49 protein-coding genes (2 of these 49 running past the window's edge) are annotated in these 57,671 nt (G+C 39.1%); 17 read left to right on the forward strand and 32 right to left on the reverse strand.

The window, feature by feature from the left end:
- The 4 genes from AAEU29_RS02910 to AAEU29_RS02925 form a co-directional block, all read right to left on the reverse strand.
- Positions 1–1,429, reverse strand: the 5' portion of a protein-coding gene (locus AAEU29_RS02910; RefSeq protein ID WP_274760168.1) for a parallel beta-helix domain-containing protein. Its footprint begins 74 nt before the window's first position; only the first 1,429 of its 1,503 coding nucleotides appear in the window; its start codon is at positions 1,427–1,429; its stop codon lies beyond the left edge, outside the window.
- Positions 1,430–1,444: 15 nt separating this feature from the next.
- A complete protein-coding gene (locus AAEU29_RS02915; protein ID WP_421971981.1) occupies positions 1,445–2,626 on the reverse strand; it encodes a cytochrome-c peroxidase in 1,182 nt (393 codons plus the stop codon).
- A 129-nt stretch (positions 2,627–2,755) separates the two neighbouring features.
- Positions 2,756–3,769: a helix-turn-helix domain-containing protein gene (locus AAEU29_RS02920; protein WP_421971982.1), complete on the reverse strand. Its 1,014-nt coding sequence runs from the start codon at positions 3,767–3,769 to the stop codon at positions 2,756–2,758.
- Positions 3,770–3,906: 137 nt separating this feature from the next.
- Positions 3,907–6,390 (reverse strand): TonB-dependent receptor, encoded by a 2,484-nt coding sequence (locus tag AAEU29_RS02925; protein WP_421971983.1) that lies wholly within the window; start codon positions 6,388–6,390, stop codon positions 3,907–3,909.
- Positions 6,391–6,634: 244 nt separating this feature from the next.
- On the opposite strand from AAEU29_RS02925, the gene AAEU29_RS02930 reads away from it, so the two are divergent.
- Entirely contained in the window at positions 6,635–7,348 is a 714-nt protein-coding gene (locus tag AAEU29_RS02930; RefSeq protein ID WP_421971984.1) for an outer membrane protein OmpK, read from the forward strand.
- Positions 7,349–7,396: 48 nt separating this feature from the next.
- Here AAEU29_RS02930 and AAEU29_RS02935 read toward each other — a convergent pair whose 3' ends face one another.
- Both AAEU29_RS02935 and ggt read right to left on the reverse strand, forming a co-directional pair.
- Positions 7,397–9,091, reverse strand: coding sequence for an NAD-dependent malic enzyme (locus AAEU29_RS02935; protein ID WP_421971985.1), 1,695 nt, complete (start codon positions 9,089–9,091; stop codon positions 7,397–7,399).
- 184 nt (positions 9,092–9,275) lie between these two features.
- Positions 9,276–11,015: a gamma-glutamyltransferase gene (gene ggt / locus AAEU29_RS02940; RefSeq protein ID WP_421971986.1), complete on the reverse strand. Its 1,740-nt coding sequence runs from the start codon at positions 11,013–11,015 to the stop codon at positions 9,276–9,278.
- Between the two features lie 66 nt (positions 11,016–11,081).
- Here ggt and rrtA point away from each other — a divergent pair, with 66 nt between their 5' ends.
- Complete coding sequence (gene rrtA / locus AAEU29_RS02945) at positions 11,082–11,672, forward strand: rhombosortase (protein WP_421971987.1); 591 nt, start codon at positions 11,082–11,084, stop codon at positions 11,670–11,672.
- 34 nt (positions 11,673–11,706) lie between these two features.
- Here rrtA and AAEU29_RS02950 read toward each other — a convergent pair whose 3' ends face one another.
- A complete protein-coding gene (locus AAEU29_RS02950) occupies positions 11,707–14,184 on the reverse strand; it encodes a S9 family peptidase (RefSeq protein ID WP_421971988.1) in 2,478 nt (825 codons plus the stop codon).
- Positions 14,185–14,504: 320 nt separating this feature from the next.
- On the opposite strand from AAEU29_RS02950, the gene AAEU29_RS02955 reads away from it, so the two are divergent.
- Positions 14,505–14,798: a hypothetical protein gene (locus AAEU29_RS02955; RefSeq protein ID WP_372768903.1), complete on the forward strand. Its 294-nt coding sequence runs from the start codon at positions 14,505–14,507 to the stop codon at positions 14,796–14,798.
- Between the two features lie 30 nt (positions 14,799–14,828).
- Here AAEU29_RS02955 and AAEU29_RS02960 read toward each other — a convergent pair whose 3' ends face one another.
- Positions 14,829–15,974, reverse strand: coding sequence for a 5-(carboxyamino)imidazole ribonucleotide synthase (locus AAEU29_RS02960; protein WP_421971989.1), 1,146 nt, complete (start codon positions 15,972–15,974; stop codon positions 14,829–14,831).
- A gap of 1 nt (position 15,975) precedes the next feature.
- Entirely contained in the window at positions 15,976–16,458 is a 483-nt protein-coding gene (gene purE / locus AAEU29_RS02965; RefSeq protein ID WP_274760157.1) for a 5-(carboxyamino)imidazole ribonucleotide mutase, read from the reverse strand.
- 213 nt (positions 16,459–16,671) lie between these two features.
- Between purE and AAEU29_RS02970 the strand changes: the two genes are divergently transcribed.
- A complete protein-coding gene (locus AAEU29_RS02970; protein WP_421971990.1) occupies positions 16,672–16,875 on the forward strand; it encodes a hypothetical protein in 204 nt (67 codons plus the stop codon).
- Positions 16,876–16,905: 30 nt separating this feature from the next.
- Here AAEU29_RS02970 and htpX read toward each other — a convergent pair whose 3' ends face one another.
- The 5 genes from htpX to bioB all read right to left on the reverse strand — a co-directional run bounded on the left by htpX (position 16,906) and on the right by bioB (position 21,509).
- Positions 16,906–17,766, reverse strand: coding sequence for a protease HtpX (htpX, locus tag AAEU29_RS02975; RefSeq protein WP_038641523.1), 861 nt, complete (start codon positions 17,764–17,766; stop codon positions 16,906–16,908).
- Positions 17,767–17,899: 133 nt separating this feature from the next.
- Positions 17,900–18,586 (reverse strand): dethiobiotin synthase, encoded by a 687-nt coding sequence (bioD, locus tag AAEU29_RS02980; RefSeq protein ID WP_421971991.1) that lies wholly within the window; start codon positions 18,584–18,586, stop codon positions 17,900–17,902.
- Positions 18,583–19,341 (reverse strand): malonyl-ACP O-methyltransferase BioC, encoded by a 759-nt coding sequence (gene bioC / locus AAEU29_RS02985; protein ID WP_421971992.1) that lies wholly within the window; start codon positions 19,339–19,341, stop codon positions 18,583–18,585. The genes bioD and bioC overlap by 4 nt, the downstream gene beginning before the upstream one ends.
- Complete coding sequence (locus AAEU29_RS02990; protein WP_421971993.1) at positions 19,338–20,468, reverse strand: aminotransferase class I/II-fold pyridoxal phosphate-dependent enzyme; 1,131 nt, start codon at positions 20,466–20,468, stop codon at positions 19,338–19,340. The genes bioC and AAEU29_RS02990 overlap by 4 nt, the downstream gene beginning before the upstream one ends.
- Positions 20,469–21,509 carry a biotin synthase BioB gene (gene bioB, locus AAEU29_RS02995; protein WP_421971994.1) on the reverse strand — a complete coding sequence of 347 codons (1,041 nt, stop codon included), beginning with the start codon at positions 21,507–21,509 and terminating at the stop codon, positions 20,469–20,471. It abuts the gene before it with no gap.
- Positions 21,510–21,605: 96 nt separating this feature from the next.
- Between bioB and bioA the strand changes: the two genes are divergently transcribed.
- Positions 21,606–22,883, forward strand: a complete 1,278-nt coding sequence (gene bioA, locus AAEU29_RS03000; RefSeq protein WP_421971995.1) for an adenosylmethionine--8-amino-7-oxononanoate transaminase — start codon at positions 21,606–21,608, stop codon at positions 22,881–22,883.
- A 16-nt stretch (positions 22,884–22,899) separates the two neighbouring features.
- Here the strand turns inward: bioA and AAEU29_RS03005 are convergent, their stop codons facing one another.
- Complete coding sequence (locus AAEU29_RS03005; protein ID WP_421971996.1) at positions 22,900–23,331, reverse strand: AAA family ATPase; 432 nt, start codon at positions 23,329–23,331, stop codon at positions 22,900–22,902.
- Positions 23,328–23,675: a hypothetical protein gene (locus AAEU29_RS03010; protein ID WP_421971997.1), complete on the reverse strand. Its 348-nt coding sequence runs from the start codon at positions 23,673–23,675 to the stop codon at positions 23,328–23,330. The genes AAEU29_RS03005 and AAEU29_RS03010 overlap by 4 nt, the downstream gene beginning before the upstream one ends.
- 169 nt (positions 23,676–23,844) lie before the next feature.
- Between AAEU29_RS03010 and asnS the strand changes: the two genes are divergently transcribed.
- On the forward strand, positions 23,845–25,242 hold the full coding sequence (gene asnS, locus AAEU29_RS03015) for an asparagine--tRNA ligase (RefSeq protein WP_421971998.1): 1,398 nt from the start codon (positions 23,845–23,847) through the stop codon (positions 25,240–25,242).
- A 269-nt stretch (positions 25,243–25,511) separates the two neighbouring features.
- Here the strand turns inward: asnS and AAEU29_RS03020 are convergent, their stop codons facing one another.
- Complete coding sequence (locus AAEU29_RS03020) at positions 25,512–26,438, reverse strand: electron transfer flavoprotein subunit alpha/FixB family protein (protein WP_421971999.1); 927 nt, start codon at positions 26,436–26,438, stop codon at positions 25,512–25,514.
- Positions 26,438–27,187 carry an electron transfer flavoprotein subunit beta/FixA family protein gene (locus AAEU29_RS03025; RefSeq protein WP_421972000.1) on the reverse strand — a complete coding sequence of 250 codons (750 nt, stop codon included), beginning with the start codon at positions 27,185–27,187 and terminating at the stop codon, positions 26,438–26,440. Before AAEU29_RS03025 ends, AAEU29_RS03020 begins: the two co-directional genes overlap by 1 nt.
- Before the next feature lie 169 nt (positions 27,188–27,356).
- On the opposite strand from AAEU29_RS03025, the gene AAEU29_RS03030 reads away from it, so the two are divergent.
- The 4 genes from AAEU29_RS03030 (at position 27,357) to AAEU29_RS03045 (ending at position 32,189) form a co-directional block, all read left to right on the forward strand.
- Positions 27,357–29,003 carry an electron transfer flavoprotein-ubiquinone oxidoreductase gene (locus AAEU29_RS03030; RefSeq protein ID WP_421972001.1) on the forward strand — a complete coding sequence of 549 codons (1,647 nt, stop codon included), beginning with the start codon at positions 27,357–27,359 and terminating at the stop codon, positions 29,001–29,003.
- Between the two features lie 119 nt (positions 29,004–29,122).
- On the forward strand, positions 29,123–29,599 hold the full coding sequence (locus AAEU29_RS03035) for an acyl-CoA thioesterase (protein ID WP_372768879.1): 477 nt from the start codon (positions 29,123–29,125) through the stop codon (positions 29,597–29,599).
- Between the two features lie 62 nt (positions 29,600–29,661).
- Complete coding sequence (gene tsaA / locus AAEU29_RS03040; RefSeq protein WP_421972002.1) at positions 29,662–30,372, forward strand: tRNA (N6-threonylcarbamoyladenosine(37)-N6)-methyltransferase TrmO; 711 nt, start codon at positions 29,662–29,664, stop codon at positions 30,370–30,372.
- 92 nt (positions 30,373–30,464) lie between these two features.
- On the forward strand, positions 30,465–32,189 hold the full coding sequence (locus tag AAEU29_RS03045) for a proline--tRNA ligase (protein WP_421972003.1): 1,725 nt from the start codon (positions 30,465–30,467) through the stop codon (positions 32,187–32,189).
- A gap of 115 nt (positions 32,190–32,304) precedes the next feature.
- Here the strand turns inward: AAEU29_RS03045 and AAEU29_RS03050 are convergent, their stop codons facing one another.
- From AAEU29_RS03050 to lrp, 11 genes are all read right to left on the reverse strand, one after another.
- The gene (locus AAEU29_RS03050) at positions 32,305–33,579 is read right to left on the reverse strand and encodes a sensor histidine kinase (protein WP_421972004.1); all 1,275 of its coding nucleotides are present in this window, start codon (positions 33,577–33,579) and stop codon (positions 32,305–32,307) included.
- Positions 33,569–34,936: a sigma-54-dependent transcriptional regulator gene (locus AAEU29_RS03055; protein ID WP_421972005.1), complete on the reverse strand. Its 1,368-nt coding sequence runs from the start codon at positions 34,934–34,936 to the stop codon at positions 33,569–33,571. Before AAEU29_RS03055 ends, AAEU29_RS03050 begins: the two co-directional genes overlap by 11 nt.
- Before the next feature lie 6 nt (positions 34,937–34,942).
- Positions 34,943–37,333: an ABC transporter permease gene (locus tag AAEU29_RS03060; protein WP_421972006.1), complete on the reverse strand. Its 2,391-nt coding sequence runs from the start codon at positions 37,331–37,333 to the stop codon at positions 34,943–34,945.
- Between the two features lies 1 nt (position 37,334).
- On the reverse strand, positions 37,335–38,057 hold the full coding sequence (locus AAEU29_RS03065; RefSeq protein WP_421972007.1) for an ABC transporter ATP-binding protein: 723 nt from the start codon (positions 38,055–38,057) through the stop codon (positions 37,335–37,337).
- A 13-nt stretch (positions 38,058–38,070) separates the two neighbouring features.
- Positions 38,071–39,321 (reverse strand): efflux RND transporter periplasmic adaptor subunit, encoded by a 1,251-nt coding sequence (locus AAEU29_RS03070; protein WP_421972008.1) that lies wholly within the window; start codon positions 39,319–39,321, stop codon positions 38,071–38,073.
- Positions 39,322–39,565: 244 nt separating this feature from the next.
- Positions 39,566–40,858, reverse strand: coding sequence for a serine--tRNA ligase (gene serS / locus AAEU29_RS03075; RefSeq protein ID WP_421972009.1), 1,293 nt, complete (start codon positions 40,856–40,858; stop codon positions 39,566–39,568).
- Positions 40,859–40,864: 6 nt separating this feature from the next.
- Positions 40,865–41,251 carry a fluoride efflux transporter CrcB gene (gene crcB / locus AAEU29_RS03080; RefSeq protein WP_372769558.1) on the reverse strand — a complete coding sequence of 129 codons (387 nt, stop codon included), beginning with the start codon at positions 41,249–41,251 and terminating at the stop codon, positions 40,865–40,867.
- Entirely contained in the window at positions 41,238–42,581 is a 1,344-nt protein-coding gene (locus AAEU29_RS03085; protein WP_421972010.1) for a replication-associated recombination protein A, read from the reverse strand. Before AAEU29_RS03085 ends, crcB begins: the two co-directional genes overlap by 14 nt.
- Positions 42,574–43,257, reverse strand: coding sequence for an outer membrane lipoprotein periplasmic chaperone LolA (gene lolA / locus AAEU29_RS03090; RefSeq protein WP_421972011.1), 684 nt, complete (start codon positions 43,255–43,257; stop codon positions 42,574–42,576). The genes AAEU29_RS03085 and lolA overlap by 8 nt, the downstream gene beginning before the upstream one ends.
- Position 43,258: 1 nt before the next feature.
- Positions 43,259–45,877 (reverse strand): DNA translocase FtsK, encoded by a 2,619-nt coding sequence (locus AAEU29_RS03095; RefSeq protein WP_421972012.1) that lies wholly within the window; start codon positions 45,875–45,877, stop codon positions 43,259–43,261.
- 95 nt (positions 45,878–45,972) lie between these two features.
- Entirely contained in the window at positions 45,973–46,440 is a 468-nt protein-coding gene (gene lrp / locus AAEU29_RS03100) for a leucine-responsive transcriptional regulator Lrp (protein WP_372769566.1), read from the reverse strand.
- A gap of 147 nt (positions 46,441–46,587) precedes the next feature.
- On the opposite strand from lrp, the gene ald reads away from it, so the two are divergent.
- On the forward strand, positions 46,588–47,706 hold the full coding sequence (gene ald, locus AAEU29_RS03105; RefSeq protein WP_421972013.1) for an alanine dehydrogenase: 1,119 nt from the start codon (positions 46,588–46,590) through the stop codon (positions 47,704–47,706).
- Positions 47,707–47,774: 68 nt separating this feature from the next.
- Here the strand turns inward: ald and pssA are convergent, their stop codons facing one another.
- On the reverse strand, positions 47,775–49,100 hold the full coding sequence (gene pssA, locus AAEU29_RS03110) for a CDP-diacylglycerol--serine O-phosphatidyltransferase (RefSeq protein WP_421972295.1): 1,326 nt from the start codon (positions 49,098–49,100) through the stop codon (positions 47,775–47,777).
- Positions 49,101–49,345: 245 nt separating this feature from the next.
- Here pssA and trxB point away from each other — a divergent pair, with 245 nt between their 5' ends.
- The 4 genes from trxB (at position 49,346) to infA (ending at position 52,071) form a co-directional block, all read left to right on the forward strand.
- Positions 49,346–50,299, forward strand: coding sequence for a thioredoxin-disulfide reductase (gene trxB / locus AAEU29_RS03115; protein WP_421972014.1), 954 nt, complete (start codon positions 49,346–49,348; stop codon positions 50,297–50,299).
- Between the two features lie 41 nt (positions 50,300–50,340).
- Positions 50,341–51,060: a leucyl/phenylalanyl-tRNA--protein transferase gene (aat, locus tag AAEU29_RS03120; RefSeq protein WP_421972015.1), complete on the forward strand. Its 720-nt coding sequence runs from the start codon at positions 50,341–50,343 to the stop codon at positions 51,058–51,060.
- Positions 51,053–51,763, forward strand: coding sequence for an arginyltransferase (locus AAEU29_RS03125; protein ID WP_421972016.1), 711 nt, complete (start codon positions 51,053–51,055; stop codon positions 51,761–51,763). The genes aat and AAEU29_RS03125 overlap by 8 nt, the downstream gene beginning before the upstream one ends.
- An 89-nt stretch (positions 51,764–51,852) precedes the next feature.
- On the forward strand, positions 51,853–52,071 hold the full coding sequence (gene infA / locus AAEU29_RS03130) for a translation initiation factor IF-1 (RefSeq protein ID WP_010560183.1): 219 nt from the start codon (positions 51,853–51,855) through the stop codon (positions 52,069–52,071).
- Positions 52,072–52,136: 65 nt separating this feature from the next.
- Here infA and clpA read toward each other — a convergent pair whose 3' ends face one another.
- Positions 52,137–54,404: an ATP-dependent Clp protease ATP-binding subunit ClpA gene (gene clpA / locus AAEU29_RS03135; RefSeq protein ID WP_421972017.1), complete on the reverse strand. Its 2,268-nt coding sequence runs from the start codon at positions 54,402–54,404 to the stop codon at positions 52,137–52,139.
- A 23-nt stretch (positions 54,405–54,427) separates the two neighbouring features.
- The gene (gene clpS / locus AAEU29_RS03140; protein ID WP_421972018.1) at positions 54,428–54,745 is read right to left on the reverse strand and encodes an ATP-dependent Clp protease adapter ClpS; all 318 of its coding nucleotides are present in this window, start codon (positions 54,743–54,745) and stop codon (positions 54,428–54,430) included.
- 258 nt (positions 54,746–55,003) lie between these two features.
- Here clpS and cspD point away from each other — a divergent pair, with 258 nt between their 5' ends.
- Both cspD and AAEU29_RS03150 read left to right on the forward strand, forming a co-directional pair.
- A complete protein-coding gene (gene cspD / locus AAEU29_RS03145; RefSeq protein ID WP_010560186.1) occupies positions 55,004–55,219 on the forward strand; it encodes a cold shock domain-containing protein CspD in 216 nt (71 codons plus the stop codon).
- Between the two features lie 275 nt (positions 55,220–55,494).
- On the forward strand, positions 55,495–57,671 hold the 5' portion of the coding sequence (locus tag AAEU29_RS03150) for an NADP-dependent isocitrate dehydrogenase (protein ID WP_421972019.1). The gene runs 52 nt beyond the window's last position; 2,177 of the gene's 2,229 nt are visible here — the first part of the coding sequence; its start codon is at positions 55,495–55,497; its stop codon lies beyond the right edge, outside the window.

Below are 57,671 nucleotides of genomic sequence, written 5' to 3' on the forward strand. Positions count from 1 at the left end.
TTTCAGGAAACGTTGGACGTTTTTTAAATGGTTTTGCAATATAACTTGCAAGCGCCTCTGGATTACCTTGATAAATTGATTGAATGTCTTTAATTGGCGGGCCAATTAACTGCCCTGTGTAAGCATGGCATCCAGTGCACACCCCTAAATAAGCAATCTTTCCTTGATCTTTACCTTCAATTTTACGAGCTGGTACCGGTTCATCCAAAATATAACTAATTACATCATCGGTATTGGTATAATTGCACTCGGCAAAATCATCAACGCCCACTGTGATGTACTGATGGCGATTGATAATACAGCTGTCTTTACTTCCGCCAACACGTACAATTTCGATACTGCCTGATTTAAATTCAGTTAACGCAAGCGCTTTCACTTCATCGATAGTATCGTAACCATTGTTTACCATTGTGTTATTTAAAATAGACACACGATCCGCATTTGGCTCAGATTCAGGATCAATTGTGATGTTAGCGGCGTGATGATGATCCGTAATTAAAATGCCTGCGGTTTTATTATCAGTAATCACATTATCTTCGATGATTACATCATCCGCAGCCATTACTAAAATGCCTGTGCCTGGTGGAATACCCGCAACAGTACTGCCCGGTGCACCAAAGTTTTTATGGTTATTATTGTGAACGAAGTTGTTTCGAATAATCACATCATAGGTTGTTTTAATTGGTAAGCCGGGTGTGACAAATGCCAAAATTCCACCCGTGTTGTCATACACTAAATTGTTTTCAACAATGGCATGACGGGAATTTTCAATTTCAATGCCAGCAACATTAGAAAACACATGATTATGTGCAACATGAATGTTGTCGCTCATGCCAACATAAATAGCCGCATCTTCAATACCTGAAATAATGTTGTACTCTACGATGCCGTTTTTACCTAACTGTGGGAAAATACCGTAAACACCTGTATCAACAATTAAATTATTACGAATTTCAAAGTTATTTCCGGCTTGGCCCATAATGCCATTACCTTTGTACTTGGTTATTTTCATATTTTCGACAACGATATTATTGCCAGAATATAAAATCGCATCATTAAGCTCGCCATTACCATGCATCGTCGGCCATTGCCCCTGTTTAATGACACCTAAAATGCGAATACTGTCCTTATCAATGTATACCGTTTCATTGTAAGTTCCTGGCATCACTTGAATAGTGTCGCCGGGCTGCGCCAATTTAACCGCCGCCATAATTGACTCGCCCTGATTTACAACATGTACCTCACCATTAAACTGTTGTTTTATAACCGCTGATTTTTTAGTGCTTTCAACGCCGCTGTTAGTCCCTTGGTAACTTGCACCTGTTTGGCTGTTACTAATTTTAATCGGCTGATTTTGTTGATTATAATAACTACCTGCAGCAAAGGCTGATATTAGGGCTACAGCCCACAAAAAATTACTTTTTTTCATATGTTTGTCCTATTTTTATTCTGCTAATGCGGATTCATTTGTTGTCTGAAAATGCGTTATGGGTGTTAATCCTGATGGCACACGCTTTGGAGTTTTAGGCGTTAATGTTTGATCTTCTAAGGCACCTAAAAATGCCACTATTTGATCGATTTCTTCATCGCGTAAATTCGGCTCCCAAATATGCCAATGAAGATACAAAGGCTGATCTTTTACTGCGTGACCACGACCTAAGGTGTAAAATTCAACTGCATCACGCAGCGAGCTAAAACGTCCTGAATGCATATAAGGAGCTGTTTTCGTAATATTGCGAAGTGTTGGGACTTTAAATCCGCCTTTTACCTTTGCATTGTTAAACGTTTTTTCAGCGCCTATATCAAATTCAAGGCCTTCAGGTTCATCTACACCAATTACAGCAACTTGTTGATTAGTAAAAAGTGGTGGTGTGTGGCACTCTGCACATCTTGCGACAAAAGAGCGAAAGACGTTCATACCTTGTATTTCTTCTTCAGACAAAGCGTTGTGGTCGCCATGTACATAATGGTCATAGCGAGAATTTAATGAAATTAACGAGGACTGAAATGCACTTAACGATGTAACAACCTGATCTAAACTAATATTCTCGGCTGAATTAAACGCAGTTTTAAATAACGCACGATAAGTTTGATTTGCATTTAAAGCAGCTAACAAGGAGGTTTCATCATTCGCCATTTCATGATTATCAAAAAGTGGCCCTTTGGCTTGCTCTTCTAAAGAATTTGCCCGTGCATCCCAAAAAAATCGTTTTAAAAATGCGACATTCCAAAGAGTTGGCGCACTGCGTTTCAGTAAATCACCGTTGGTACCAACACTTCTAGCGAGACCATCTGAAAAGCCTAACTGAGGTTGATGACATGAAGCGCAACTTTGCTTTTGATTTTTAGATAACAGCGGATCAAAAAATAAATAGCGGCCTAAATCAATTTGTTCTGGTGAAAAACCATCGCGATATGATGGCAATGAGGTTTGCGTGCCACCTACCCCTTGATTATTGAGTGAGTCGTAAAATTGATAAAGGCTAACAAGCTTGCAACCCTCGTTGGTTTTTTCAAAACTTGGTGGGCAATGGGAATTTAAGGTAATTGGATTTGTGTTATCTGAGTAAGCTGAAACACTTAATAATGAGATTAATAAATAAACGTAAGTTCGAATGGCTTTCATACTATTTTTCTTTTTACAAAACCTAGTTCGACTATTAAGAAAAATGCGTTAACCAGCTTATTAAAAGTTAAAAAAAAACCGAGTAATTTATAATTACTCGGTTTTTTTAACTATCACTCACTAACAAATCTAACCATATATTTCTTTTTTATACTGTGTTGGCGTTTTGCCATGGGTATCTTTAAATGCTTTATTAAACGAACTTAAGCTGCGAAAGCCATTATCCAGTGCCAAAGTTAATACCGGTGTATTTGCATGCGTTTCAGAACCCAGTAATTCAGTAATTTCACGAATACGATAGTAATTTAAATAATCATTAAAATTGCGAAAACCAAGTTCACCATTGATCAATTGCCTTAATTTGTACTCGTGAATAGAGATTCTTTTTGATAAATCACTAATAGTGAGCCCCTCTTGTTTATACAGTGCATCTTGTTCCATGGCATTAACAATACGCGTTAACAAGGGGTTATTATTTTTAGTCGGTGCCACTTTTGCTAATTCAAATGGGCTAGGATGACGAAGCCCGAATAAAACAAAGATCACTGTAAGGCTAATAAGCGCAGCTACAATGTTAAAGAATAAGGTCAGCCAAGCAAAATTCAGTTTAAGCCCTTGGCCTAATATAATGAATAAAAAGAAGTAAATACCCACAGAAAAGATTAAGGTAGTGCGAAAACTACGTCGCTGCGCAACTAAATCTATATCGATATTTTTAATGCAATAAAAAAGCCCCATGGCAATTAATGAAAGCTCTAACGCCACACCAAAGTAACTAAATATTTGCTTTAAGAGCGCGCTATCAATTACCAGTCCAACAAGTTGATTTATTGAAGGCACGAGCAAGGTAGAACACGCAATAAAATAATCAAAAGTAGTAAGTTTTGATTTATCAGCAAAAACACAAATACAGACAAGCCAAAACACTCCTGGCAGCAGGTTACCTCCGACGAAATTAATGGTATCTACAACTGGGTTTTGTATAAAACTGAACTGACCAAGCACGTAGCTGTTGCAACAAACCAGTAAAATCATAAACAGCTTTATTTGTTCTGAACGTGTACGCTGAGGCAGTAACAAAACAATGCTTACGAGAAGACAACTAAAGGTTATGGTGAGAAAAAAATCATTAAACTGTTGCACGGCCGCCCCTTACTCCTACTTCACAGCACCATGCAACAGTAAACCATACCCCACATTTTAAAAACAACATAAATTTAACATTTATTAAATTTTAGGTAACCATTACCTAAAATAGAAAAACTCCCTATCCTTCTGTTTTAAAATGTATATTTAAATTCAACACCATAAGTAATGCCGTCTTCAATAGACACAAACGGGGTATTAAGAATTTCCGTTGTAATATTGCGAATACCTGAAATATATTTTTCATCTAAGAGGTTTTTACCCCATAAGGCGATTTGCACAGCATCATTAGGATGTTGCCAAGTCACATTAAGATTGAGGTCTTGCCTGTCATTTAAGTAGTGTGGAATATTGCTATACCACTGTTGGTATCCAGGATCTGAATCTCGGTCATTTTCAGCATAAATATAATCCAAACGAATCGCTAAATTTCCATAAGGGAAATCTGGTAAATAATTAAAGCTCGTGGTGTACGCTAAGTTTGTACTACCCTTGGATTTACCCGTAATCCACTGGCTACTTGCATCAAAATAATCATCCCAATCCGATTCAGTTTCTCTAAATTCGGTGACTAATGCAGCAGTAAAACTATCGGTTACTTGCCAATTGAGGTTTATTTCAATGCCTTTAATAATCTGGTCGCCATTGATAACAACAGGGAAAGCGGTTAACTGACCCGGTGGTTTTGATTCAACCGTTGTTTGCCTATCATCAATTTCCATTTGATAAACCGCAATTTGGCTACGAAGTACAGCAAAAGCTTCACCTTTGTAACCAAACTCATAGTTTGTTGTCAGCTCTGGTTTAAATGGGTTGGCTGCTGTTGTTGGGTCAAGTGAATCATATCCTCCAGATTTATAACCTGTTGAATAACTTAAATATGTCATGTTTTTGTCATTTACACGGTACTGACCAATTAAGCGACCCGTCGTTTTGCTCCATGAATCATTGGCACTTATCTTATCAAATGAAGGGAAAATTAGGTTTTCTACACCGCTTCTTTCATCACTGAAGCTAGTCACTGGTACTTGCCAACTAAAGGCTTTTTTGTCTTTAGAATAACGAAGGCCCGCAATCACACTAAACTGATCGTTAATACGATAATCAATATCAGAGTAAATACCGTAGTTTGTGAAATCACCGGTATTTACCATCATTTCTTGCCATAATTTTCCTTGGTAACTTGGCCCCATAAATGCTGGGTTATTAACAATAGGACTATAGGCAATGCTGTCATAAATCATATCTATGGTGCCTGGTTGCATTTGCTCAGCATATGCAAGCACCTCAGGGGTCAGAGTCTCCACTCCCAGCATCATATAAATTGGGTCCAGCGCTTGGCCAACTCCTGGCACCGCGTGTAAGTAGTTAAGCACTGCGGTAAATTCTGCTGCATCCCACAAGTGGTTAAGCGGTACACCAAACATATTTCCTAGCTCGTTAGTCACCATTGTCATCACTGTGTCTGCATTTAAGTTAAGCTCAGTAGCTTGAGAAACCGTTTCTTCACTGTATGTGACACCACCGACATAACTGACATTGCCATGTTGGTAATTAAACTGGAGTTCGTTGTAAAAAATATCAGAATCTTCGTTATTTGAGGTATCAAAATGGCGAGTTGCAAGTGCTAAACCGTCCTCATCTTCACGGTTAATGGTTTGCCATTGACGCTTACTTGAAACCAGTTTTACCGACCAATCATCCGTTAATTGTGATTCAACCTTGAGTGTTAACGCATCCATATCGCGGCTTTCTTCACCGTTAAATACGTCATTTTCAAATTTACCAGCAAAAGGATCCGGATATTTTGTATATTCACTGATGCCAATTGCTTCTGGCGGCGCTTGCTTTACCTTGTCCCAGTCATAAGCTAACTGAATAGAAGTATCAGTATTCACAACATATTTAACGGCAATGCGTGCCGCTTTATGGTTCTCGTCATTGCCATCCAAACCAGATATAAACTGGTTTTCGATATTTCCATCTCGTTGATTAGAAAGCCCATTAACTCTTACAAATAGGTTATCTGTAACTGCAAAATTGGCCATACCCTCAAATCGTTTTAGGTTTAAATTACCAAGATTTGCTTTAACAAAACCAATCGTTTCCTCATCCGGACTGTTAGGGATTATATTTACAACCCCCGTCGCAGCATTTCGGCCAAATAAAGTGCCTTGCGGCCCTTTTAGCACCTCCACACGCTGAACGTCACTGAAGATAACGTTTTGAGCAGCCCTTGGCATATAGACATCATCAAAAAAACTCGCTGCTGACGGGTCGCCACCGACGCTAATATTAGGGCTTGAAACACCGCGCATGGTGACACCAGCTTGGGTGACATTGCCATCGCTAAATGAAAAACCAGGAACAAAATCATCAATATCGCTTAGCTTTAATGAGTTTGTTTTTTCAATAACATCACTACTGATCGAATCTACAGCGAGGGGTACCTGCAGAATACTTTGAGAACGTTTTTGCGCGGTTACTTCTATAATTTCCACGTCTTTTTGCGTGTCTGATTGAGAATTGGCATAACTACATAAAGGTAATGCTGATAGCGCCATAATGATGCTTTTGGATAAACTGCTAATCAAAAATTGCTTTTGTGAGTTGTTCATGGGGTGTTCCTTATAATTTTTATCACCACATACTTACCCTATTTAGTCAGGGTTAATTTTGCTAAGTGATCCATCAAAAACAACCGACAAAATCATTAAAAATACTAAGCAAATGCTTTAAAGCGCCTGACTGATTATAAAAAATAACCAATTAATCCTTTAATTTTAGGTATTTCCTGACAGCAAAATAAATTCTGCTAAAATTCAAATAAAATTAATATAAATACGTTTTAAAGAGGCAAATGTGAAAACCCTTTCGCTAGTAGCAACATTATCTTCACTTTGTTTTTCAGCTAATGTGGCTGCAAAAACCCATTTTTCAGATTTCAGCGTGTCTTACTTAAATGGTAATGACTATGAAGTTGGTGACAATAAACGACAAGTTGTCACATTAGAGCACTTTGCTGTTACAAGTTGGGGTGATAGCTTTACCTTTGTTGACCGTCTTGAATCAAGTAATGGTGATAAAGAAATTTACGGTGAATTTTCACCACGTTTCAAAATTACTGATTTTGAAAACAGCCCAGTTAAAGCTTTGTATGTTGCAACCACTATTGAGTATGGAAATTTTTCATCTCATGATGGTTTTGGCTCAAGCTTAACAAATTACTTATATGGTGTAGGTGCGGGTATTAATGTGCCCTATTTCGACTATGTTAATGTGAATCTGTATTACCGTAATAACGAGCATGGTGATAACAATTACCAAACAACCATTACTTGGGGCTTACCTATCGGGCCGCTTTACTATGACGGATTTATTGATTATGCCACCAGCCGTGATAACAGTGTTTCGCAAATGAATCTAACGTCACAATTAAAATATGATGTTGCACCACACCTTAATTTAGATTCCAAACTGTATGTGGGCATTGAATATGTTCATTGGCTTGATAAATTTGGCATTGATGGTATTAACGAAAACAATGTGAATTTATTAGTTAAATATCACTTTTAACAACCACAAAAAAAGCCCTGCAGTTGCAGGGCATTTTTATATCTTGATTTAAATGCTTACACGCTTATAGTCGCGGTATTCAGGTAACCAATAATTCTTTTCAATTAAACTTGCTAGCTTTTCATCTGAAATTTCAAGCGCAACGTTTTGTTCAATTGCCTTTTTAGCAACGTTAAAGGCAATTTTCTTAGAAAGGGCTTCAACCTGCGTTAATGGTGGTAACAAGCTACCTTCACCTGTATTTGCACGTGGTGACGCAGCAGCTAAGGTTTCACTTGCAACCATTAGCATTTCATCAGTAATTCGCTTAGCACCTACAGCAACAACACCCAAACCAATGCCAGGGAAAATATAACTGTTATTACATTGTGGAATAACATGCTCTTTACCATTAAAGCTAACAGGTTCAAATGGGCTTCCTGTTGCAACAATTGCTTCACCGTTTGTCCAAGCAATCACATCTTCTGGCATTGCTTCTACTTGTTTAATTGGGTTACTCAGTGGGAAGATAATTGGTTGCTCACTTCCTTGGTGCATAGCCTTAATAACTTGTTCAGTGAATAAGCCTGGCTGGCCTGATACACCAATTAGAATATTTGGTTTTGCACAGTGCATAACATCGAGTAACGATGCATAGTCACCGCTAAAGGTCCAGTCACTTAAAGCGTCTTTCTTCTGCGTTAGGACTTCTTGGAAATCTCGTAGGTCGCTCATACCTTCGGTCAATAAGCCAAAGCGGTCAACCATAAAGATTTGTGAACGAGCCTGTGCTTCACTGATACCTTCGCTTACCATTTGCGCAATGATCTGCTCTGCGATACCACAACCTGCTGAACCTGCACCAACAAACACTACTTTTTGTGATGAAAGGGTTTCACCTTTAACGCGACACGCAGCAAGTAATGAACCTACTGTTACCGATGCAGTACCTTGAATATCATCATTAAAACTACAAATCTTTTCTCGGTAACGCTGTAGTAACGGCATTGCATTTGGCTGAGCAAAGTCTTCAAATTGCAGCATCACATTTGGCCAACGACGTTTCACTGCGTTAATGAATAAATCTAAAAATTCATCATATTGTTCTTGTGAAATACGCTTATGGCGACGACCCATATACATAGGATCGTCAAGTAATGTTTGGTTGTTAGTACCCACATCAAGCATTACAGGTAAGGTATATGCTGGGCTAATGCCGCCCACAGCGGTATAAAGTGATAATTTACCAATTGGAATACCCATACCACCAATACCTTGGTCACCTAAACCAAGAATACGCTCACCATCAGTCACTACGATAACTTTTACTTTACCTTTGGTAGCGTTACGTAAAATGTCATCAATGTTATGGCGGTCTTCATACGAAATAAATAAGCCACGGTGTTTACGGTAAATATCTGAGAAACGCTCACATGCTTCACCTACCGTTGGCGTGTAGATAATAGGCATCATTTCTTCTAAATGATCACGCACTAAACGGAAGAAAAGCGTTTCATTGGTATCGTGGATAGCACGTAAATAAATATGCTTATTCAGATTGTTTGTGAAGCTTTTATATTGTTGATAACAACGTTCAACTTGCTCTTCAATTGATTCAAAGATTGGCGGTAATAAACCCGCTAAGTTAAATTGTTCACGTTCACGTTGACTAAAAGCACTGCCTTTATTTAACAGCGGTGTTTCAATCAGCGTTGGCCCTGCATACGGGATATACAAGTAATTCTTTTGTGTGTGTTCTGTCATTATATTCTTGGTGGTGTGTTGTAATAGCTTTAATTATTAAACTAAAGTTTAAAAATGCAAAACTATAAGATAATTAACGGATAATTGAAAACATTATCTAAGCAGCAATAAGTTAAAGCAATGGTTGATGCGAAGAATTAACCAAGTTTAACTTATTACTAGCATTTTATTTACGTGCTTTGGTTTATTGCCCTAAAGCAATGCCCTCTCGGCGAGGATCGGCTGCGCCAAGTAGTTTATCACCCTCAATCATCACAGCATGAATACCCGAATTTAAGTCGCGAATAACTACCGTGTGGCCTTTTGCTTCAAGTGCCGGTTTTAAGCTTACGATATCAGAGTCTTTTTCTAACGTGGTTACACGATTGCGGTTTGTAATATTTGCAAGTTCAATTGCTTGTTGCGGTGACAAACCAAAATCTAAGATGCCAACTAGCGCTTTAGCCACATAGTTTATAATGCGTGAACCACCCGGTGAACCAATTACTAATTTTAGCGTGCCATCTTTGTTAAACACCATTACCGGTGCCATAGAAGAACGTGGACGTTTATTAGGCTCAACACGATTTGCAACTGGTTTACCATCAATTTGTGGGTTAAATGTAAAATCTGTAAGTTGGTTGTTGAGTAAATAGCCATTCACCATTAGTGCGGAGCCAAAACCCATTTCAATGGATGTTGTCATAGACACAGCATTTCCGTCAGCATCGACAATCGATACATGCGAGGTATTAGGCTGTTCATAATTAACTTGTGCTACTGACCAGTCAGTTGAAAAATCACCCGGTAATGCACGCCCCATATCCGATTTATTAATGAGCAAGCTACGCTCTTTTAAATACGCAGCGTTTAACATATTTTCGGTAGGTACTTTTACAAAATCAGGGTCTGCGATGTAGAAGTCTCTATCTGCAAACGCCAATCTAGACGCTTGTGTAAAGGCATGTACAGAGTCAACATCCCAATTTTCTTTTAATGGCGCATTACTTTGTTCTAACAGTGCCATAATCTGTAACACGGTAATGCCACCAGAACTAGGGGGTGCCATTGAACACACGTTGTAAGCTTTATAAGGTGCACATACAGGCTTGCGTTCAACACTAAGATAGTTAGCAAGATCTTGCTCTGAAATAGTGCCAGGCGCAATATCTGACTTGGTCACTGTGTTTACTAGTTGTTTGGCATTATCACCTTGGTAAAATGCCAAAACGCCTTTTTCTGCTATTTCACGATATAGCGCTGCTAACTCGGGGTTTTTCTTAACTGTTCCGGCTTTTAACGGCTTACCATTTGGCATAAAGTAAGCTTTGGTTTTATCAATTAAAGAAACACCTGGGTTTATTTTAAGGCTAACAAGCTTTTCTAATCGCGGGGATACAATAAAGCCGTTTTCACTTAACTTAATTGCATCAACAAACAGTTCTGACCAAGCTAATTTACCATAACGGCTATGTGCCTGATTAAGCGCTGCAAGAGCGCCAGGTACCCCTACTGAACGACCGCCAACAACCGCTTCAATCCAACGAATAGGTTTACCCTTATCATCTAAGAAGAGTGATTCAGTGGCTTTTGCAGGTGCGGTTTCACGGCCATCAAAGCTCGTCAGATGTTGCTGTGATTTATCAAAATGCATTAGAAATAAGCCACCACCAATACCCGATGATTGCGGCTCTACTAAGGTTAGTACTAATTGCACGGCAATAGCAGCATCAACCGCACTGCCGCCTTTTGCAAGCACTGCAGCTCCTGCTTCAACAGCATAAGGGTTTGCTGCAGATACCATGTATTTGTGGGCGACAACCTGCTGTTTTTCAGTTAAACCGGTATTAGCTTCTGGCTCACCGACAATCGTTGCGAAAGTATTGAGTGAAACGAGGCTTGACGCCAAAATTACGCGCGAGAGAGTTTGTTTTAATTTTTTCATAATTATGGAATCTATTTATTTGTGATAATCTTACCTACATTTAATGCCTATTAACACCTATCACTTATGTTAAACCTGCCATTTGATAAACGATTTATCTCTGCCCCAATTATTTTAATACTTACCGCCCTTATCATTTTCGCGACGCCGTTAAGTGAATTGTTCGAATATAACCGTGCCCTATTTGTCAAAGGCGAATATTGGCGCATTGTAACGGGTCATTTTAGCCATTCGAATAGCTACCATTTAATGCTTAATTTAGCGGGTGTTGTTCTTATTTGGGCACTACACGGCGAATATTATGACAGTAAAAAATATGCCTTAGCGTTATTACTCCTGGCACTTTACACCGGTGGTGGTATCTATATTTTCTACCCAGAAAACACCCTGTATAACGGGCTTAGCGGTGTTTTGCATGGCCTAATTATTATCGGTGCGTTAATCGATTGCCAAAAAGGCATGAAAACGGGCTACTTACTATTTATTGGTGTGTGGCTAAAAATTGCGTGGGAGCAATATTCTGGTCCAAGTGCTGAACTTGGTGAACTAATAGAAGCACGAGTGGCGATTGAGGCACACTTAATCGGTGCAATTTCAGGGATTTTTGTTTATGCAAAAATCAATCGGCACGCTCTGCGTCAACAACTAACTCAATAAAAAAGGCCGCTGAGCGGCCTTTTTTCTGTTTAAATTATAAGTTCTGTTCAAATAACTTATAAATGCGACGATATTCATCCAACCAACTTGATGGTTGTTTAAAACCATGTGGTTCTACAGGGTAAATCGCCGTTTCATAATTTTCTTTTTCAAGTTCAATAAAACGTTGTACCAAACGCACTACATCTTGGAAAAACACATTATCATCAACCATTGGCGCATTGATCAGTAATGGCTTTTCAAGCCCTTCTGCAAAATAAATTGGCGAGCTACGCTTATACGCAATTGGATCAACATCAGGATGGTTTAGGATATTTGATGTGTATGGGTTGTTATAATAAGCCCAGTCAGACACAGGACGAAGTGCAGCGCCCGCTTGGAATAATTCAGGACGCGTTAACAACGCCATAAATGTCATAAAGCCACCATATGAGCCACCATAGGTACCCACGCGTTCTTTATTTACATTGGCATTATCTGCCATCCAGTTTACACCATCTGCCAAATCTTCGATTTCTGGTTTACCCATATGACGATAAATCGCGGTGCGCCAATCACGGCCATAACCTTTAGACGCTCGGTAATCCATATCCATTACCACATAACCCTGCTCTGCAAGGAAAGAATGGAACATAAATTCGCGGAAATAACCTGACCAACCTAAATGAGAGTTTTGTAAATAACCTGCACCATGGTTAAAAATAACCGCTTTACGTGCTTTGCCTGTCTCACCTTCTTTATAATCACGCGGATAATACACTTTTGCGTAAATTGGCTGCTCTGTATTGCTCGATGGCACCGCAACCACTTTTGGTGCAATAAGTTGGGTATTTAAAAACTTTTCAGAAACAGTATTTGTTAAACGCGTCACCTTTTCGCCATCAACATCTGATACATACAGTTCTGGCGGTAACGCTAATTTAGAATGTGTCAGTAATAACTTTGATTCATCTGGGCTTAACTGGTAATCCGTCATCCCATTTAAATCTGTTTGAGCACTACTTTCACCTGTGGTCAGATCTAATTTATAAATTTCATAAATGCCAGGGTGTTTCTTATTTGCTTTGTAAAAAATAGATTGGCTATTACGCGCTTGTGTTAATTCTGAGACAACAAACTGACCTTTAGTAAGTTGCTTAGCTTTACCCTTTAGCGGTTTTGTATAAATGTGGCTATAGCCTGACTCTTCAGACAAATAATAAAGCGTATCGTCTTGCTGATTTAACCAGCCAAAGTTGTTGTAAGTGTAATTTACCCATGCTTTGTCATGTAGGCGATGTTGAGATACAAGCGTGTTTTGCTTGAAATCAACGGTAGCTATCCAACGGTCTTTATTGTCAAACGCCTCTAGCATTACTGCCACTTGAGAGCCCGATTGATTCCATTGAATTGCACTTTGTGACCAGCCCCAGTCCATCATTAAATTAATATGACGTGGCGCGTTTTCAGATTTGTACGTTTTACCCTCTGCTTTTGCATTTTCAGCTTTAACATCCGCTAAAACATCTTCGTCAAAGCCAGGTAATGTATCAAACGGCAAAATTGTTTGCGTGTTTTCTTCTAAATTGATAAGAATAAGTTCAGAACCAGATGGTTTTGTATCCGCTACGCGACGACGTACTTTTTCAGCAACAATTTCACCGTTTTGACCAATATAATTTGGCATAATATCGCCATCATCACGCCAAGGTTTGCTTTCACTAATAACCGTGATTAACTTATCACCCGCAGGTGATAAAACCGCACTAACAATACGATTACCTTTACCAAGGTAATAGGTATCGTTCATGATGCTGTTATTTTGCTCAGTAAGACGTTGATTATAACTTTCTTTATCTTTTGAGTTTTTATGGGTAAGTGCCACAAAATCAATAAGTTTATGTTGCTCTTTTGCAATGTAGCTAGATGGCTCAGCAACCCCTTTTGGTTTGTCAGCCGCTTTTAATGCAACAATTTGCTGACGCATGCCAGATTCAACATTTACTTTATAAAAACTATCTTTAACACGGTAAGACAATTCACCCGATGTTAAAAATTGAAGCTGAGATGCACTATCGTCAGTTAAGGTTAATTGCTTTAACTGGCCGCTTGACTGCTCTAACGCAAAGATATTCCCTTTGAAAGTATAAGCAACCCATTTGTTATCTTGGCTAAATGTAAGCTGTTTTGCACCAAGTGTATGTAGTTTATCAAGGCTGACTAATTGCCCATTGCCTTCACCACTAAGTGATTTTGTGAATGTATCTCTTAACTCATTGCCTGCTTGTTTACGCGAATAATGAACCGCGTTTGAATCAAGCGACCAAAATGCACGTTCAGGCTGACGACCTAACCAATCAGGATGTGCCATAGCTTGTTTAAGTGTGATTGTTTCAGGTCCCTGGTGAGTTGTTGTTTCAACAACGGTTGGGAAAGTTTGTGATGCTTGTTGTTGTGTTGAATCGGTTGTTTTACAACCTGTTAAACTGATACATGCAGTAACAGCTAACGCGATAAGAGATTTATTATACATGGGTATTTTTTTATAGTTTAAATTAACTCAATTAAATCAAACTACATTGCAAATTAAAACTGTTCTTATCGTTTAAATATGTCATTTTGACGATTACATTTGTAGCAAAAAAAAAAGGCCAACGAGGTGTTGGCCGAATACTCTGCGCTAGCAATTTAGGTCGAAACGAAATGATTAATTGTCGTTTCATAGTAATAGACCGTGCCCATTTCAAAATAGTTCAAAATTTATTCAAAATTTATTCAAATAATTTAAATTTATTTCTCAAACTTGCAAGCCATTGTCTACCTTTAACATATACGGAAGAAGGTTAACCTGTTATGAGCAAATTTAGATTACGCATTTATCGCGGACCTGATAAAACAAGTATGGCTAAATGGCTTAAACAAGATGAGCTTGCTAACTGGTCTCGCTATCAACATTTTTATTGCGATGGCAATGAGTCAATTATCTCACTTGATATTGGTGACTTTTGGCAAAATATGCTGCGCAATAAACAAACCCATTACGAGCAAGGTTTAAAAGGGCAAGAGCGATTGTTGCAAGGCAAATACATTTCTAATGCAACAGTGCCTTTTTATGTTGAAGTGGATATACAAAGTGAAACAAACTGACACATGAGTTGTGTCAGTTTGTTTGTCGAATTATTTACTTAGTAGCTTTGCACGTGCTGCAACACCTGGATAGGCGTCTTCTGGTAAATAATTTGCAAGCTGTGCTAACTTTTCGCCAAGTTCTTTATCACTGTTGGCAACAACGTTAATGTGGCCCATTTTACGACCCGCACGAACACCTTTACCATACCAATGACTAGTTACACCTGGAACAGTTAACACTTCTTTTGGAATGTCAGCTTGACCAAGCACATTGATCATCGCACTTGGACCAATCATCTGCGTATCACCTAACGGTAAATTAGCAACTGCGCGAAGATGATTTTCAAACTGACTACATACCGTACCTTGCTGAGTCCAATGGCCAGAGTTATGAACACGCGGTGCAATTTCATTCACCATAAGCTCACCATCAACATCGAAGAACTCAATAGCAAGCACACCAACATAATCCATTTCTGCACTTAACTTATTAAATGCGTCTAATGCTTGAGATTGAATGCCAGCATCCATGTCTGAAGCAATTGATAATGTCAGTACACCGTTTGTGTGCTCGTTTTCAGTAACAGGATAAACAGCGGTATTACCTTGTTTGTCGCGTGCACCAATAACAGACACTTCACGGTTAAATGGGATCATTTTCTCAGCAATAATGGTATGCGGAAAATCAACTGTACCACTTGCAATAAATGCCGCCATTTCTGACCAAATCTCATCCACATTTGAATCAGCTTTGATACGCCATTGCCCTTTACCGTCGTAACCTGCTTGGCACGTTTTAATTACAAGTGGCAACTCTAACTTAGCAATAGCCTCGTCTAAATGTGCACGTTCGGTAATTAATTGGTATGGAGCGCAGTTAACACCGGCTTTATCAAGTAACGCTTTTTCGATACTGCGATCACCGCCTGCTTTAATAGCATTTTTACCAGGATAGAATTTGCCACTTTGGCAACAAAGCGCAAGCACATCATCAGGTATGTGCTCAAATTCTGCGGTAATTGCATCACTCTCGGCAATTGCCGCTGTTAAATCTTGTTCATATACGTGTAATGTCAGTGGGTGAACTACCTGTTTAGTTCCAACATCATACGCTTTGATATTTAAATTAAGTGGTGCACCAGCTAAGCTCATCATACGTGCTAACTGGCCTGCCCCTAACACTAAAATATTCATATTACTCTGCTGGATTTGGGTTCGCTAAAACAGTTTCTGTTTGGTTCTTTCTGAACTCATCAATTTTTGCTAGTAACTCAGGCTGTTGGCAACCTAAAATTTGTGCTGCAAGTAAACCTGCGTTAGCTGCACCTGGTTCACCAATCGCCAAAGTACCCACCGCAACACCTTTTGGCATTTGGCAGATTGAAAGAAGTGAATCAACACCGTTAAGTGCTTTTGATTTAACTGGCACACCTAAAACAGGAAGACTTGTAAAGGCTGCAGCCATTCCAGGAAGGTGCGCTGCACCACCGGCGCCAGCGATAATCACTTTAATTCCACGCTCAGCAGCAGTGCTGGCATAATCGGCTAATAACTGTGGCGTACGGTGAGCTGAAACCACTTTTGTTTCATACTTAACACCGAATTTATCAAGCATCTCGGCAGCATGTTGCATGGTAGGCCAATCTGATTTTGAACCCATAATAATGCCAACAGTCATAGTCACTCCTTATCGTTAGGCACTTAATTCACACTATAAATGCTGCTGAATACGCCTCATTTACAGTGTGAAATATAAAATTTTTGATTTCGCGATGTGGGATTGCGAGTTGCGAATTATCCAATAATCGCGGGGTTTTCTCAATTAAAAACTGTGAATTAACGCCATGCTAAGGTAAATTACGCCAATCGTTTTTAATCGCTAGGGGGTTAGATGACAAAATTCAAAGTAATCCCACCTACCACAACTGTTTATTGCAAACAGCGCGGCGAAGGTTGGACATTAACAGGCATTACAGATATTGACGAAAATACATCGGTGATGTTTGGCGGTACGCGGTATACCATTCCGGCAAAAGAAATTATTGAAACGCTTTTGCCTAATCAAATCGAACGTGAAAAACAAAAAGGCGCCTAATGGCGCCTTTTTAGTGTATGTTCACATAGATTATTTTAACGCATTAATACGTGCATCTAACGGCGGGTGTGAACTCATTAAGTCCATTAACCCTTTACCCGATGCGATACCAAACGCCATCATCGACCCTTCAAGTTGTGATGGGTGATTTACTTTTAAACGCTCAAGTGCAGCACGCATTTTATGTGCGCCCACTAAATCGGCTGCGCCCTTGTCGGCTGCAAATTCACGTTGACGGCTGAAATACGCAACAACAAAGCTTGCTAAAATACCGAATAACACTTGGAAAATCATATCGAAGATAAAATAAGTCCAAGAACCACCCGACTCTTCTTCATCGCTATTTAGGAAATTATCTACAATTCCTGCTAACACCTTAGAAATTGCAATTACAAAGGTATTCACCACACCTTGGATAAGTGTCAGGGTTACCATATCGCCATTTGCAATGTGTGATACTTCATGAGCAAGCACGGCTTCTGCTTCGTCTTGACTCATATTATGTAAAAGGCCTGTGCTTACTGCGACAAGTGAATTATTTTTACTTGGCCCCGTTGCAAATGCATTCATTTCAGGGCTGTCGTAAATTGCCACTTCTGGCATCGCAATATTGGCTTTTTTTGCTTGTTCTGCAACACGGTCAACTAACCACTTTTCAACATCTGAACGTGGTTGCTCAATTACGTGTGCGCCAGTTGATTTTTTAGCCATCCATTTCGACATAAACAGTGAAATAAATGAGCCACCAAAACCAAATAATGTAGCAATAAGTAAAATACCACCTAAGCTACGGTGCTCTATACCCAGTACTGACATAATCACTGACAGTACAATACCTAACACTAGCATTACCGCTAAGTTAGTAATTAAAAACAGAACGACTCTTTTCATTGTTACCTCAAAACGTGTTTTCTACTGCTTTATATAGTGTCAATAGCGCTAGATTCAAGATAAATTTACAAAATGACACAAATATTATTGGTTACTAAATACAGCTTAAAATTTATGTGAAATTGATTTAAATTCAGTTATCTAGTTTCAGTACTGTATTCAGTTCTTTATACACTTGAAGCTTAGGTTTTTCATTTTGAGTATTCGGTGCGATTGCTAGTAACGGGCAATCTAGTCGCGCTTTTAATGTTGCGAGATTTTCATCTTGCTCAAGCATATGCTCATCAACATAGTTTGCTATCCAACCAACACATTTTGCGCCACTTTGTTTAATATGACTCAATGTGAGAAGTGCATGATTTAAACAACCAAGTTTTAAACCGACCACCATAATCACAGGTAATCCTTCATCAGCAACCCATTCTGATAACAAGTCAGTGTCATTTATTGGCAGCGCCCAGCCACCTGCTCCTTCCACGATAAGATGATCAAGTTCTTGCTGGTTTAACACTTTAAGGTGCTGCGACAACTCTGCTTTGCTAATGGTTACACCCACCTGTTTAGCTGCAATATGCGGGGCAATAGGTGGTTCAAAAACATAAGGGTTAATTAATTTGTATGGTAATGCAACATTACCTGATTCCATCAATGTTAACGCATCTTCATTTACCAGTTCACCAAATGCACGCTCTGCACCTGCAGCGATTGGCTTAAACCCTGTCACTGCTTTTTGAAATTGTTTAATGTATTTAATTAAAAGGCTAGACACATGAGTTTTACCTACTTCTGTATCAGTGCCTGTTATAAATATTGATTTCATTTTTCTATCACTATGTAAGCAACATGATAGCTAACCGGAAACTGCGATTGCTCTTTTTTATAGTTAGCTAATAATGTTTTATATTTTTCTTTGCCCATTAAACCAGTCGATTTTTCACCGCTATTCACTTTATGGTTAGCACCAATCTCTTTAATCGAGTTAAGTGCCTCTTTTGCTGTTTCGTAAAATACTTTGTGATGACAAAAGCTCGTTGAAATACGTTTAAACGCGGTTTGTTTTAACGCAGCTTCGATGTCATTTTGTGACACAAACTGATTGATATGGCGTTTTGAATCAACTGCTGCAAAGGCGTTTATCATCTCACTCAGCGTGCCGTCAGCCACTAAACTAAAATGCGCTCGCCCACCCGGTTTCAATACAGCATAAAGTGATTGAAATAGTGCTGGTAAATTGCTGCTCCACTGCATTGCAAAATTACTAAAAACCAAGTCAAAACTATTATTTTTGAACGGTAAGTTATCCATATCAGCGCACACGCTTGGTGTCACTTGTTGTTGTAACATCGCTTGGCTTAAGTCCATACTGATCACTGTGTTGCAGCGTTTTTTAAGTTCAAACGAGTTAACAAACGGGCCACAACCTAAATCAAGGGCGACGCCATAATCAGTATCTAATGATTTAATTAAGATATCAGCTGCCTGTTTTTGTACATGAGCATGATTGTGATACCGCTCTGCTGCTTTTGAAAAATGCTGCGCAGTTATCTTCTTTTGGGCGTTTAATAGTTGGCTCATAACGTCTTTAGACCTGTTACAAGGTGGTTTATTAACTGGTCAATATCATCTTGCTGATGCGCTGCTGTTAACGTAATTCTTAATCTTGCTGTATTATGCGGCACAGTTGGTGGCCTAATTGCCGTAAGCCAAATACCCTTTTCTTTCAAATAACCACTCAGATTTAAACACGCTTCACTGTCGCCTAACACCAGAGGTTGAATGGCACTGTTTGAAGGCATTAATGCTAATTTATGCTCTGCTGCAAGGTCTCTAAAATACTGAATATTGTGTTGCAGTTTTTGACGTTCAATTGTTGCATTGTACACCTGCTGCAAGCGCACATAAGTTGCGCTAGCAAGCCACGGTGACATTGCTGTTGAGTAGGTGTAATCTCGATTAAATTGCACAAGATAATTTGCAACTTCTTTACTACAAAGCACTGCTGCACCACTACTTGCACACGCTTTGCCAAAGGTAATAATTAAAATCTCAGGCTTAATTTTAGTCGCACTACCGAGACCATTTTCACCTATCACACCAAATGCATGGGCATCATCAATCATTAACCACGCATTATGTTCAGATGCTATGGTTGCAAGGTCTTCAATTGGGGCGTTATCGCCATCCATTGAAAACACACCTTCACTTACAATCAGTTTGTGTTTAGCTTTTGATTTTTCTAAACGGCGATTTAAATGTTTAAGGTCGTTATGATTAAAACGTGTATTGGTCGCACTTGCCGCTAAACCACCGTCAATTAAACTGGCATGATTAAGCTTATCTTGAAATATTTCACTCTCAGGTGCATTCATTAAGCTTTTTAGCACACTGGCATTGGCACTAAAGCCTGAATTAAACAGTAAACACGCATCGTATTTAAGTGTTTCTGTTAAATACTGCTCTAATGCTAAATGTGCGTGTTGATAACCCGTCACTAACGATGAGCTAGTACTGCCAAGTTGTGATTCAATTGAATTGATAGGCGCTTGGCTGAGTGCTAAATAATCGTTCGATGCAAAGTTTAGGTATTCACGCCCCTGGTACGTTAAAGTACGCGGCCCTACCTTATCAAACGCAATTCGTGTGCGGTATAAAGACACTTGTTTGCGTTCAACAAGTGCCTTTTGAATATACTCAAACGCCATTTATGCTGGGTAAAATAGTTCTGAGGTTTCTTTATCAGCAATTGCAGATTCAAGCGATGCGGCATAGGCCTCATCAGAATAATCTACAACACTTTCAGGCGACATACCCAACTTTTTAATAAGCATCATGTCGCTGTCAGCTTCTGGGTTATCGGTAGTTAATAACTTATCACCGTAAAAGATTGAGTTAGCACCAGCAAAGAAACACATTGATTGCATTTGCTCGTTCATCGCTGTGCGACCTGCACTTAAACGTACATAACTCTTAGGCATCATAATACGCGCTACCGCAATGGTACGAATAAACTCAAAGTGATCTAAGTCATCAACATTTTCAAGCGGTGTACCTTTTACTTTAACTAGCATATTAATTGGTACACTTTCTGGTTGTTTTGGTAGGTTGGCTAATTGCATTAGTAAGCCGTAGCGGTCTTTTGCTTCTTCACCCATACCCACAATACCACCAGAACATACTTTCATACCTGCATCACGCACATGATCGAGGGTATCTAAACGGTCTTGGTAAGTACGTGTAGTAATAATCTGCTGATAATATTCAGGCGATGTGTCTAAGTTATGGTTATAGTAATCAAGACCTGCATCTCTAAGTGCATGCGCTTTATCGTTATCAAGCATACCTAAGGTCATACAGGTTTCTAAGCCAAGTTCTTTTACTTCTTTAACCATTTTTTCAATGTATGGCATATCACGATCTTTAGGATCAGACCATGCTGCACCCATACAAAAACGTGTTGCGCCTTTACTTTTAGCAATACGTGCTTGCTCAACAACTTTTTCTACTTCCATTAAACGTTCACGTTCAAGATCTGTTTTGTAATGACCTGATTGCGGGCAATACTTACAATCTTCTGGACAGGCACCAGTTTTAATCGAAAGTAATGTCGAAATTTGTACTTTATTTGGATTAAAGTTTTGACGGTGCACACTGGCTGCTTGAAAAAGCAGGTCGTTAAACGGCATATTAAATAACGCTTTTACTTCACTAAGCGTCCAATCATTACGAACCTGTGCTTGTTCCATGGAATTCTCTTTTTTAATTGTTTCTCGAACTTAATTTCGCTAGTCTACGCAGCAACTCTTAATTGTCAACCAAGCAAGCAACAACAAGGTTTACATTTGAATATTAATAATACAATCGATTTGAATTTTGATAAAAATCACTTGTGGCACCCCTACACTTCAATGATAAACCCATTGCCGGTATATCCCGTAACACATGCCGATGGCGTTCACATTTACCTTGAAAGCGGTGAAAAATTACTCGATGGTATGGCATCTTGGTGGAGTGTGCTCCATGGCTATAACCATCCAGAGCTAAATAAAGCAATTAAAGATCAAGTTGACCAAATGAGCCATGTAATGTTTGGCGGGTTAACCCATCGTCCCGCGGTTGAACTTGGTAAAAAGTTAATTGAAATAACGCCCCCGTCGCTTACTCGTATCTTTTTTGCCGATTCAGGCTCAGTTGCTGTTGAAGTTGCCATTAAGATGGCTATGCAATATTGGCAAAGTAAAGGCATTAAAACAAAAAATAAGCTAATGGCGTTAAGTAAGGGCTATCACGGTGATACGTTTGCTGCAATGAGCGTTTGCGACCCTGTAAACAGCATGCATTCTTTGTATAAAGGCTTTTTACCAGAGCATTATTTTGTGCCAGCGCCCACAAGCCGTTTTAATGACGCGTTTGATGAGAGTGAAATTAAGGTACTCGAACAGCACTTTGCTGAGCACCACAATGATGTAGCGGCATTTATTCTTGAACCAATCGTGCAAAATGCCGGTGGTATGAACTTTTACCATGCTGATTATTTAAAGGCCGTAAGAGAGCTTTGCAACAAATTTAACGTGCTTTTAATTTGTGATGAAATCGCTACTGGTTTTGGTCGTACAGGCAAAATGTTTGCCGTTGAACATGCTGATATTGAGCCTGATATATTGTGTATTGGTAAAGCAATTACTGGTGGCTATATGACATTATCGGCCACCCTTACCAGTGACAAAATCGCGCTTGGGATCAGTGAAGGCGAAGCTGGCGTAATGATGCATGGCCCAACTTTTATGGCAAACCCATTAGCATGTGCAGTGGCCAATAAAAGTATAGAGTTGTTACTTAAAAGTGAGTGGCAAAACACTATTTTGCGTATTGAAACTTGCTTGAAAACTCATTTAACACCACTTGCCAGATATGACTCAGTAGCCGATGTGCGAATTCTTGGCGCAATCGGTGTTGTTGAGATGAAACACCCAGTTGATGTTGCGGCAGTACAAAAACACCTTATTTCAAAAGGTGTTTGGCTTAGACCTTTCGGTAAACTAATTTATATGATGCCGCCGTATGTAATGCAGGATGAAGAGTTAATTCAAATTATCGATGCAATCAAAACACTGCTGTGATGGCTTCATTTATGGCTTACCATTCAAATTGGTAAGCCATTTTGTTAATTGTTTTAAGCGGAACTTTGTGAATATTACGCTGGTAATATAAATGCTGCATCGCTTTGTCTTTTATCTCACCCACCACCACTTCTTTCACTTGATAGCCAAGAGCATGTGCAGCCTCAGCGTAAGCAGCAAATTCCCATTTTTTAATATTGGTATTATCCAAAATCACTAAAGGAATTTGTTGACTAAGCGCTCGAATAAATCGCGCTAGGTTAAGGTTGTGATATTCACTTAACTTCGCTTTATCAAAACGGTATTCACCATCGGTAATAAAAAAGTCGTCGGTAGAGCACACAACAAATTGTGCCTCATCACCCTTTACCATTTCATCACACAAGTTGTGTGCGTAATGGCTTTTCCCAGAGCCCGGTAGCCCTCTTAAAATAAATACTTGTTTCATTTAAATACAATAACCAATAAACAAATAATGCAAACAATTAATAAACTAATCTGGTTTACGCCAATACTGTCTTGTGAGCGACGATTGTAATGTTGGCGTACAAAAAGCGAAATACTCGACATAATACCAGTTAGTATCAAAAAAAGAATCAGCAGGTTGCGAGGTGTAACTAGCCAATGGTCACGATATTCCATACCAAAATAGCGGATAACCCCATATTCAAGTTCGGGGCGCGCATAATGAAACATTATTAATGCGAGTATAAAAAAGAACCAAGCAGTAATAGACAATGCATGGATAACAAATTGTCGAACACTCTTGTTTTTGCGCCTTTCTGTACTCATATTACTTTTCGTGAATGAAAATTAGCTATTTTGTTAGCTTATTACCAATTAACGCTAAATTTGCTGTTTTTTTATTTTTCTTTCACAGGTAAGATAACAAACTTTCTTAGCGCATGCTAAGTGAGAACAAAAAGAATTTTATTTAGGCATTTTAATCATTGGAGTGAAAATGAGCCATATAGCTATCACAGATCTTTTGAAAGGTCGTGTAGAAGTAGGTGCAACCGTTACTATTAAAGGTTGGATCCGTACACGTCGCGATTCAAAAGCAGGAATCTCTTTCTTAGCCGTTCATGACGGTAGTTGTTTCGATCCTATTCAAGCTGTGGTACCGAATTCGCTCAATAATTATGATGAAGTGACTAAATTGACTGCAGGTTGTTCTGTTTCTGTGGTTGGTACAATCGTTGAATCACAAGGCCAAGGCCAATCATTTGAGATTCAAGCTGAATCAGTTGAGGTTCTTGGTTGGGTAGAAAACCCAGACACTTACCCAATGGCAGCAAAGCGTCACAGTATTGAATACCTACGTGAGCATGCACATTTACGCCCTCGTACTAACATTATCGGTGCGGTAACACGTGTACGTAACTGTTTATCGCAAGCAATTCACCGTTTTTACCACGAGCGTGGCTATGTGTGGATCTCAACACCAATTATCACAGCAAGTGACTGTGAAGGTGCAGGCGAAATGTTCCGCGTATCTACATTAGATATGCAAAACTTGCCGCTGACAGATAAAGGTGACATTGATTACAGTGAAGATTTCTTCGGTAAAGAAGCGTTTTTAACGGTATCTGGACAACTAAACGGTGAGACTTACTGCTCTGCAATGTCAAAAATTTATACTTTTGGCCCAACATTCCGTGCAGAAAACTCAAATACATCTCGTCACTTAGCTGAATTCTGGATGGTAGAGCCTGAAGTTGCATTTGCTGATCTAAACGATATTGCTGCACTTGCAGAAGACATGCTTAAATACGTATTTAAAGCAGTTCTTGAAGAGCGTCGTGATGACATGGAATTCTTTGCACAACGAGTAGAGAAAACCGCTATTACTCGTCTAGAAGATTTCGTTGAAAAAGACTTCGCGCAAGTTGACTACACAGATGCCGTTGAAATCTTAAAAGGGTGTGGTAAAAAATTCGAATTCCCTGTTGAATGGGGTGTAGATTTACAATCTGAGCACGAGCGTTACCTTGCTGAAGAGCACTTTAATGCACCTGTAGTTATCAAAAACTACCCGAAAGACATCAAAGCATTCTACATGCGTCAAAATGAAGACGGTAAAACAGTAGCAGCGATGGACGTAGTTGCACCTGGTATTGGTGAAATCATCGGCGGTTCTCAACGTGAAGAGCGTTTAGACGTATTAGATGCACGTTTAGAAGAAATGGGCTTAGATAAAGAAGACTATTCTTGGTATCGCGACTTACGTAAGTACGGTACGGTTCCTCACTCAGGTTTTGGCCTAGGTTTTGAACGTCTTGTAGCTTACGTAACAGGTATGGGTAACGTACGTGACGTTATCGCATTCCCGCGTACAAAAGGTTCAGCGACTTACTAAAATTATATGATTTAGTTTGTGAAAAACCGGCTTTAAATGCCGGTTTTTTTTATGCCAATTAATAACCTAAGAACAGTTTTATAAGGTAACTAATCAGTAATTGAATATATATGGCTATAATGTCCTCTAGCTCACAAGGCTAAAATACATCGAGATACTGATGTAATGAGATACTCGAGATAGATAAAAGAGTTAACTCTCATACACATTCCTATAAAAAAGCCTTGTTAATAACAAGGCTTTGAACAACTGGAATACTACTTAACGTTTTATAATGAAGCTTCTAACTCAGGAAGTACGTCAAATAAGTCTGCAACTAGACCATAGTCAGCCACTTGGAAAATTGGCGCATCAGGATCTTTGTTGATTGCAACAATGACTTTAGAGTCTTTCATACCTGCAAGATGCTGAATTGCACCGCTAATGCCAACAGCGATATAAAGCTGCGGCGCAACAATTTTACCCGTCTGCCCTACTTGCATATCATTTGGTACAAAACCCGCATCAACAGCGGCACGTGAAGCACCAATTGCTGCGCCTAATTTGTCAGCGATACCGTTTAATAAAGCAAAATTTTCACCATTTTGCATACCACGACCGCCTGAAATAATTACATTGGCAGCAGTTAACTCAGGGCGCTCACTTTCTGTTTCTTGCTGTGAAACAAAGCTGCTTAAGGTATTTTCTTTAACAGCGTCAATTGTTGATACAGCAGCTTGCGCTTGTTCACCTGCAACATCAAACGCACTCGAGCGCACAGTTACAATGTGTTTATCTTCAGCGCTTTGAACTGTAGCAATTGCATTACCTGCGTAAATTGGGCGCTTAAAGGTATTTTCATCAATCACATCGATAATATCTGAAATTTGCACTTTATCTAATAGCGCTGCTACACGTGGCATAAAGTTTTTGCCCGTTGTAGTTGCTGCTGCAAATATATGCGAATAGTCGCCAGCAAGTTCAACAACTAAATCAGCTAAGTTCTCAGCAAGTTGATGCTCAAATGCTGCATTATCAGCGACAATTACATTTGAAACGCCTTCAATTTTACTTGCAGCTGCAGCAACTTCTGAAACATTAAGACCAGCCACTAAAACTGTGATCGATTTACCTAATTTTTGAGTTGCTGAAACAACTTTAGCTGTGTCGCTTTTAAGCACACCATGTTCGTGCTCTGCAATAATAAGTACTGACATTAGATCACCTTCGCTTCATTCTTAAGTTTTTCAACTAGCGTTGCTACGTCTGCCACAATTTCACCCGCTTCACGTTTGCTCGGCTCTTCTACTTTTATTGTTGTAATACGAGGCGTAAGATCAACACCAAGATCTGCTGCACTTATTACTTCAAGTGGTTTGCGTTTTGCTTTCATAATGTTTGGAAGCGTTGCATAACGCGGCTCATTTAAGCGAAGATCAGTTGTTACTACGGCAGGTAAGTTAACTGCAATGGTTTGTAAACCACCATCAACTTCACGGGTTACATTTAACTTGTCACCCTCTACAACCACTTCTGATGCAAAAGTCGCTTGTGCACGACCTGTAAGTGCCGCAAGCATTTGACCTGTTTGGTTATTATCGGAATCGATCGCTTGCTTACCTAGAATAATTAATTCTGGATTCTCTTGTTCAACTACTTTTGCTAATAACTTTGCCACGTGCAGAGATTCTAAACGTGCATCAGTTTCAATCTGGATAGCTTTATCAGCACCAAGAGCAAGTGCTGTACGAAGTTGCTCTTGGCATGCTTTATCACCAATCGAAACAACCACAACTTCAGTTGCTTTGCCTGCTTCTTTAATGCGGATTGCTTCTTCTACCGCAATTTCACAAAATGGGTTTAACGCCATTTTTACATTGTTAAGATCAACATCGCTATTGTCGGCTTTTACGCGCGCTTTTACGTTATAGTCGATCACACGTTTGACCGGAACTAGGATTTTCATAACCTCTCCTTTAATGTTTACGCGTACGTAAACCTAGGTAAACATATTTAGTCGTTATTTGGTTTTAAGGCTACTTCCTGTTGACGTAAACGTCAACCTAAAATATGCTAAAGCCCATCACAGGATATTTGTTTAACAAATACCAGCTTAATTCAACAGGGGCATAATCATGGTAGAACGTGAAACCATGGAGTTTGACGTAGTTATTGTAGGCGCAGGGCCTGCAGGCTTATCAAGCGCTATTAAACTGGCACAATTAGCACAAGAAAATGAACAAGAGCTAATGATTTGTGTCGTTGAAAAAGGTTCAGAGGTCGGAGCACATATTTTATCCGGTGCCGTATTTGAACCTCGTGCATTAAATGAATTACTGCCAAATTGGCTTGAATTAGGTGCACCGCTCAAAACCAAAGTTACACAAGATGACATTTATTGGTTTGGCAGTGAAACTTCAGCAAGAAAGCTACCCTCTTTTGCAACGCCTAAAACATTTCATAACGAAGATAACTTTATTGTCTCTATGGGTAACGTTTGTCGTTTCTTAGCTGAACAGGCTGAAAGCTTAGGTGTTGAAATTTTCCCAGGATTTAGCGCGCATTCATTAATTGTAGAAGATGGCACTGTTAAAGGCATTATCACAGGCGATATGGGTGTTAGTGAGTCTGGTGAGCAAAAAGACAGTTTTATGCCAGGTATGGAACTTCGCGCAAAATACACCATTTTTGCTGAAGGTTGTCGTGGTCACTTAGGTAAAGAGTTAATTAGCACCTTTAAGTTAGATGACGGCAAATCACCACAACACTATGGTCTTGGGTTTAAAGAGATTTGGGAAATCCCAAGCGAGCATCATAAACCTGGTTTAGTAGTACATGGCGCTGGATGGCCACTTGATAAAGACACAGGTGGTGGCTCTTACATGTACCATGGTGATGATAACCAAGTAGTTGTTGGTTTAATTATCGATTTGAACTACAGCAATCCCCATCTTTCACCATTTGATGAGTTTCAACGAATGAAACATCATACAATTTTTGCCGACACACTTAAACACGGTAAACGCATCGCTTATGGTGCACGAGCAATCGCCAAAGGTGGCTTAAACTCACTACCAAAAATGACCTTTCCAGGTGGTGTATTAGTTGGCTGTAACGCTGGTACGCTTAATTTTGCCAAGATCAAAGGTAATCACACCGCAATGAAATCAGGCATGCTGGCAGCTGAAAGTATTTTTGCAGCCATTTCATCGGGCAGTGAGCACACAGAATTAAGTGATTTTGAAACGCGTTTTAAAGAGTCATGGTTATACCAAGAGCTTGATAGCAGCAAAAACTTTGGTCCTGCAATGCACAAGTTAGGTAAATTTTTTGGTGGTATGTATAACACTATTGATCAAAACATCTTCAATGGAGCTTTACCATTTAGTTTTAAAGATGAAACACCAGATCATGCATGCCTTGAACCTGCAAGTCGCCATAGCGAGATTAACTATGCAAAACCAGATGGTGTTTTGAGCTTTGATAAACTGAGTTCAGTGTTTTTATCAAACACTAACCATGAAGAAGATCAACCATGCCATTTAAAACTGGCAGATATGAATATTCCTCTTGCTAAAAACTTAACAGATTATAATGAACCTGCTCAGCGCTATTGCCCTGCAGGTGTTTATGAAATCAATGAAGTAGAAGGAAAACAGGCCTTTGTGATTAACTCGCAAAACTGTATTCATTGTAAAACCTGCGATATTAAAGATCCGAGTCAAAATATCACATGGGTAACACCTGAAGGTGCTGGTGGCCCTAACTACCCTAATATGTAATTTTCCAATTGTATTTGTCAAAGGCATGCAAACATACGTTTTCATGCCTTTTTTATTACTTGTTAAAAGCCTTTTTTTAGCTAATACTCAATAAACAACATACTGATTATCAAGTAATTATGAGAAAAGATAACGTAACTTTTCGCTTTTTAGCGGAGCCTACTGATGTTAACTTCGGTGGTAAAGTCCATGGTGGCATCGTGATGAAGTGGATTGACCAAGCAGGATATGCCTGTGCAGCACAGTGGAGCGGCCATTATTGTGTCACAGTGTCGGTTGCAGCAATAAAATTCCATCGCCCTATTTTGGTGGGTCAACTGGTTGAAGTAGAGGCTAAAATTGCAAACACTGGCAAAACCAGCATGCAAATATTCATAGCGGTACGCTGTGGCGACCCTAAAACCGGGCAAATGGTGGAATCTAATAATTGCATCATTAATTTTGTAGCCACAGATCAAGCAGGCTATCCAGTGCCAGTACCCGCATTTGAAGCGAAAACAGCCGATGAAAAACGTATTCAAAAATACGCACAAAAAATGAAAGAAATGTCACTACAAGCTGAAAAAGTATTCGAACAAGAAATGAAAGAAGAATAATATCAATCACATTCAAATACTGGCAAAATAGGCACTTTTAAGTGCCCTATTAAGTTTGTTTTATGAGCGACTATCAATTAAGCCCCATCGCCTTTATCGAATCTCCCTATAAACAAAAGTTTGCTATCCCTCGTCAGCCTCGCCTTATTCCAGAAGCAAAAGCAAAATGTAAATTTGTCGGTGAATTTAACCGTGAAGAATTTGTCCGCGGCATTGAAGACTTTAGCCATGTTTGGCTGATATTCCGCTTTCATGAAACAGCTGATAAAGGCTGGTCACCGCTAGTACGCCCACCTCGCTTGGGCGGTAATGATAAAAAAGGGGTATTTGCCACGCGCGCCACCTTTAGGCCAAATGGTATTGGTATGAGCGCAGTAAAACTTGAAGCTGTTCATTATGAAAATGGCCAACTTTGGCTTGAGCTTTCAGGCATTGACTTACTTGATGGTACGCCAATCTTAGATATTAAGCCTTATTTGCCTTATTCCGATAGTTTGCCAAACGCGACTGCAGGTTTCGCTGATACACGACCTGAAACCCCGCTTTTAGTTGAGTTTAGCGATGAAGCTACTGCGTTTTGCTTGAATAATTCGGCACTTTACCCGGAGTTACAAAGCTTTATCGAGAAAGTATTAAAGCAAGACCCACGCCCAGCCTACAAAAAAACAAAAGCGGGAATTCAAGAATATGGCATGAGCCTGTTTGATCTGAATATCAAATGGCAAGTGCTAGAAACCCAAGTAAGCGTATTAGAAATTATTAAAAATACATAAAAGCCTCTATTGTTAGGCTTTTGAAATTGCCAAGACACTGATAAACTTGGCGCCTTAACTTATAAAAACAGATTTAACATTTCGGAAAGCAAATGCGTACCAGTCAATATATTTTAGCGACGTTAAAAGAAACGCCATCTGATGCTGAAATTATCAGCCATCAGCTTATGTTACGCGCGGGTATGATCCGCAAACTAGCATCAGGATTATACACTTGGTTACCAAGTGGTTTAAAAGTACTACGTAAAGTAGAAAACATTGTTCGTGAAGAAATGAACAAGGCTGGTGCAATTGAAATGTTAATGCCCATTATCCAGCCTGCTGATCTTTGGCAAGAGTCTGGTCGTTGGGAGCAATTTGGCCCTGAGTTATTACGTATTAATGACCGCCATAATCGCCCTTTTGCGTTAGGTCCAACGCACGAAGAAGTCATTACTGAATTTGTTCGTAAAGAAATTAGCAGCTATAAGCAATTGCCAATTAACTTGTACCAAATTCAAACTAAGGTTCGCGATGAAGTGCGTCCTCGTTTTGGTGTAATGCGCGCACGCGAATTTACCATGAAAGATGCGTATTCTTTCCACTTAAGTGAAGAGTGTCTAAACGAGACTTATAAGAAAATGCACCAAGCATACTGTAATGTATTTGAGCGTTTAGGTTTAGATTACCGCCCAGTAATTGCTGATACCGGTTCAATTGGGGGTTCTGTTTCGCATGAATTCCACGTACTTGCTGAATCAGGTGAAGATGCTATTGCATTTAGTTCTGAGTCAGATTACGCAGCAAACATTGAAAAAGCGGAAGCGGTTGCACCAAGTATTGAACGCCCTGCACCATCTAAAGAGCTAAACCGTTTTGATACGCCAAACGCAAAAACAATTGAAGAATTAAAACAGCAACACGGTGTTAAACCACATCGCGGTGTTAAAACATTAATTGCTTATGGTGCACCTAATGAAAACGAAGAACGTGGCTTAGTAGCCTTAGTTGTTCGTGGCGATCATGAACTCAATGAACTTAAAGCTGAAAAGCTTGCACTTGTTGACTCACCGCTTGAATTTGCAACGGAAGAAGACATTGTTAAAGCAACTGGTGCAAAACCTGGTTCGCTTGGTCCTGTTGGCCTAAATATGCCAATTATTGTCGATCGCTCAGCGGCTGTAATGGCTGATTTTGTTGCTGGTGCGAACGAAGATGGTGTTCACTACAGCGGCATTAACTTTGACCGCGACGTAACTGACTATGTTGTTGAAGATATTCGTAATGTTGTTGAAGGCGACGCAAGCCCATGTGGTAAAGGTGTTCTAAACATCAAACGTGGTATTGAAGTTGGTCATATTTTCCAATTAGGTACTAAGTACTCTGAAGCAATGAAAGCAGGTGTACTTGCTGAAAGCGGTAAAAACCAAATTATGACCATGGGTTGTTATGGTATTGGTGTATCACGTATCGTTGCAGCTGCGATCGAGCAAAACCACGACCAATACGGCATCAAATGGCCAACTGCCCTAGCTCCGTTTGAGCTTGCAATTGTGCCAATGAACATGCACAAATCGCACCGTATTCCTGAAATTGCAGAAAAGCTTTACGCAGATCTGCAAGCGGCTGGCATTGATGTACTATTTGATGACCGTAAAGAGCGCCCAGGTGTAATGTTTAACGATATGGAGCTTGTTGGTGTACCACATACGCTTGTTATCGGTGAACGTAATCTAGACAATAATCAGGTTGAGTACAAAAACCGCATTACTGGCGAGAAAGAACTGATTGATTTAGATAAAGCTGTTGAAGTTTTACTAAATCATGTAAAAGGTTAATTGCCATTTAAATGAAAAAGCCGTCATATGACGGCTTTTTTGTTTTTTTTAATTATGTCTGATCTACTTTAAATCTTACTAATGGGTTAAAAATAGCCTTCAATCCTTTACACCACTAAACCGATTTTTCAGTTATCCGTTCTAATGAAAATGTCACTAATGCCCCACCACTCGCTTGGTTTTTAAGCTCTAACTGCCCTTTATGGTTTTCGACAATAATGCGCGACAACATTAAACCAATACCATTGCCACTTTGTTTGGTTGTATAAAAAGCAGTAGTAGCATCTGCTAAATTTGAAAACCCAGGACCGTTATCTGACACACAAAAGATAAGCTTTTCATGCTTTGCATATATTGTTAATTCGATATCAGGCGATGGTAATTGAGCCTCAAGTGCATTATTAATCAGATGACACAACACTTGTTTTATTTGGCTAACATCAAAATAACCATAAAGGTTTTCTTCACATGAAATCATAATTAATGGGTAAATTTCGGCAATTTCATTACATAAATTACCACAGCTTTCGACTGATTTATTTGCTGACGGTAATTTAGCAAGCGACACATAATTATCCATAAACGATTTTAAATAGTTAGCTCGTTCATTAATAAGCGTTAATCCTGTAGCAAAACTATCAACATCAATTTCATTCGAGAGCCTTTTATTTAGGCTTCTTGCAACAGTACCTATAGGGGCAAGTGTGTTATTTATTTCGTGGCTCAAGATACGTACGAATTTTTGTAATGCATCTTTTTCTTGTTGATACAAAATAGAATCGAGCTGCTTTAACACTAACAAAGTAAAAGGTTCAGCGCCCATATAACAAATCGAATGTTCAATCAAAAATGTATGCTGTGTAGTATTTATAGTGAGATTAACACGGCCATTTTGGCTCTTATCTAACAAACCTTGATACCACTGCCAGCGACTATTTAGTGCCTCATCGTTAAAGGTATTTTTTGCGTAATCATTTTCATAAATACACTGCGACTGATTAAACACCATCAGAGCAAAATCGACTTTTTCAATAATTTGTTTTAATAAGTCTTGTTGCTCTGCAAGTAATCTTTGGTCGTTTTGCATTGTTGTAGCAAGTGCATTTAGATGAGAGACAGTTGTACTAAGAGCACTATCTTGTACTTCATTGGCTCTAATTGAATAATCACCTTGTCGTAATGAAATTAATAAAGTATCAATAAGGTTAATGGTGTTTTGCTTAGCAACTCTATCGCGGTATGTTTCAATTAAATACCAAAGAACAACAATTAAATCGATAAGTAGAATAAGTGATGCTGGATAATTATGCGTAATTAAAAGTCCATTCACTAAAGCCAACAAAAGTAGGCTCGTTAACCATCGTCCTGAGAGTAAAGTCTTAAATTGCATCGTATTTTGTCATTTTTCGATACCAAGCACTGCGAGACATACCTAGGCTTTTAGCTGATTTTGATGCATTGCCATTAAAGTGTTCGAGTCGCGACAATAGCGCTTGTTCAATCACTTCATCAATGCTCAGCGTCATATCAATTGTGTGTTTTACATTTGATTTATGATTACTTGTTGTAGAACTTAACATTAAATCTTGAGCAGTTATTTGCTGCCCATTCGATATAAATATAACGCGCTCAATAATATGTTTCAGCTCCCTAACATTACCAGGAAAACTATAGTTAAGTAGTGCCTGTTCAGCGCACTGTGTTAGTGACAAAGCAGGTTTGTCGTATTGATTACAAAATGATGTTAAAAACTGGTTTGCTAGCGGTAAAATATCGTCTTTACAAGTTCTTAACGGCGGGATTTCAATTTCGACGGTATTTAAACGGTAATATAAATCTTGACGAAAATCGCCATCCGCAATTGCATTTGCTAAGTTGGCATTAGTAGCAGAGATAATACGCGCTGTATTCTCTAAGACCTTGCTACTTCCAAGGGCTGTGTATTTTCGCTCTTCAAGTACATGCAATAACTTTGCTTGAGACTTCTTTGATAAATTTGCAATTTCATCTAAAAATAAGGTGCCATTTTCTGCTAATGTGAATGCACCTAAACGGTCTTGGCTTGCGTCAGTAAACGCCCCTTTTTTATGGCCAAACATTTCTGAATTAAACAATTCATCAGTAAAAGCCCCCATATTAAGTGCAATAAAACTGGCATTAGAGCGATTAGAATGCTGATGAATATACTGCGCGTAATAGCTTTTACCGGTGCCGTTTTCTCCCGTTAGCAGAATATTCATATCACTCTTTGCTAAGTTTTCGAGTTGACTCAAAACTTGCTGCTTTTGAGGGCTATAAGCTAATAATGACGCTTGGCTTCTCTCTGCTCGTTGTTTTTCTTGGGTTAATCGCGCTAAATTTTGCTTATCGCGACGGGTGTTTAGCTGGTGTTTAATTGCATGGGCTAAGCGTTCATCTTGCCACGGTTTTTCGATAAAATCGGCAGCGCCCGTGGTTAACGCTTTTACAGCCAAATCAAGTGTTGCCCAGCCTGTCATCACAATCACAGGCAACAGCGGGTCTAATTCTTTCAGCGCGTCAATTGCTGTTAACCCTTCAGCGCCACTGGTGGTATTTTGGCTAAAATTCATATCGAGCAACACTAAATCGACATTGTTTTTGGCAACATAATCAAGCGCTGTATCAGGTGACAGCACTCCGTGACAAAGATACCCTTCGTCTTCTAAAAAAAACTTAAGACTCGCTTGAATATCAAGCGAGTCGTCGACAACTAAAATTGTTTTCAAGTAAATCTAATCCATTTTCAAACTTGCTACAGGTTGTTGTTTTACAACGCGCTTAACAGGTACATACAGGGCTAAACAAACAGAAGTCATTATTGCCAACACAGTAAAAAACCCTGCTTGTAACATAATCGTTAGTGGCACATTGCCACGAAATAGCTCTGCTGCAAGGTAACATAAAATAGTAAATAGCAGCAAAGAGATGATTATTCCGTACATGATGTGCTTTATATTTTTTCTAATAAATAACAGTAAAATTTGTTTGTCTTTCGCACCAATTGCTCTTCGAATACCAATTTCATAACGCGATTTATTGATATTACTAATGCCCATTGCATAAATACCTATCAATGACAATGATAAAGCAAAGCCACCGACAATAAGAAACACTGCTATCATCGCTTGAATAGAGTTAATCATAGATAAATGGTTATAATAATGATCAAATATATATGTCAGATTTACTGGCTGAGATAATTGCATCTTTATTCGATAAAGCTCTTCTAATGCCTCATCTGAACTTGCATTGGTTAATAGACGAAGATTTATACCGTTACTATCAGGCAATATTTGTCTTAAACTAAAATAAAGTTCGTGTCTGGAATCACCTACAACACCACTTATCTCGTCATGCGCAATACCAACTATTTCAACACTCGACCATTTACCATCTTTAAGCTTTAATTGCTGTCCTAGCACATTTGTTGATGAAAATAGTGCTATAGCAAGAGATTCACTGATAATAGCTACCGGTTTAGCTTCAGTATTATCGTTTTCATTAAAGTTTCTACCTAATTTAAGCTTACGGCTAAATAAATGAGATTCTGCACTGATATCAACAAACTTTTCATTAAAGATTTCACCACTTGGATACAGTACTTCAGCACTTATTCGTTGCTCATATAGTGCAGCTTCATTAATCACTTTTGATGAATTAAGCTTTGTTGCTAATGTATTTATTAGAGTTAGCTTTTCGCTGTTTGATATTTCACGCTCTTCTTTCATCTCTAAAGATATTGAATAAACGCCTTTTACCATGTCTTCATCAATATTATTGGCAATCGAATACATCACATAGCCAACAGTGCTTGCAATCATTAACAGAAAGCTCACTAACGAAACTTGAATACATAAAAGTCGACGAGACATTAAGATAGCTTCTTTACCTGTGGCGCCTCGTGTGCTATCGCGAAGTACATTACTGATATTAAAATTGGCAGACTTATAGGCTGGTAATAACACTGAAAAACTAAAAATAATCAGTAACAATAACAAAGAAACCATCACCGTAGGCGTATTCAATTGCCAATACCACCAATAAGGCATTTTTTTAAACATCATATTCATATGAAAATTTAAAATAGTTAAAGCAATTGATGTGCACAACAAAGTGAAAACCCAACTTAAACCGCAATATATCAACCCTTCAGTAATGTGTTGTTGAATTACACGTTTCTTAGAGGCGCCGAGCGCTGCACGAATTGCTGATTCTTTTTGTTTTTCCATTATTTTGGCAAATAACAAATTGCCGATATTTACCCCTGCTATGAATAAAACAAGCACAATACCAAAGACGAAAAGTGAAAATACAAATACAGCTTCGCCATCGGTATTAAGCTCTACAATTGTTAGTGACTCTACAAGCACATTATTGCCAGACTGTTTCGTGCTCTCACTAATTGAGTCTTTAATGTTGTTAAAGAAAAATTGAGATAACTGCCTTTCAAATGCTTTCTCAAAATTAGTCGTTGGCAGTTTATACAGAATATCAATGCCATTATTCGGCTTTATCACGTTCTTCTTGGCAGGTAACCACACCTTAGAGAAAATAGGGAAATGATTTCGCTTTGCCATAACACCAACAATTGTATAAGCATGATCATTAACTTGAAGTTGTTCTCCTAAAATATCGTCTCTGCCTTGATATAGCTCTTGCCATACAATATGCGAAATAACTGCCACATTCGGTGCATTATTCTCAAAGTCGCTGTTAGTAAAAGAACGACCAATTACAGGTGATTGTCCTAAAAAGCTAAAAAATGCTGGGTCGACATAAGCACCACGGTAATGGTTGGAGCGTTTAATTGTAGATAGCCAAAATTGTGTTCGTTTTATGATGATCCATTCATTTAAATTTTTTACAGCTTCAAGCTCTCTGAAACCCTCTAACATTTCATAAGTAAATTCACGTTGCTCTGACAGTCTATTAGTGACTTTTAAAATACGAATATCATCATTGTTATTAAACTCTGAATGAGAAAACGCGATGGTGTGAACAAAATTAAAACCAACCAACGAAATCGTTAAACTGCCCACCATAATAAAAATGATTAACAGTGAAAAACGTAATGATTTAATCATGTTTCTTATGGCGTAACGAAAATCGAGTAAAAATCCCATATTACACCTCTAAAACACTTATTTGTGCTGATTCAAAACTTTGTTTTTTATCTCGAACAATAGCACCGTCCAACATGTTCAAAGTGCGACTGGCGAAATGCGTTGACTCTACATCGTGAGTTACCATGCAAATTGTTTTTCCTGAAAGGTGTAAATCCTTTAGTAACTGCAGTACTTGTTGAGCATTTTTTGAATCTAAGTTACCAGTTGGTTCATCCGCTAAGATTAAATCAGGCTCGTTAATGAGCGCTCGAGCTACCGCAACACGTTGCTGCTGACCGCCTGATAACTGTGAAGGAAAGTGATTAATGCGGTTTTCAAGGTCAACTAACATTAACGCCTTTCGTGCTTTTTCAATCATCTCTTGCTCAGAAAAACCACCAATATAGGTCAGTGGCAACATTACATTTTCGAGTACATTTAAGTCACTTATCAGGTTAAATGCCTGAAAGATAAAACCAATATGATTAGCGCGAATATGCGCGCGTTGATCAGAACTTAAATTAACCGCTTGTTTACCACTAATAGTGTAATCCCCAGCTGTTGGCTCATCAATCAGCCCTAACACTGAAAGTAACGTGGATTTCCCGCAACCAGAAGGCCCTGTGATCGCCACAAACTCCCCTTGGTTAACCACTAGATTAATGCCATTAAGTGCTTGCGTTGCAATTTCATCAGTTTTAAATAATTTTTCGATGTTTTTTAATGTGATAACTGGTTTCATTTTCTATGTCCTTCTAACGTACAAGCACTTGTGTGTCGTTGGTGTATTTTTCCATATCTGAAATAATAATTTCTTGGTCGATTGTTAGCCCTGCCACAACCTCTATGTAATTCACGGAGCGTTTGCCAAATGTGACCGCTTGTTTGGTTGCAAGATGTTTTTCCAACACAAATACATTGTTTGTGCTTTCGGCAATGGCGTTACGCGGTAGCGCAACAAATAGTGTTTGTGATTTAAAACTAGTGTTAATAATGCCTTCAATATTGAGTTTATCGCGCGCTTCTGACGGAATTGCATCAATTAATGAAAGCTCAACTTCGACGTGACCGTTGTTCACTTTGGGCGATACGCGAGTGACTTGTGCATCTAACCGAGAAGTATAGGTATCGATTGTAGCCAGCTGGCCTACTTTAACGATGGGTGCATCGAGTTCTGCTACATTTATTTTGGCAATCAGTTTGGTTTGATCTGCAACTTCGGCAACTGAGCCAGTACTTGCCAGTTGTGTGCCTAACTCAACAAACACATCTTGGATTTGCCCAGTAATTGGTGATACCACATCTAACTGTGAAATATGTTGGCTAAGCAAACTAATTTCAGACTTTAAGCTCTGTTGCTCTGCTTGTTGCGCATTTTGTTTTGCAGCGAGTATTTCTTTTTGCGTCGCCACTTTCGCTTTTTGTAACGCAAGTTGCTTTAAACTGCGCTTTACGGTGAATTCGCTGCGCTGATGTTCAAGTTTAGAAATGGTGCTATTGCCTTGTGCGATTAAGGTTGCTTGCGCTTGCCACTCCATTGTGTTGGCTTTGTGCGCAAGGTCGGCATCATGGTAGGCGGTTTCAGCTTCTTGAAGATATGCTTTTTGCTGTGCCAACTCCGCTTTGTGTTGCGCAACCATTTTAAGTAAAAGGCTATTTTTTTGAATGAGTGTCTCTTTGATTTGCGGGTTGTCTAAACGCGCTATGATGTCGCCTCGTTCCACATATTCACCGGGCTTTACCAACACTTCAACAACTTTGCCGCCTGCATTTGTCGTTATCAAATGACGTTTTTCAAGTGCTAAACTGCCTAGCCCTTTTACGTCTATCGCAAAATCGCCCTGTTTAACTTTTGCGACCAAGATTTCGTCTCGTTTAACTAAGTTTGACGCACCTTGGGTATAATGACGAATAAAAATCACAGCGCTTAGTAACAGACACGCAAAAACTGCGTAGGTCAATGGCCTTTTAAGCTTGTGTGATTTGTTCTCTATTTTTATGTCCATAAAGTATAATCCAATAATAGCATTACATGGCTAAATACAATTATCAGACCAAGATTATTTTACCTATTTTTCAATAACTTACTATTTCCACATTAAAATAAATCCAGATAACTGTGCCACTTTTGATACAGTATCTGTTTTTAATGTGTATCGATAGCGAAACACTATTTATCGCAGGAATAGACAGGCTATTCAACAGGCATAAAAAAACCGGCATATCGCCGGTTTTTAATATTATTAACTATTATGCAGTAATAACTTCTAAGCCGCCCATGTATGGACGAAGTACTTCTGGAACCACTACCGAGCCGTCTGCTTGTTGGTAGTTCTCTAAAATAGCTACGAGTGTACGACCAACTGCTAAACCTGAACCATTTAGTGTGTGCAGTAACTCAGGCTTTTTCTCACCTTGACGACGGAAACGTGCTTGCATACGACGTGCTTGGAAATCTTGCATGTTTGAACAGCTTGAAATTTCACGGTACGTATCTTGTGCTGGTAACCATACTTCTAAGTCGTATGTTTTGCTTGCACCAAAGCCCATATCGCCTGTACATAGTATTACTTTACGGTAAGGCAATTCAAGTGCTTGAAGAATACCTTCAGCGTGGTTAGTTAGTTCTTCTAGCGCTTGCATTGAATCTTCAGGCTTAACTAGTTGTACTAATTCAACTTTATCAAACTGGTGCTGACGGATTAGACCACGTGTGTCACGGCCATAGCTACCTGCTTCACTGCGGAAACACGGTGTATGCGCAGTCATTTTTAATGGTAATTCAGCTTCATCAAAAATAACATCACGACCAAGGTTAGTTAACGGTACTTCAGCTGTAGGAATTAGGCTAAAGCCATCGTTATGTTCGCTGATTGCTTCTGTGTGAAAAAGATCTTCAGCAAATTTTGGTAATTGGCCTGTACCATATAAGCTGTCTTTATTTACTAAATACGGTACATACATTTCAGTATAACCGTTTGAATCTGTGTGCGTATCAAGCATAAATTGCACAAGCGCACGGTGCATACGTGCTACTTTGCCACGCATTACAGTAAAGCGTGCGCCTGAGAGCTTTACACCTGCTTCAAAATCTAACCCTTTTGCTAGGCCTTCGCCTAAATCAACGTGATCTTTTACTTCAAAGTCATATTGTTTTGGCTCGCCCCATTTAACAACTTCAACGTTATCGTTTTCATCGTTGCCAAATGGTACCTCTTGGTCTGGTAAGTTTGGAATGCTTGCAGCAATAGCATTTAACTCAGCAAGAATTTCGTCTTGTTCTTTTTTAGCAGCGTCTAATTCATCACCTAATGAACCAACTGCAGCTAATAACGGCTCAATGTCTTCGCCTTTCGCTTTTGCTTGACCAATTGCTTTGGAACGTGTGTTACGCTCATTTTGTAATTCTTGTGTTTTAACTTGTAGTGCCTTACGCTTTTCTTCAAGCGCTTGAATTTCAGCTACATTTAATTCAAAACCACGGCCTTTTAGGCGCTCTGCGGCTTCTTCGATATCTTGACGTAAAAATCGTGGGTCTAACATTCTTTTTTAACCTTTTTGCATTGCTAACTGCATACCTAAATAGGCAACAAAAACACAACCAATTACATTTAAAAATACATTGAGCGTTGCTTTCAACCATTGTCCTTGTTGTAACAACAAAAGCGTGTCCAACGAGAAAGTTGAAAATGTTGTTAATGCCCCTAAAAAGCCAATGCCAATAAGCGATTTGGCAGGATTAACAACAATTAATTCTTTTTCTAATAGGCCGTATAACACGCCTAACATTAATGAACCGAGAATATTAACTGTCAGGGTTGCAAAAGGGAATCCCTTTCCTAAAAGTTTTATCATTGATTCGCTAATAAAGTACCGCAAACAGGCGCCTGTTGCACCGCCCATTGCAACATAAATATAAAGTTTAATCCCTGTCATAACGTTTCCTTGAAGACAGCGAGTCTTGCTCTAGTAAAAAATCGAGTTTAGCTTTAATTTTTTGCTCTAAACCGCGCTCTGTTGGCGAGTAATATTTTCTATCGGCTATTTCTTCGGGTAAATATTTTTCACCTGCCGCATAGGCACCTGGTTCGTCATGGGCGTAACGATATTCTGCACCATAGCCCAAATCCTTCATAAGATTGGTTGGCGCATTACGAAGATGATGTGGTACTTCAAAACTCGGTTCATTAGCAATGTCTTGCTTGGCTTGTTTAAACGCTGTGTACACTGCGTTACTTTTTGGCGCACAGGCAAGGTAAATAGCTGCTTGCGCGAGCGCGCGCTCGCCTTCTGAAGGACCAACACGATGATAAATATCCCATGCATTTAGGGCTACTTGCATTGCTCGCGGATCGGCATTACCAATATCTTCGGTGGCAATGGCTAATAATCTTCTACCAACGTACAGCGGGTCACCACCACCGGCCAAAATACGGCACAGCCAATAAAGCGCGCCATCAGGGCTAGAGCCTCGAACTGACTTATGAAACGCTGAGATTAAGTCGTAGTATAAATCGCCGCCCTTATCATATTTTGCAATATGTGCTGGCAATACTTGAGAGAGTACCTCTTCGGTTACGCTGTATTTATCATTTTGTTGATCGGCCATATCAATGGCTTGCTCAAGTAAGTTAAGCGTGCGCCTAGCATCACCATCCCCTGCAAGTGCCAACTTTTCAATCGCTGCATCATCGATTTCGATATTTTTTTGCTGTAACTGCTCATCGTTTTTAAGTGCACTGTGAATTGCTTGAATTAAGTCCTGTTGTTCAAGTGCTTTTAGTTGATATACACGTGCGCGAGATAAAATTGCATTATTTAGCGAAAACGAAGGATTCTCAGTTGTGGCACCAATAAAAATAAAAGTACCATCTTCAATGTGTGGTAAGAATGCATCTTGCTGCGATTTATTAAAACGATGTACTTCATCTATAAACAACAGTGTACGTTGACCTTGCATTGCTAAATGATCTTTTGCATTTGCAACACTTTCACGAATTTCTTTTACGCCAGAAGTGACAGCAGAAAGACGAATTACATGTGCATTTGCATGATGGGCAATCACCTCTGCAAGAGTTGTTTTACCAACCCCAGGTGGCCCCCATAAAATAAGGCTGTGACAACGACCTGCTAAAATTGCGTTATAAAGTGGCGAGCCTTCATGTAGTAAATGCTTTTGGCCAATATACTGCGCTAAGGTATTTGGCCGCATGCGCGCTGCAAGAGGCCGTATATCCGGTGCAAATGAAAAACTTAAATTACTCACCTTGGCTTTGGTCGTCCACTAGTACGTCAGCTGGAATAGTAAATTTAAAAAATGCGTCGTCAATTGGCTGGTTTAGTTGTTGTTTAGAGAAAACATAAACAGACGTCTGCCCAGTATTATCGAACACTTTCATTGACGTAAGTAAGTCATCTGAAAACGTCAATTCTAGGCGTTCAACTTGGCTTTGCCTATCGGTGTTTGGCGTTATCACAAACACATTTTCTGAGTTATTAACAGAGTAGTTATGCCATAAATTGTCATCGTTAGATGTTAGCAAGGCAAAGGGGGTGTTATCTATCAATTGCTTGCTATTTAAAATAGTGACTTGCTCTGCAAATTCATCATAATAAAAAGTTTTAGTACCATCCGACACCAGCAATGTTTCATCCGGTGAAGTTTGTTTCCAATAGAGTTTTTCAGGGCGATTTAATTTTAAAAAACCTGCACCTTGCATAATCTCAGCACCAGTATTATCAAATACTTTTTGGCTGAAATCCGCTTGTAGATTTTCAAGTAGTGTTAAACGGGTTTTTAATTGAGTTTGTGCTTTAGTAAGTTTAAACGCCGTTTTATTAGAGGCTTGTTGAGCGTCATTTAAGCTTTCTGTTGCCGCACTTAGATTTAGCGTACAACACGCAAAACCTAAAGCGACAACATAAGGTAATTTTTTAATCATACTATCCTGCATTATTCGGAACTATTACTTCGCGTGTACCGTTATGACCAGGCGCAGATACAATGCCTGACATTTCCATTTGTTCTACCAAGCGTGCTGCTCGGTTGTAACCGACACGTAACTTACGTTGTACACTTGAAACAGAAGCACGACGGCTTTCGATTACAAACGCTACGGCTTCATCATATAGTGGATCAGCTTCTTCATCGCTTTCTGCTGTCTCACCTGGCAGTAAGACATCTTCAACTGCTTCTCCGTTCAGTATTTCGTCCACATAATTTGGTTTGCCACGTGCTTTCCAATCATTTACCACCGCATGCACTTCATGATCGTCAACAAAGGCGCCGTGTACACGAATTGGTACGCTAGTGCCTGGCGGTAAGTAAAGCATGTCACCCATACCTAATAAATGCTCTGCACCTTGTTGATCCAAAATTGTACGCGAATCAATTTTACTTGATACTTGGAACGCCATACGCGTTGGAATATTCGCTTTAATCAAACCCGTAATTACATCTACTGACGGACGCTGAGTTGCAAGTACTAAATGAATACCCGCAGCACGCGCTTTTTGTGCAATACGTGCAATCAATTCTTCTACTTTTTTACCAACAATCATCATCATGTCAGCAAATTCATCAATTACTACCACGATAGCTGGAAGTTTACCTAACTCAGGGGCTTCTGTTTCCATGCCATCGGTATCTTTCCAAAGCGGATCGCGAATTGGATCGCCCGCTTCAATCGCATCGAGTACTTTTTGGTTATAACCCTTTAAGTTTCTTACGCCTAATGCTGACATTAACTTATAGCGACGTTCCATTTCACCAACACACCAACGAAGTGCATTGGCTGCTTCTTTCATATCAGTCACAACTTCACATAGTAAGTGTGGAATGCCTTCATACACTGATAGTTCAAGCATTTTAGGGTCAATCATGATCATGCGAACATCATCAGGGGTTGACTTAAATAGCAATGATAAAATCATCACATTTACACCAACAGATTTACCAGAACCTGTGGTACCTGCAACCAATAAATGAGGCATTTTTGCAAGGTCGGCAACAACCGGTACGCCCGCGATATCTTTACCGAGCACCATGGCTAAGTCTGAAGGGTTATCAGAGAACTTCTTCGCCCCAATAACTTCTGATAAACGCACTACTTCTCGGTGTTGGTTTGGCAGCTCAATACCTACATACGTTTTACCAGGAATAACTTCAACAACACGAACACTGATAGCTGAAAGAGAACGTGCTAAGTCTTTTGCTAAGCCGCTAATTTTTGCAACTTTAATACCTGGTGCTAAATCTAACTCAAAACGCGTAACAACAGGCCCTGGGTACACGCCCACTACTTGTGCTTGAACACCGAAATCTAATAGTTTCGCTTCAACCAAACGCGACACTGCTTCAAGCTCTTCCTTTGTGATAGGATTTTCTTTTTTGTCAGGTCTGTCTAATAGATCTAATGTCGGCATTGGATGTGCCGGCGGCGCTACTTCTAATAATTCTTCAAATTGTTCTTTTGCCGACTTTGGTTTTACGTACGTCGATTTACGCGTTTCTTGTGGCACTTCTGATATTGGGGCAGATGTATTTTGTGGTGAAGTTAAGATTTGCGGCTCAGCATTCGCTTGTGGTTCGAGCGTACTTAAATAATCCTCTGAAACAGGAGTGTTTGATGTTAGTTCTTTATCGTCGTCAAATGGAATATCATCAAGTGCTGAAAAGCTAAGGTCATCACTTATCATTTCATCAAACTCAGCCAATGCTGGATGGGTTTGGTTAGTCTCACTTTGTGTATCAATTGGCTCATCAGCAACAAAATCTGAATCTACAGGCATTTCGCCAAAAGTAGGTTCAATCTCACGAGTTGGTTCAAGTGAGTTACCTGGCTCTGTTAATTCTTGCTCAAGCGAATTGTTTATTTCCGGTAATTCATCTACATGATAACTCACTTGTTTAGGTGTTTGTTGAGCTGATTCATTAGAAAGCGCTTTGTTTGTTGGCACTGATGCTTCTTTATTTTTAATTCTTTGTAGCAACGATTTAAACGAGACAAAGCCGTTCATTGCAAAACGACCTATTTGGTCAACAAATTGAACCCAAGAAACACCGGTTAATAAGGTTAAGCTTGAAAAGAAGAAACACAGTAAAATGATACTGGTACCAGTAAAATTAAAGGTAGGCAGCATTGCATTTGCAAAGACATCGCCAATTACCCCGCCTGATGAAAACTCATAGAAGTCGTCAAAATTAATACTACTAATAGCAGTGGACGAAATTACAAATAAAACTAAACCAACAACACGAAGCGAAAGGGTTAAATAATCGAGCTTAAATACTTGATGTGTTTTTTTGAAAAGTAGGTAACCAATGCCTTGAATAATGACAGGCACTAACAGTGCTAACCAACCAAAGCTAAAATAAAGTAAATCTGCAGTCCAAGCACCAGCCGTGCCTGTTAGATTTTTTACTTTTATATAATCACCAGTCTGTGACCAAGAAGGGTCAACAGGGTCAAACGTTAATAAAGCAACTAAAACAAACGCTGCAAGTGCAGTTGTTAAAATAAGGCCTGCTTCTAATAATCTTTGAACACCGTTCAGGCGCATTACAACTCCCCTTTTTATTATTCTTTACTTCCTGCTATTTGCACTGTGGTTGGTAAATGAAGACACAAAAATAAAATAGCTTAGTTATTCTATTACTATGGGGCTACTTTTAGAAGCGAAACATCGTCACTTTTAACCTCTTCCATCACTACATAGGTACGACTTTCTGAAACCGCAGGTAAACGTAGTAGAATATCCCCTAATAAGTCACGATAAGCAGTCATATCTGCTACACGAGTTTTAAGTAAAAAATCAAAATTACCCGATACTAGATGACATTCCAAGATTTCATCGTGTGTTTTTACCGCTTTGCTAAAATCTTCAAATACGTCAGGAGATGTTTTGGTAAGCGTAATTTCAACGTAAACCAACAGAGCTGCACCAATTTTTTTGGGATCAATTATCGCTTTATAGCCTTTGATGTAACCTTCCCTTTCAAGCTTTTTAACACGCTCTAAACAGGGAGTTGCACTTAAACCGATACGTCTTGCCAACTCGACATTTGAAATTCTGCCATCTTTTTGTAATTCGACTATTATCTTTTTATCAATACGATCTAACACTAGCTTAACCAAATTAGTTTTTTATACTTTTAATTTGAATTGTACAGTTAGTTACTCCACCATTTCAATAAAATAAAGTTACATCAACTAATTTAACCTAGATATAATAGTGTTATCTAATACCCCAGTTCAAAGTAAGGTGAATTTATGATTATCGGTGTACCTAAAGAAATTAAAAACCACGAATATCGTGTAGGTATGGTTCCGGCAAGTGTTCGTGAGTTAGTTAACCACGGTCACAGTGTATTTGTTGAAGCAAACGCAGGTATTGGTATTGGCTTCACAAATGAAGACTATGAAGCAGCAGGTGCAGAAATCCTGAATACTGCTGAAGAAGTTTTCGCGAAAGCAGAAATGATTGTTAAGGTGAAAGAGCCACAAGCAGTTGAACGTGCAATGTTACGTGAAGACCAAATTCTATTCACTTACTTACACTTAGCACCAGATCTTCCGCAAACTGAAGATCTAATTAAGTCTAAAGCAATTTGTATTGCTTACGAAACAGTAACAGACGCACGCGGTGGTTTACCACTTCTTGCACCTATGTCAGAAGTTGCTGGCCGTATGTCAATTCAAGCAGGTGCACAAGCGCTTGAGAAATCAAACGCAGGTCGCGGTATGCTTCTAGGTGGCGTTCCAGGTGTTGAGCCTGCGAAAGTTGTTGTTATTGGTGCTGGTATGGTTGGTAACAACGCAGCTCAAATGGCTGTAGGCATGGGCGCAGACGTTGTTGTTCTTGACCGTAACGTTGATGTTTTACGTCGTGTTGATGCACAATTTGGTAACCGTGTTAAAGCTGTTTATTCAACTGCAGATGCACTTGAAAAGCACGTTTTACAAGCAGACCTTGTAATTGGTGGTGTTCTAATTCCTGGTGCAGCGGCACCAAAACTAGTTACAGCCGATCACATCAAACGTATGAAGCCTGGTTCTGCAATTGTTGACGTTGCAATCGACCAAGGTGGTTGTATTGAAACATCTAAAGCAACAACGCACGCTGAACCAACTTTCATCGTTGATGACGTTGTTCACTACTGTGTTGCTAACATGCCAGGTGCGGTTCCACGTACTTCTACATTTGCACTTAACAATGCAACATTACCATACATCATCAAGCTAGCTAACAAAGGCTACAAAGCTGCATTACTTGAAGATTCACACTTCATGAATGGCTTAAATGTATTCAAAGGCAAAGTAACGTGTAAAGAAGTTGCTGAAGGCTTTGGTATGGAATACGTATCACCTGTAGACGCTTTAAACAGCTAATTAAACTACAGTAATGAAAAAAAGCAGCGAAAGCTGCTTTTTTTATTTTTAAAAGAACCTATTAAAAACTAAATAAAACGTTTGATAATAAAATCAACTTTCACACGCTTAGCCTGCCCTAATAACTTTGCCACTGGCTCAGGATAATCAGCCATTGTTTCTAATTCTTTATAGCTATTTAACTTAGTACAATGGGATAAGATTTGTTGTTTCTCTTGCTCAAGCTGCTCGGTTAATAGCCCTTGGCTATCATCAAATAAAATACCATTTTCGATATCCAAACCCCACGCTCGTGGGTTTAAATTATGGCCGGTCATCATTTGATAACGATTATCGACACTAATCCCTTTTAAATGGAACGAGTTGGTCTCGTGTCGCCACAAATGTACATTGAGTAAACCCGCTTGCACGTAAGTGTCATTTAATTTCAAAAATTTTGCTAAAATTGTTTCGTATAGGTAAGGTAATGCACCAATTTTACTAAAAGGCTTATCAGGCGAGATATAAAAATCATTAGCCGTTTTATCACCTACAACGATAGTTACTTTTAAGCCTTGCTTTAATTTCTTTCTTAATACTCTCAAAAGAGGCGCTGGAAAATTAAAGTACGGGGTATAAAGTACTAATTCTTTTTCGCCTAATTCAAATAGATTTTTTATCGCGCGGTTAAGCATATTACCACGTCGACCAAAACCTAAAAATAAGAAGCTATCTATAGCGCCTATTTGTGATGTGTTATTGCTCGGATATTTTGCTCGTTTTAGCGACTTCATTAATGCTTTGTGATCTGATTTACACTCAGCTAATTTTTTGATTGGACGCTGATCTAGGCGAATAACCGCTTTAGATGCGATTAATTCATCATCTATAAACTGGGTAAATGCATTTGCTAACGCATTATTTTGAATAGTGAAGTAACGGTCAAGACGATAGCGATCTTGGTATTGTAAGTACACATTATTAAGGCTTGCACCGCTATATAAAACGGTATCATCAATTACCATGCCTTTAAGGTGTAATACACCAAATACTTCTTTGCCTTTTACAGGCACACCAAACACTCGAACATTATTTTGATGTGTTTGGTGCTCTTTTAAATAAAGGGCTGCATTACCTTCACTTGTGGCTTCACCAATAAGACCACGTTGTGCACGGTGATAATCAACTAAGATATCAACACGTAAATTTGGGTTTGTATTGGATGCCTCGTGCAGTGCAGTTAATATTTCACGCCCTGCTTTATCATCTTGTAAATACAGCGCTGTAATAACAATACGCTTTTGAGCAGCCTTAATTAATGATAGTAATTGTGCTCGATAAGAAGCCGCATCAAGCAAAATTGAGATTTGCTCGCTTTCAAGTTTAAAGCTTGGCTCTTTTTGCCAAAAATCCAAACGCACGCTGTTATCCTATAGCATTATTCTTTTGTAAAAGCGTCAACATAACAAATTATCAGATTAAACGCACAATTTTTGAGAGAAAGTTTTGCTAAGTGGCTAAATTTACAACGGGTGTTACTTAAAATTTACGCTTCGCTCAACTTGGTAATATCAAATTCCTTAAAATAATTTACATCTGCCTTGTTTTTAATAGAATCAACCGCATTAATTAGCAATAGCAGTATTAATTAGGAAATGCGATGAGCGCAAGCAAACACAGTAAATTACTTATTTTAGGTTCGGGCCCTGCAGGTTACACAGCCGCAGTTTACGCAGCGCGAGCTAACTTAAACCCTGTATTAATTACAGGTATGCAACAAGGTGGTCAGCTGACTACGACGACAGAAGTTGAGAACTGGCCTGGTGACGCACACGGCTTAACAGGCCCTGCATTAATGGATCGCATGAAAGAGCATGCGGAACGTTTCGAAACTGAAATCATTTTTGACCATATTCATACCGTAGATGTAAATAATCGTCCATTTACACTTACAGGTGATTCAGGCACTTATACTTGTGACGCCCTTATTATTGCAACAGGTGCTTCTGCTCGTTACCTAGGTTTAGATTCTGAAGAAGCGTTCAAAGGCCGCGGTGTTTCAGCATGTGCAACATGTGATGGATTCTTCTACCGCAATCAAAAAGTGGCGGTTGTCGGTGGTGGTAACACCGCTGTTGAAGAAGCACTTTACCTTTCAAACATTGCATCTGAAGTTCATTTAGTTCACCGCCGTGATACTTTCCGAAGTGAAAAGATCTTAACAGATCGTTTAATGGATAAAGTTGAAAACGGTAATATTACCCTACACTTAAACCAAACACTTGATGAAGTACTTGGTGATGATATGGGTGTAACTGGTTTACGTACTAAATCTACTACAGACGAAAGCACTAATGAACTAGATGTTGCAGGTGTATTTATCGCTATCGGCCACTCACCAAACACCAGCATGTTTGAAGGTCAGCTTGAAATGAAAGATGGCTATTTAGTAGTTGAGTCTGGTCTAAATGGCAACGCTACACAAACTAGCGTTAAAGGTGTTTTCGCAGCAGGTGATGTTAGCGATCATATCTACCGTCAAGCTATTACCTCTGCGGGTACCGGTTGTATGGCAGCACTTGATGCCGAGCGCTACCTAGACAATCTGAAGTAAAATTCGTTAAACTCAAGGCTGCAATCAACGCAGCCTTTTTTATGACAGCACAACTCACTATACTTGATCTTACATCTACAGATTTCCCCCCAGCTGATTTCGCATTAAACGAACCAGATGGCCTGCTCGCAATTGGTGGTGACTTATCACTGTCACGTTTAATTTCAGCTTATAAAAACGGTATTTTCCCTTGGTTTAATCAAGGTGAGCCTATCATGTGGTGGAGCCCGAGTAGCCGAGCTGTACTCAAAATTGGTGAAATAAATATCAGCCGAAGTCTTCGTAAATTAGCAAGACAAAATAAATACTCTGTAAGCGTTAACACTAATTTTAACCAAGTCATTCATAACTGTATAAAGCAACGGGAAAATCAGGAAGGCACCTGGATCACCAATGAAATGAAATCTGCTTATATCGCTCTGCATAAAGCAGGCTTTGCACACAGTATTGAAGTTTATAATTGTCATAAAGAATTAGTTGGTGGGCTGTATGGCATTATGGTTAATCACGTATTTTGTGGTGAATCGATGTTTCACTTTGAAAATAATTGTTCCAAACTTGCTTTTTGGGCATTGCACAACCATTTAAAAAATAACGGTGTTACGTTAATAGATTGCCAACTAGAAAATCCACATTTGATGTCTTTAGGCGTTACAACAATTTCAAGAAACGAATTTTTAGCTAAACTTAAAAAAAGTAAGCAAAGAGAAATTGATGTTTCGATGTGGCAAAGCCAACAATTAATGGAAATTTATGACTGAGCATATGCCTGTAAAGCTTGGGATCAGCCAACAATTCCCTTGCAGTTATATAGATAATGAACAAGAGCGGCTATTAGTGGTTCTTGACCATGATTTTTATACACAGCAAAAGTTCGAACATCTATTAGCTTTAGGTTTTCGTCGTTCGAGTGATCAAATTTACCGTCCCCACTGCCCTAGTTGTAATGCTTGCAAGGCTATTCGTTTAGAGGTTTCTGAATTTAAACCAAGTAGATCGCAAAAACGTATTATTGCTAAAAGTAATGAATTTAGACTCGAAAGTAGCAAACAGAGTAAAGATATTTACTACACCTTATACGAAAAATACATAGTCCTTAGGCATCATGATGGCGCGATGTTTCCACCATCAATTGAACAATATGAAAGTTTTTTAACCTGTAGTTGGTTAAACATTAATTATCTAGAGCTCTGGCATCAAGATAAACTCATTGCAGTTGCGGTAACTGACACACTTTTTGAATCTTTATCAGCTATTTATACTTTTTTCGATCCTGAATATGAACATTATAGTTTGGGTACTATGATGATCTTAAAACAAATTGAATTTGCCAAGCAGCTTAATAAACGCTATTTGTATCTTGGTTACCAAATTGATGCTTGTCGGAAAATGAACTATAAAACCAAATTTAACCCTTACCAAAAACTTAATAATAACGTTTGGCAGCTTGAAATTAAAAAATAAGGCGAAATGCCAATGATCACTTTACATATGCATGGCTTTTCGGCAAAATCTGCAGCTTTAAAGAATACAACTGAGGTTATACGCTCAATATGGCGAAAGAAGACGTAATTGAAATGCAAGGCACTGTCCTTGACACACTCCCTAACACTATGTTCCGAGTTGAATTAGAAAACGGTCACGTGGTTGTTGCACACATTTCTGGTAAAATGCGCAAAAACTATATTCGTATTTTAACTGGCGACAAGGTTACGGTTGAGTTGACGCCATATGACCTTTCAAAAGGTCGCATTGTATTCCGTGCGCGCTAATTAATTTAGCAGTATCGAATATAAAAAAAGCCCGCTAAATTAGCGGGCTTTTTGTTGTTTAAAGACTAGGCTTCAACGCTTTCTTTTTCATAACTAAAGGTGAGCTGTTTATCTTTAATACTCACTTTTACGTTTCCACCATCGCATAACTCACCAAATAGAATTTCGTTAGCTAATGGTTTCTTCAGTTTTTCCTGAATTAAACGTGCCATTGGACGTGCGCCCATTGCTTTATCATACCCTTCTTTAGCAAGCCATTTACGTGCAGGCTCAGTCACTTCAATCGAAACAGATTTAGCATCCAGTTGTGATTCAAGCTCAACGATAAACTTATCTACCACTTGCAGAATCACTTTTTCATCTAAGTGATTGAACCAAATTGTGTTGTCTAAGCGGTTTCTAAATTCAGGGGTGAATGTTTTATTAATCTCGCTCATTGCGTCATGGCTATGATCTTGTTGCTTAAAGCCAATTGATTTACGAATGGTTTCTTGCACACCCGCATTAGTGGTCATTACCAGTACCACGTTTCTAAAATCAGCTTTGCGACCGTTATTGTCAGTTAGCGTACCATGATCCATTACTTGCAATAATACATTGTAAATATCAGGGTGCGCTTTCTCGATTTCATCTAATAACACTACGCAATGAGGTTGTTTAATCACCGCATCTGTTAATAAGCCACCTTGTTCGTAGCCTACATAACCAGGAGGCGCACCAATTAAACGGCTAACCGCATGTTTTTCCATGTATTCAGACATATCAAAGCGAACTAATTCAACCCCTAAACACTTCGCTAATTGTTTAGTGATCTCTGTTTTACCAACCCCGGTAGGACCTGCAAACAGGAATGAACCAATTGGTTTATCATCACTTGATAAACCTGAACGTGATAGGCGAATTGCTGCGCTTAGCGCATCAATGGCATCATCTTGACCAAATACAACCATCTTCAAATTACGGTCAAGCAATTGCAGAACTTGTTTATCTGAATTAGATACATTTTGCTCAGGTATGCGTGCAATCTTCGCAATGATATGTTCAATATCAGATACTGTAACCGTCTTCTTCCGACGTGATGCTGGTAATAAACGTTGGCTTGCACCTGCTTCATCAATCACATCAATTGCCTTATCAGGTAAGTGACGTTCATTAATATATTTTGCTGACAATTCTGCCGCCGCTTTCAGAGCTGTTTGCGTATAACGAATACCATGGTGCTCTTCATAACGTTCTTTCAAGCCCATTAGTATTTTGGTGGTGTCCGCAATTGATGGCTCAACAATATCAATTTTTTGGAAACGACGAACCAATGCTCTGTCTTTTTCAAAAATATTTTTAAATTCGTTGTACGTTGTCGAGCCCATACAACGAAGCTTGCCACTTGAAAGTAATGGTTTAATTAGGTTTGAGGCATCCATTACCCCACCAGAGGCTGCACCTGCGCCAATAATGGTATGAATTTCGTCAATAAACAAAATCGCGTTTTTGTGTTGTTGCAGCTGCTTTAACAGTGATTTAAAACGTTTTTCAAAATCACCGCGGTATTTTGTACCAGCAAGTAAAGCACCCATATCTAATGAAAATACGGTTGCATCAGAAATCACTTCAGGCACTTGTTCATTTACAATTCTGTACGCAAGGCCTTCCGCAATTGCTGTTTTACCAACGCCCGCTTCACCTACAAGCAGTGGGTTATTCTTTTTACGACGACACAGAACTTGAATCGTACGCTCTATTTCACTATCACGCCCAATCAGTGGGTCGATTAAGCCAAGCTCTGCCTGCGTATTAAGGTTAGTTGTAAAGTTTTCAAGTTTTGATTTTTCATCAACTGCTTGCTCAGAGCTGCTTTCAATTTCTTGCTCTTCTTCAGAATGATGATTTTCTTCTTCATCTAAACGTGAAATACCATGAGAAATGTAGTTAACAATATCAAGGCGAGTAATATCGCTCTTTTTAAGTAAATACACCGCCTGACTTTCTTGTTCGCTAAAAATTGCAACAAGCACATTGGCGCCATTAACTTCACTTTTACCTGATGATTGAACATGAAAAACGGCGCGTTGCAATACACGCTGGAAACCAAGTGTTGGCTGTGTTTCTCGCTCTTCTTCAAGCTCTGGAATAAGTGGCGTTGTTTCATCAATAAAATCTGACAACGCTATTTTTAGTGATTGTAGATCTGTACCACAACTTGATAATGCATCAATGGCCGACGGATTATCTAGCAGGGCTAACAGTAAGTGCTCCACAGTCATAAATTCATGTCTACGACTACGCGCTTCTCTGAATGCGGAGTTTAAGGTAATTTCCAAGTCTTTATTAAGCATAATAAACTCCTCTCATAACTTCTTTATTCGGGCTCAAAACTACACAACAGTGGATGTTCATTATCACGCGCATATTGATTAACCTGCGCTACCTTTGTTTCAGCAACTTCCGCGCTATAAATACCACACACGGCTTTACCATCGTAATGTACCTTCAACATGATTTCAGTCGCCCTGTCTGAATCCATATTAAAAAATCGTGCTAGAACTTCAACAACAAAATCCATCGGCGTGTAGTCATCGTTATTTAAAATGACTTTATACTTGCGCGGCGGTTTAATGCTTTGTCGCTGTTTTTCCTTTTGGCTATCTACTAAATCTGAAAATTGTGTACCACTCATAATTTAATATAGTCATCTCTTGTAAACTCAAGCAACTTTGAGTCTTAAAAATTAAAAATTTATTTAAATTGTTAAAAAACAATTAAAAAATACTTGACTGTTTGTTCATATAAACTACAGTCAATAGGTGATTATTTACTAAGCAATTTACGAACAATAGCTTGTGTAATCCGCAACACTGGTTCGTTTTCGCCTTGGTAGATAATTTACCATGTAGAATAACATGATTTTAGTCAACTTATAGAAGGATGTTGAGGTATGGCTTGCGGAAAAGTCAAATGGTTCAATAACGCAAAAGGGTTTGGGTTTATCGTAGAAGAAGGTAGCACTGAGGATATCTTTGCTCATTTTTCAACCATTCAAATGGATGGCTACAAAACACTTAAAGCCGGCCAAGATGTAACATTTGAGTTGCAACAAGGTCCAAAAGGCCTACACGCGACCAATATTGCGCCAACAGAAGGCGAAGTTTAAGGATTTTTCTTAAACAAATTATAATAATAAAGAAGCGGATCGCCCGCTTTTTTTATGCCTAAAATTCAACCACCCCGTGTCAATTGAACATTTTGTGATTGCTAATTCTTTTTATTTAAACTAGCCCTGCTATACTATCGGCCAATTGTCAGCAATAAAAATAACGCTAGACTAAGTCAATTACATTCAATTTTTGTGATTTAGCAAAATCACACCCCTTTCAATGTAAGTATTGAACGCCGTGTTTAAATGGCATTTAAAAGTTAGGAATAATAATGACTAGTAAATCTAAGATAATTTATACAAAAACGGATGAAGCACCGGCATTAGCCACGTACTCGTTTTTACCAATTGTAAAAGCGTTTAGCGCTGTATCTAACGTGAACGTAGAAACACGTGATATCTCTTTAGCAGGTCGTGTAATCGCGAATTTCCCTGAGTATTTAACTGAAGAACAACGTATCGGTGATGCGCTTGCAGAATTAGGTGAACTAGCCAAAACACCTGAAGCTAATATTATTAAACTCCCTAACATCAGTGCTTCTATTCCTCAGCTTCAAGCTGTGATTAAAGAACTTCAAGCACAAGGTTACGCACTTCCAGAGTACCCTGAAGAGCCTAAGAACGAAGAAGAAGCAAAAGTAAAAGCTACTTACGACAAAATTAAAGGTAGTGCTGTAAACCCAGTATTACGTGAAGGTAACTCTGACCGTCGTGCACCAGGTTCTGTTAAGAACTACGCAAAAAATAACCCACACTCAATGGGTGCATGGGCAAGCGATTCTAAATCACACGTATCATCAATGACTGAAGGTGATTTCTTCGCATCAGAGCAATCAGTAACTGTTGACTCTGCTGATGATGTACGTATTGAATTCGTAAATGAAAACGGTGATGTTGAAGTATTAAAAGCATCAGTTCCATTACTTGCAGGCGAAATCATCGACAGCTCTGTAATGAATGTTGCAGCTTTAAATACCTATTTAGAGCGTGAAATCAACGCAGCAAAAGACGAAGACGTATTACTTTCATTACATATGAAAGCAACCATGATGAAAGTTTCAGATCCAATCATCTTTGGTCATGCTGTAAAGGTTTTCTATAAAGATGTATTTGCAAAACACGCTGCGACATTTGAAAAGCTAGGTGTAGATGCAAACAACGGTATTGGTGATGTTTACGCTAAAATTGCACAATTAGATGACGCAACTCGCGCTGAAATTGAAGCTGATTTACAATCTGTATATGCAAACCGCCCTGCGCTTGCGATGGTTGATTCTGACCGTGGTATCACTAACTTACATGTTCCAAGCGACATCATTATCGATGCTTCAATGCCAGCATGTATCCGTTCATCAGGCCAAATGTGGGGCCCGGATGGCAAGTTAAAAGATACTAAAGCACTTATTCCAGATCGTTGTTACGCAAGCGTATACCAAGCAACGATTGATTTCTGTAAAGAAAACGGTGCATTTGATCCAACAACTATGGGTAGCGTACCAAACGTTGGCCTGATGGCTCAAAAAGCAGAAGAATACGGTTCGCACGACAAAACGTTTGAAATCAAAGCTAAAGGTCAAGTACGCGTAGTTAACCAAGCGGGTGATGCTGTAATGTCTCACGACGTTGATGCTGGCGATATCTTCCGTATGTGTCAGGTTAAAGACCTTCCAATCCAAGACTGGGTTAAACTTGCTGTTAACCGTGCACGTGCTACAGGTACTCCTGCAGTATTTTGGTTAGACGAAAACCGTGCTCACGATGCACAATTAATTAAGAAAGTTAACCAATACTTACAAGACCATGATACAAACGGCCTTGATATCCGTATTCTTGCACCATTTGAGGCAACGCAATTCTCATTAGCACGCATCAAAGAAGGTCAAGATACAATTTCAGTAACAGGTAACGTACTACGTGATTACCTAACTGATTTATTCCCAATTCTTGAGCTTGGTACAAGTGCAAAAATGCTTTCAATCGTTCCATTAATGAACGGTGGTGGTTTATTCGAAACTGGTGCAGGTGGTTCAGCGCCTAAGCACGTTCAACAATTCGAAAAAGAAAACCACTTACGTTGGGATTCTCTAGGTGAGTTCTTAGCGCTTGCAGCATCTTACGAGCACTTAGCTGTTAATACTGGTAATGCTAAAGCACAAGTACTAGCAGATACACTTGACGCGGCAACAGCAAAATTCCTTCTTGAGAACAAATCTCCTTCTCGTAAAGTAAATGAGCTTGATAACCGTGGTAGCCACTTCTATCTAACAATGTATTGGGCACAAGAACTAGCTGCACAAGACAAAGACGCTGAGCTTAAAGCGAAGTTTGCACCAATTGCTGAGCAATTAACTGCAAATGAAGCGGTAATTGTTAAAGAGCTTAACGATGCGCAAGGCGTGGCTGTAGATATTCAAGGTTACTTCCAACCAAATGAAGAACTTGCATACAA

It is taken from the genome of Pseudoalteromonas aquimarina (assembly GCF_049257255.1).
Lineage (GTDB): Bacteria > Pseudomonadota > Gammaproteobacteria > Enterobacterales > Alteromonadaceae > Pseudoalteromonas.

Excerpts from the sequence above, each read along its gene's own strand:
- AAEU29_RS02915 (WP_421971981.1), bottom strand. The coding sequence starts at position 2,626 with ATGAAAGCCATTCGAACTTACGTTTATTTATTAATCTCATTATTAAGT.
- AAEU29_RS02925 (WP_421971983.1), bottom strand. The coding sequence starts at position 6,390 with ATGAACAACTCACAAAAGCAATTTTTGATTAGCAGTTTATCCAAAAGC.
- AAEU29_RS02935 (WP_421971985.1), bottom strand. The coding sequence starts at position 9,091 with ATGACAGAACACACACAAAAGAATTACTTGTATATCCCGTATGCAGGG.
- ggt (WP_421971986.1), bottom strand. The coding sequence starts at position 11,015 with ATGAAAAAATTAAAACAAACTCTCTCGCGCGTAATTTTGGCGTCAAGC.
- rrtA (WP_421971987.1), top strand. The coding sequence starts at position 11,082 with ATGTTAAACCTGCCATTTGATAAACGATTTATCTCTGCCCCAATTATT.
- AAEU29_RS02950 (WP_421971988.1), bottom strand. The coding sequence starts at position 14,184 with ATGTATAATAAATCTCTTATCGCGTTAGCTGTTACTGCATGTATCAGT.
- AAEU29_RS02955 (WP_372768903.1), top strand. The coding sequence starts at position 14,505 with ATGAGCAAATTTAGATTACGCATTTATCGCGGACCTGATAAAACAAGT.
- AAEU29_RS02960 (WP_421971989.1), bottom strand. The coding sequence starts at position 15,974 with ATGAATATTTTAGTGTTAGGGGCAGGCCAGTTAGCACGTATGATGAGC.
- purE (WP_274760157.1), bottom strand. The coding sequence starts at position 16,458 with ATGACTGTTGGCATTATTATGGGTTCAAAATCAGATTGGCCTACCATG.
- AAEU29_RS02970 (WP_421971990.1), top strand. The coding sequence starts at position 16,672 with ATGACAAAATTCAAAGTAATCCCACCTACCACAACTGTTTATTGCAAA.
- htpX (WP_038641523.1), bottom strand. The coding sequence starts at position 17,766 with ATGAAAAGAGTCGTTCTGTTTTTAATTACTAACTTAGCGGTAATGCTA.
- bioD (WP_421971991.1), bottom strand. The coding sequence starts at position 18,586 with ATGAAATCAATATTTATAACAGGCACTGATACAGAAGTAGGTAAAACT.
- bioC (WP_421971992.1), bottom strand. The coding sequence starts at position 19,341 with ATGAGCCAACTATTAAACGCCCAAAAGAAGATAACTGCGCAGCATTTT.
- AAEU29_RS02990 (WP_421971993.1), bottom strand. The coding sequence starts at position 20,468 with ATGGCGTTTGAGTATATTCAAAAGGCACTTGTTGAACGCAAACAAGTG.
- bioB (WP_421971994.1), bottom strand. The coding sequence starts at position 21,509 with ATGGAACAAGCACAGGTTCGTAATGATTGGACGCTTAGTGAAGTAAAA.
- AAEU29_RS03005 (WP_421971996.1), bottom strand. The coding sequence starts at position 23,331 with ATGAAACAAGTATTTATTTTAAGAGGGCTACCGGGCTCTGGGAAAAGC.
- AAEU29_RS03010 (WP_421971997.1), bottom strand. The coding sequence starts at position 23,675 with ATGAGTACAGAAAGGCGCAAAAACAAGAGTGTTCGACAATTTGTTATC.
- asnS (WP_421971998.1), top strand. The coding sequence starts at position 23,845 with ATGAGCCATATAGCTATCACAGATCTTTTGAAAGGTCGTGTAGAAGTA.
- AAEU29_RS03020 (WP_421971999.1), bottom strand. The coding sequence starts at position 26,438 with ATGTCAGTACTTATTATTGCAGAGCACGAACATGGTGTGCTTAAAAGC.
- AAEU29_RS03025 (WP_421972000.1), bottom strand. The coding sequence starts at position 27,187 with ATGAAAATCCTAGTTCCGGTCAAACGTGTGATCGACTATAACGTAAAA.
- AAEU29_RS03030 (WP_421972001.1), top strand. The coding sequence starts at position 27,357 with ATGGTAGAACGTGAAACCATGGAGTTTGACGTAGTTATTGTAGGCGCA.
- AAEU29_RS03035 (WP_372768879.1), top strand. The coding sequence starts at position 29,123 with ATGAGAAAAGATAACGTAACTTTTCGCTTTTTAGCGGAGCCTACTGAT.
- tsaA (WP_421972002.1), top strand. The coding sequence starts at position 29,662 with ATGAGCGACTATCAATTAAGCCCCATCGCCTTTATCGAATCTCCCTAT.
- AAEU29_RS03045 (WP_421972003.1), top strand. The coding sequence starts at position 30,465 with ATGCGTACCAGTCAATATATTTTAGCGACGTTAAAAGAAACGCCATCT.
- AAEU29_RS03050 (WP_421972004.1), bottom strand. The coding sequence starts at position 33,579 with ATGCAATTTAAGACTTTACTCTCAGGACGATGGTTAACGAGCCTACTT.
- AAEU29_RS03060 (WP_421972006.1), bottom strand. The coding sequence starts at position 37,333 with ATGGGATTTTTACTCGATTTTCGTTACGCCATAAGAAACATGATTAAA.
- AAEU29_RS03065 (WP_421972007.1), bottom strand. The coding sequence starts at position 38,057 with ATGAAACCAGTTATCACATTAAAAAACATCGAAAAATTATTTAAAACT.
- AAEU29_RS03070 (WP_421972008.1), bottom strand. The coding sequence starts at position 39,321 with ATGGACATAAAAATAGAGAACAAATCACACAAGCTTAAAAGGCCATTG.
- serS (WP_421972009.1), bottom strand. The coding sequence starts at position 40,858 with ATGTTAGACCCACGATTTTTACGTCAAGATATCGAAGAAGCCGCAGAG.
- crcB (WP_372769558.1), bottom strand. The coding sequence starts at position 41,251 with ATGACAGGGATTAAACTTTATATTTATGTTGCAATGGGCGGTGCAACA.
- lolA (WP_421972011.1), bottom strand. The coding sequence starts at position 43,257 with ATGATTAAAAAATTACCTTATGTTGTCGCTTTAGGTTTTGCGTGTTGT.
- AAEU29_RS03095 (WP_421972012.1), bottom strand. The coding sequence starts at position 45,877 with ATGCGCCTGAACGGTGTTCAAAGATTATTAGAAGCAGGCCTTATTTTA.
- ald (WP_421972013.1), top strand. The coding sequence starts at position 46,588 with ATGATTATCGGTGTACCTAAAGAAATTAAAAACCACGAATATCGTGTA.
- trxB (WP_421972014.1), top strand. The coding sequence starts at position 49,346 with ATGAGCGCAAGCAAACACAGTAAATTACTTATTTTAGGTTCGGGCCCT.
- aat (WP_421972015.1), top strand. The coding sequence starts at position 50,341 with ATGACAGCACAACTCACTATACTTGATCTTACATCTACAGATTTCCCC.
- AAEU29_RS03125 (WP_421972016.1), top strand. The coding sequence starts at position 51,053 with ATGACTGAGCATATGCCTGTAAAGCTTGGGATCAGCCAACAATTCCCT.
- infA (WP_010560183.1), top strand. The coding sequence starts at position 51,853 with ATGGCGAAAGAAGACGTAATTGAAATGCAAGGCACTGTCCTTGACACA.
- clpA (WP_421972017.1), bottom strand. The coding sequence starts at position 54,404 with ATGCTTAATAAAGACTTGGAAATTACCTTAAACTCCGCATTCAGAGAA.
- clpS (WP_421972018.1), bottom strand. The coding sequence starts at position 54,745 with ATGAGTGGTACACAATTTTCAGATTTAGTAGATAGCCAAAAGGAAAAA.
- cspD (WP_010560186.1), top strand. The coding sequence starts at position 55,004 with ATGGCTTGCGGAAAAGTCAAATGGTTCAATAACGCAAAAGGGTTTGGG.